At 66.0% G+C, this 51559-nt stretch carries 52 protein-coding genes and 2 tRNA genes (1 of these 54 running past the window's edge); 25 read left to right on the top strand and 29 right to left on the bottom strand.

Going from position 1 to position 51559, the window contains the following annotated elements:
• On the top strand, window positions 1–86 hold the end of the coding sequence (locus ACUJ46_RS10815) for a DUF4870 family protein (RefSeq protein ID WP_445390500.1). The gene continues 283 nt to the left of window position 1, outside the view; the window shows 86 of its 369 coding nt (coding positions 284–369); the start codon falls outside the window, past its left edge; its stop codon occupies window positions 84–86.
• 103 nt (window positions 87–189) lie between these two features.
• Here ACUJ46_RS10815 and aroC read toward each other — a convergent pair whose 3' ends face one another.
• Genes aroC through ACUJ46_RS10835 form a run of 4 tightly spaced genes read right to left on the bottom strand, consistent with a single transcriptional unit; the run spans window position 190 to window position 3921 of the window.
• A complete protein-coding gene (gene aroC, locus ACUJ46_RS10820) occupies window positions 190–1266 on the bottom strand; it encodes a chorismate synthase (protein WP_445390501.1) in 1077 nt (358 codons plus the stop codon).
• A 35-nt stretch (window positions 1267–1301) separates the two neighbouring features.
• Window positions 1302–2105, bottom strand: a complete 804-nt coding sequence (gene fabI / locus ACUJ46_RS10825) for an enoyl-ACP reductase FabI (RefSeq protein WP_445390502.1) — start codon at window positions 2103–2105, stop codon at window positions 1302–1304.
• Window positions 2106–2150: 45 nt separating this feature from the next.
• Entirely contained in the window at window positions 2151–2978 is an 828-nt protein-coding gene (locus ACUJ46_RS10830) for a YihY/virulence factor BrkB family protein (RefSeq protein ID WP_445390503.1), read from the bottom strand.
• 52 nt (window positions 2979–3030) lie between these two features.
• Entirely contained in the window at window positions 3031–3921 is an 891-nt protein-coding gene (locus ACUJ46_RS10835; RefSeq protein WP_445390504.1) for a DnaJ C-terminal domain-containing protein, read from the bottom strand.
• A 143-nt stretch (window positions 3922–4064) separates the two neighbouring features.
• Here ACUJ46_RS10835 and pdxH point away from each other — a divergent pair, with 143 nt between their 5' ends.
• On the top strand, window positions 4065–4649 hold the full coding sequence (pdxH, locus tag ACUJ46_RS10840) for a pyridoxamine 5'-phosphate oxidase (RefSeq protein WP_445390505.1): 585 nt from the start codon (window positions 4065–4067) through the stop codon (window positions 4647–4649).
• Window positions 4650–4680: 31 nt separating this feature from the next.
• Here pdxH and glpD read toward each other — a convergent pair whose 3' ends face one another.
• The gene (glpD, locus tag ACUJ46_RS10845; protein WP_445390506.1) at window positions 4681–6141 is read right to left on the bottom strand and encodes a glycerol-3-phosphate dehydrogenase; all 1461 of its coding nucleotides are present in this window, start codon (window positions 6139–6141) and stop codon (window positions 4681–4683) included.
• Window positions 6142–6393: 252 nt separating this feature from the next.
• Between glpD and ACUJ46_RS10850 the strand changes: the two genes are divergently transcribed.
• The 3 genes from ACUJ46_RS10850 (at window position 6394) to ACUJ46_RS10860 (ending at window position 8278) form a co-directional block, all read left to right on the top strand.
• Window positions 6394–6660, top strand: a complete 267-nt coding sequence (locus tag ACUJ46_RS10850; RefSeq protein WP_445390507.1) for a lipoyl domain-containing protein — start codon at window positions 6394–6396, stop codon at window positions 6658–6660.
• A 179-nt stretch (window positions 6661–6839) separates the two neighbouring features.
• Window positions 6840–7580, top strand: coding sequence for a superoxide dismutase (locus ACUJ46_RS10855; RefSeq protein WP_445390508.1), 741 nt, complete (start codon window positions 6840–6842; stop codon window positions 7578–7580).
• A gap of 116 nt (window positions 7581–7696) precedes the next feature.
• Window positions 7697–8278 (top strand): YqaA family protein, encoded by a 582-nt coding sequence (locus ACUJ46_RS10860; RefSeq protein ID WP_445390509.1) that lies wholly within the window; start codon window positions 7697–7699, stop codon window positions 8276–8278.
• Window positions 8279–8293: 15 nt separating this feature from the next.
• Here ACUJ46_RS10860 and ACUJ46_RS10865 read toward each other — a convergent pair whose 3' ends face one another.
• The gene (locus ACUJ46_RS10865) at window positions 8294–8884 is read right to left on the bottom strand and encodes a TlpA family protein disulfide reductase (protein WP_445390510.1); all 591 of its coding nucleotides are present in this window, start codon (window positions 8882–8884) and stop codon (window positions 8294–8296) included.
• On the opposite strand from ACUJ46_RS10865, the gene argH reads away from it, so the two are divergent.
• From argH to ACUJ46_RS10890, 5 genes are read left to right on the top strand one after another with little or no spacing between them, the layout of a single operon-like run.
• On the top strand, window positions 8883–10304 hold the full coding sequence (gene argH, locus ACUJ46_RS10870) for an argininosuccinate lyase (protein ID WP_445390511.1): 1422 nt from the start codon (window positions 8883–8885) through the stop codon (window positions 10302–10304). The two genes, ACUJ46_RS10865 and argH, sit on opposite strands and share 2 nt — an antisense overlap.
• Complete coding sequence (locus ACUJ46_RS10875) at window positions 10298–10648, top strand: hypothetical protein (RefSeq protein WP_445390512.1); 351 nt, start codon at window positions 10298–10300, stop codon at window positions 10646–10648. Before argH ends, ACUJ46_RS10875 begins: the two co-directional genes overlap by 7 nt.
• Entirely contained in the window at window positions 10648–11919 is a 1272-nt protein-coding gene (gene lysA, locus ACUJ46_RS10880) for a diaminopimelate decarboxylase (protein ID WP_445390513.1), read from the top strand. Before ACUJ46_RS10875 ends, lysA begins: the two co-directional genes overlap by 1 nt.
• Window positions 11916–12782: a UTP--glucose-1-phosphate uridylyltransferase gene (locus ACUJ46_RS10885; protein WP_445390514.1), complete on the top strand. Its 867-nt coding sequence runs from the start codon at window positions 11916–11918 to the stop codon at window positions 12780–12782. The genes lysA and ACUJ46_RS10885 overlap by 4 nt, the downstream gene beginning before the upstream one ends.
• Window positions 12782–13552 carry a precorrin-2 dehydrogenase/sirohydrochlorin ferrochelatase family protein gene (locus ACUJ46_RS10890; RefSeq protein ID WP_445390515.1) on the top strand — a complete coding sequence of 257 codons (771 nt, stop codon included), beginning with the start codon at window positions 12782–12784 and terminating at the stop codon, window positions 13550–13552. Before ACUJ46_RS10885 ends, ACUJ46_RS10890 begins: the two co-directional genes overlap by 1 nt.
• A 33-nt stretch (window positions 13553–13585) precedes the next feature.
• Here the strand turns inward: ACUJ46_RS10890 and ACUJ46_RS10895 are convergent, their stop codons facing one another.
• Together ACUJ46_RS10895 and ACUJ46_RS10900 are read right to left on the bottom strand one after the other, a co-directional pair.
• Entirely contained in the window at window positions 13586–14044 is a 459-nt protein-coding gene (locus tag ACUJ46_RS10895; protein ID WP_445390516.1) for an NfeD family protein, read from the bottom strand.
• Window positions 14044–14973: an SPFH domain-containing protein gene (locus ACUJ46_RS10900; RefSeq protein WP_445390556.1), complete on the bottom strand. Its 930-nt coding sequence runs from the start codon at window positions 14971–14973 to the stop codon at window positions 14044–14046. Before ACUJ46_RS10900 ends, ACUJ46_RS10895 begins: the two co-directional genes overlap by 1 nt.
• A 144-nt stretch (window positions 14974–15117) precedes the next feature.
• Between ACUJ46_RS10900 and ACUJ46_RS10905 the strand changes: the two genes are divergently transcribed.
• Window positions 15118–15960 carry an HpcH/HpaI aldolase/citrate lyase family protein gene (locus ACUJ46_RS10905; RefSeq protein ID WP_445390517.1) on the top strand — a complete coding sequence of 281 codons (843 nt, stop codon included), beginning with the start codon at window positions 15118–15120 and terminating at the stop codon, window positions 15958–15960.
• A 3-nt stretch (window positions 15961–15963) separates the two neighbouring features.
• On the opposite strand, the gene ygfZ is transcribed toward ACUJ46_RS10905, so the two are convergent.
• On the bottom strand, window positions 15964–16821 hold the full coding sequence (gene ygfZ, locus ACUJ46_RS10910; protein WP_445390518.1) for a CAF17-like 4Fe-4S cluster assembly/insertion protein YgfZ: 858 nt from the start codon (window positions 16819–16821) through the stop codon (window positions 15964–15966).
• Between ygfZ and ACUJ46_RS10915 the strand changes: the two genes are divergently transcribed.
• Genes ACUJ46_RS10915 through ACUJ46_RS10930 form a run of 4 tightly spaced genes read left to right on the top strand, consistent with a single transcriptional unit; the run spans window position 16822 to window position 20723 of the window.
• On the top strand, window positions 16822–18162 hold the full coding sequence (locus tag ACUJ46_RS10915; protein ID WP_445390519.1) for a dihydroorotase: 1341 nt from the start codon (window positions 16822–16824) through the stop codon (window positions 18160–18162).
• A 59-nt stretch (window positions 18163–18221) separates the two neighbouring features.
• A complete protein-coding gene (locus ACUJ46_RS10920; protein ID WP_445390520.1) occupies window positions 18222–19730 on the top strand; it encodes a leucyl aminopeptidase in 1509 nt (502 codons plus the stop codon).
• Window positions 19731–19734: 4 nt separating this feature from the next.
• On the top strand, window positions 19735–20184 hold the full coding sequence (locus ACUJ46_RS10925) for a DNA polymerase III subunit chi (protein ID WP_445390557.1): 450 nt from the start codon (window positions 19735–19737) through the stop codon (window positions 20182–20184).
• Entirely contained in the window at window positions 20166–20723 is a 558-nt protein-coding gene (locus ACUJ46_RS10930; protein ID WP_445390521.1) for a YbjN domain-containing protein, read from the top strand. The genes ACUJ46_RS10925 and ACUJ46_RS10930 overlap by 19 nt, the downstream gene beginning before the upstream one ends.
• 67 nt (window positions 20724–20790) lie before the next feature.
• Here the strand turns inward: ACUJ46_RS10930 and ACUJ46_RS10935 are convergent, their stop codons facing one another.
• The 3 genes from ACUJ46_RS10935 to ftsH all read right to left on the bottom strand — a co-directional run bounded on the left by ACUJ46_RS10935 (window position 20791) and on the right by ftsH (window position 25380).
• Entirely contained in the window at window positions 20791–22308 is a 1518-nt protein-coding gene (locus tag ACUJ46_RS10935; protein WP_445390522.1) for an acetyl-CoA acetyltransferase, read from the bottom strand.
• Between the two features lie 26 nt (window positions 22309–22334).
• The gene (locus tag ACUJ46_RS10940; RefSeq protein ID WP_445390523.1) at window positions 22335–23264 is read right to left on the bottom strand and encodes an alpha/beta hydrolase; all 930 of its coding nucleotides are present in this window, start codon (window positions 23262–23264) and stop codon (window positions 22335–22337) included.
• A 163-nt stretch (window positions 23265–23427) separates the two neighbouring features.
• Entirely contained in the window at window positions 23428–25380 is a 1953-nt protein-coding gene (gene ftsH, locus ACUJ46_RS10945) for an ATP-dependent zinc metalloprotease FtsH (protein WP_445390524.1), read from the bottom strand.
• A gap of 164 nt (window positions 25381–25544) precedes the next feature.
• Between ftsH and ACUJ46_RS10950 the strand changes: the two genes are divergently transcribed.
• Window positions 25545–26513, top strand: a complete 969-nt coding sequence (locus tag ACUJ46_RS10950) for a mechanosensitive ion channel family protein (protein ID WP_445390525.1) — start codon at window positions 25545–25547, stop codon at window positions 26511–26513.
• Window positions 26514–26525: 12 nt separating this feature from the next.
• On the opposite strand, the gene ACUJ46_RS10955 is transcribed toward ACUJ46_RS10950, so the two are convergent.
• On the bottom strand, window positions 26526–27212 hold the full coding sequence (locus ACUJ46_RS10955; protein ID WP_445390526.1) for a DJ-1/PfpI family protein: 687 nt from the start codon (window positions 27210–27212) through the stop codon (window positions 26526–26528).
• Between ACUJ46_RS10955 and ACUJ46_RS10960 the strand changes: the two genes are divergently transcribed.
• On the top strand, window positions 27200–27673 hold the full coding sequence (locus tag ACUJ46_RS10960) for an MmcB family DNA repair protein (RefSeq protein ID WP_445390527.1): 474 nt from the start codon (window positions 27200–27202) through the stop codon (window positions 27671–27673). The two genes, ACUJ46_RS10955 and ACUJ46_RS10960, sit on opposite strands and share 13 nt — an antisense overlap.
• Before the next feature lie 19 nt (window positions 27674–27692).
• On the opposite strand, the gene ACUJ46_RS10965 is transcribed toward ACUJ46_RS10960, so the two are convergent.
• Complete coding sequence (locus ACUJ46_RS10965) at window positions 27693–28010, bottom strand: 2Fe-2S iron-sulfur cluster-binding protein (protein WP_445390528.1); 318 nt, start codon at window positions 28008–28010, stop codon at window positions 27693–27695.
• Between the two features lie 77 nt (window positions 28011–28087).
• Here ACUJ46_RS10965 and ACUJ46_RS10970 point away from each other — a divergent pair, with 77 nt between their 5' ends.
• The 5 genes from ACUJ46_RS10970 (at window position 28088) to ACUJ46_RS10990 (ending at window position 33724) form a co-directional block, all read left to right on the top strand.
• On the top strand, window positions 28088–28786 hold the full coding sequence (locus ACUJ46_RS10970; RefSeq protein ID WP_445390529.1) for a DNA-3-methyladenine glycosylase family protein: 699 nt from the start codon (window positions 28088–28090) through the stop codon (window positions 28784–28786).
• Between the two features lie 8 nt (window positions 28787–28794).
• On the top strand, window positions 28795–29658 hold the full coding sequence (locus ACUJ46_RS10975) for a TrmH family RNA methyltransferase (protein ID WP_445390530.1): 864 nt from the start codon (window positions 28795–28797) through the stop codon (window positions 29656–29658).
• A gap of 82 nt (window positions 29659–29740) precedes the next feature.
• The gene (locus ACUJ46_RS10980) at window positions 29741–31069 is read left to right on the top strand and encodes a flavin-containing monooxygenase (RefSeq protein WP_445390531.1); all 1329 of its coding nucleotides are present in this window, start codon (window positions 29741–29743) and stop codon (window positions 31067–31069) included.
• Between the two features lie 182 nt (window positions 31070–31251).
• A complete protein-coding gene (locus tag ACUJ46_RS10985; protein WP_445390532.1) occupies window positions 31252–33348 on the top strand; it encodes a M3 family metallopeptidase in 2097 nt (698 codons plus the stop codon).
• A gap of 118 nt (window positions 33349–33466) precedes the next feature.
• Entirely contained in the window at window positions 33467–33724 is a 258-nt protein-coding gene (locus tag ACUJ46_RS10990; protein WP_445390533.1) for a hypothetical protein, read from the top strand.
• Between the two features lie 87 nt (window positions 33725–33811).
• Here ACUJ46_RS10990 and ACUJ46_RS10995 read toward each other — a convergent pair whose 3' ends face one another.
• Together ACUJ46_RS10995 and ACUJ46_RS11000 are read right to left on the bottom strand one after the other, a co-directional pair.
• Entirely contained in the window at window positions 33812–35002 is a 1191-nt protein-coding gene (locus tag ACUJ46_RS10995) for a pyridoxal phosphate-dependent aminotransferase (RefSeq protein WP_445390534.1), read from the bottom strand.
• Window positions 34995–35396 (bottom strand): RidA family protein, encoded by a 402-nt coding sequence (locus ACUJ46_RS11000; RefSeq protein WP_445390535.1) that lies wholly within the window; start codon window positions 35394–35396, stop codon window positions 34995–34997. Before ACUJ46_RS11000 ends, ACUJ46_RS10995 begins: the two co-directional genes overlap by 8 nt.
• A gap of 51 nt (window positions 35397–35447) precedes the next feature.
• On the opposite strand from ACUJ46_RS11000, the gene ACUJ46_RS11005 reads away from it, so the two are divergent.
• A complete protein-coding gene (locus ACUJ46_RS11005) occupies window positions 35448–35888 on the top strand; it encodes an abscisic acid-deficient protein Aba4 family protein (RefSeq protein WP_445390536.1) in 441 nt (146 codons plus the stop codon).
• Window positions 35889–35907: 19 nt separating this feature from the next.
• On the opposite strand, the gene ACUJ46_RS11010 is transcribed toward ACUJ46_RS11005, so the two are convergent.
• The 12 genes from ACUJ46_RS11010 to ACUJ46_RS11065 form a co-directional block, all read right to left on the bottom strand.
• Entirely contained in the window at window positions 35908–36774 is an 867-nt protein-coding gene (locus ACUJ46_RS11010; protein WP_445390537.1) for an enoyl-CoA hydratase, read from the bottom strand.
• A gap of 80 nt (window positions 36775–36854) precedes the next feature.
• Window positions 36855–36928, bottom strand: a tRNA-Gly gene (locus ACUJ46_RS11015).
• Window positions 36929–37045: 117 nt separating this feature from the next.
• A tRNA-Val gene (locus ACUJ46_RS11020) sits at window positions 37046–37120 on the bottom strand.
• Between the two features lie 77 nt (window positions 37121–37197).
• Window positions 37198–38001, bottom strand: coding sequence for a DUF502 domain-containing protein (locus ACUJ46_RS11025; protein WP_445390538.1), 804 nt, complete (start codon window positions 37999–38001; stop codon window positions 37198–37200).
• Window positions 37998–39053 (bottom strand): 3-isopropylmalate dehydrogenase, encoded by a 1056-nt coding sequence (gene leuB / locus ACUJ46_RS11030; protein WP_445390539.1) that lies wholly within the window; start codon window positions 39051–39053, stop codon window positions 37998–38000. The genes ACUJ46_RS11025 and leuB overlap by 4 nt, the downstream gene beginning before the upstream one ends.
• Window positions 39053–39664: a 3-isopropylmalate dehydratase small subunit gene (gene leuD, locus ACUJ46_RS11035; protein ID WP_445390540.1), complete on the bottom strand. Its 612-nt coding sequence runs from the start codon at window positions 39662–39664 to the stop codon at window positions 39053–39055. The genes leuB and leuD overlap by 1 nt, the downstream gene beginning before the upstream one ends.
• 55 nt (window positions 39665–39719) lie before the next feature.
• On the bottom strand, window positions 39720–41462 hold the full coding sequence (locus ACUJ46_RS11040) for a DUF885 domain-containing protein (RefSeq protein ID WP_445390541.1): 1743 nt from the start codon (window positions 41460–41462) through the stop codon (window positions 39720–39722).
• A 117-nt stretch (window positions 41463–41579) separates the two neighbouring features.
• A complete protein-coding gene (locus tag ACUJ46_RS11045) occupies window positions 41580–42077 on the bottom strand; it encodes an Hsp20/alpha crystallin family protein (RefSeq protein ID WP_445390542.1) in 498 nt (165 codons plus the stop codon).
• Between the two features lie 223 nt (window positions 42078–42300).
• Window positions 42301–42840 carry an inorganic diphosphatase gene (gene ppa, locus ACUJ46_RS11050; RefSeq protein WP_445390543.1) on the bottom strand — a complete coding sequence of 180 codons (540 nt, stop codon included), beginning with the start codon at window positions 42838–42840 and terminating at the stop codon, window positions 42301–42303.
• A 191-nt stretch (window positions 42841–43031) separates the two neighbouring features.
• Window positions 43032–45674: a TonB-dependent receptor gene (locus ACUJ46_RS11055; RefSeq protein ID WP_445390544.1), complete on the bottom strand. Its 2643-nt coding sequence runs from the start codon at window positions 45672–45674 to the stop codon at window positions 43032–43034.
• Window positions 45675–45888: 214 nt separating this feature from the next.
• Window positions 45889–47367 (bottom strand): phospholipase D-like domain-containing protein, encoded by a 1479-nt coding sequence (locus ACUJ46_RS11060; protein WP_445390545.1) that lies wholly within the window; start codon window positions 47365–47367, stop codon window positions 45889–45891.
• A gap of 96 nt (window positions 47368–47463) precedes the next feature.
• Window positions 47464–48633, bottom strand: a complete 1170-nt coding sequence (locus tag ACUJ46_RS11065) for an acyltransferase family protein (protein ID WP_445390546.1) — start codon at window positions 48631–48633, stop codon at window positions 47464–47466.
• Between the two features lie 68 nt (window positions 48634–48701).
• On the opposite strand from ACUJ46_RS11065, the gene ACUJ46_RS11070 reads away from it, so the two are divergent.
• Both ACUJ46_RS11070 and ACUJ46_RS11075 read left to right on the top strand, forming a co-directional pair.
• On the top strand, window positions 48702–49586 hold the full coding sequence (locus ACUJ46_RS11070; protein ID WP_445390547.1) for a LytTR family DNA-binding domain-containing protein: 885 nt from the start codon (window positions 48702–48704) through the stop codon (window positions 49584–49586).
• Window positions 49587–49637: 51 nt separating this feature from the next.
• Window positions 49638–49901, top strand: a complete 264-nt coding sequence (locus tag ACUJ46_RS11075; RefSeq protein WP_445390548.1) for a DUF2190 family protein — start codon at window positions 49638–49640, stop codon at window positions 49899–49901.
• 60 nt (window positions 49902–49961) lie between these two features.
• Here the strand turns inward: ACUJ46_RS11075 and ACUJ46_RS11080 are convergent.
• The coding region (locus tag ACUJ46_RS11080; protein ID WP_445390549.1) for a hypothetical protein at window positions 49962–51559 on the bottom strand (1598 nt) is incomplete at its 5' end.

Raw genomic sequence — 51559 nt, forward strand, 5'->3', positions numbered from 1 at the left:
TATGGTTCGCGGTGCGCGCGGTGAAGAGCCTGCTGGCCGCCCAGCGGGAAGAGCCGCTGCAGAATGTGGAGAGCTGGCTCTTCTGAGCCAGCCCCGCCCTACAGATTCCCAGCGCCCCGTCTGGCCGGTCTTCGTCTGGCGGCCTGTCTGTCCGGGCTTCGTCTGGCGGCCCGTCTGGCCGGTCTTCGTCTAGCGGCCTGTCTGGCCGCGGTGCATCAGCATCGCATCCGCCAGCACCAGCGCCATCATCGCCTCGGCCACGGGAGCGGCGCGGATTCCGACGCAGGGGTCATGCCGGCCCTTCGTCACCACTTCGGCGGCCTCTCCGGTGCGCGTCACCGTCTCCACCGGGGTCAGGATGCTGCTCGTCGGCTTCAGGGCCATGCGCACCACCAGCGGCTGGCCGGTGCTGATGCCGCCCGCCGTGCCGCCGGCATGGTTGGCCAGAAACACAGGCCGGCCATCGGGGCCGGGGCGCATCGGATCGGCGTTATCCTCGCCACGCAGGCGTGCAGCGGCGAAACCGTCGCCGATTTCCACGCCCTTCACGGCGTTGATGCTCATCATCGCGGCGCCGAGCTGGCTGTCGAGCTTCATGTAGACCGGCGCGCCCCAGCCCGGCGGCACGCCTTCGGCCACCACTTCCACCACCGCCCCCAGCGAGGAGCCCGCCTTGCGGGCGGCATCCAGCATGGTGGCCCAGCGGGCGGCGGCCCCGGCATCCGGGCAGAAGAAGGGGTTGCGGTCGATTTCGGCCGCATCGAAGGCGGCCCGGTCGATCGCGTCGCCGCCCAGCTCCACCAGATAGCCCCGGATGGTCACGGCCTCGCCCAGCACCTTGCGCGCAACCGCGCCGGCCGCCACCCGTGCCGCCGTCTCGCGGGCGGATGATCGCCCGCCGCCCCGCGGATCGCGGAAGCCATATTTGGCGTCATAGGCATAGTCGGCATGGCCGGGGCGGTATTTCACCGCCACCTCGGAATAATCCTTGGACCGCTGATCGACGTTGCGGATCATCAGGCTGACCGGCGTGCCCGTCGTGCGCCCCTCGAACACGCCGGACAGGATCTCGACCTGGTCGGGCTCCTGCCGCTGGGTGGTGAAGCGGCTGGTGCCGGGCCGGCGCCTGTCGAGGAAAGGCTGGATATCCGCTTCCGACAGGGACAGGCCCGGCGGGCAGCCATCGACAACGGCGCCAAGCGCCGGCCCATGGGATTCCCCCCAGGTGGTGAAACGGAACAGGTGACCGAAGCTGTTGTGCGACATGGCTGCGGAATGGCGCATGGTGCGCCATATGGCAATCAGGCCAGCGCGATGTCCGGCGCATCCTCGGCCTTCATGCCCACCACATGATAGCCGCTGTCCACGTGCAGCACTTCGCCGGTGGTGCCCGAGGACAGATCCGACAGGAGATAGAGGCCCGCGCCGCCGACGTCATCGAGCGTTGTGTTGCGGCGCAGCGGGGCGTTCAGTTCGTTCCACTTCAGGATGTAGCGGAAATCGCCGATTCCGCTGGCCGCCAGCGTCTTGACCGGGCCGGCGGACATGGCGTTCACGCGGATGTTGTCGCGGCCATAATCCGCAGCGAGATAGCGGACGCTGGCTTCCAGCGCCGCCTTCGCCACGCCCATCACATTGTAATGGGGCACCACCTTTTCGGCGCCATAATAGGTCAGAGTCAGCATCGCGCCGCCATCGGGCATCATCGCGGCCGCCCGGCGGGCGACGGCGGTGAAGCTGTAGACGGAAATGTCCATCGACATGGCGAAGTTCGCGCGGCTGGTTTCGGCATAGCGGCCGCGCAGTTCGTTCTTGTCGGAAAAGCCGATGGCGTGAACGACGAAGTCGATTGTCGGCCAGATCTTCGCCAGCCCCTCGAACAGGGCATCGATACTTTCATCCGAGGCAACGTCGCAGTCGAACAGGTGCGGAACGCCCAGCGATTCGGCGAGCGGGCGAACCCGCTTCTCCAGTGATTCGCCCTGATAGCTGAAGGCAATCTCGGCGCCTTCGGCCGCAAGCTTCGTGGCAATGCCCCAGGCCAGCGAACGGTCATTGGCCACGCCCATGATAAGCCCGCGCTTGCCTGCCATCAGTCCGGCCATTCGAAGTTCCTTTATCCTGTGCGCTTCCCGCGAATTGCCGCCCTTCTATGCGCGCGCCCCGCGCTTTGCCAGCGCCGCGTTGAGCTCTGCCCCCAGGACCAGCGCGAAACCGACCGCGTAGAAGAAGAGCATCGCCACCATCACGCCCGAAAGTGCGCCATAGGTAAGGCTGATGCCATCGAAACGGGCAAGGACAGGCCCGATGAGAAAGGTGCCGCCCGCCCACACCAGGGTCGTGACGAGCGCGCCCGGCCATGCAGCCACCCGGCGAAAGGCGGCAGGCGCCAGCAGCTTCATCAGCGCCCACAGGGAAAGAAAGACGAGCGCCGGCGGCAGGGTGCGCGAGAGATCGAACCAGGGGGGAAGTTCGAGGCTGAGCGCCTGCAGCAATTTCATGCTGCGCACGGCGACGACCAGCGCCACCTGCGAGAGAAAGGCCGCCATAACCAGCAGCATCGCCACCATCAGGCCAAGGATGGAATGCAGGCGATAGGTGAGCGCGTGCCGCGCGGGCGGCGTGCGGAAGGCGCGGTGGATGATGTCGCGCATGGTCTCGATGATGCCGGTGACTGTCCATAAAGCCACCAGACCGCCCAGCCACAGCAGCCGGCCGGTGCGCCCCGAGACCACATCGTCGATCACGGGGGCGAAGACGTCGGCGATTCGTGGCGGCAGCGCATACAGCAGCCCTGCAATCGCAGCCTGCCCCGCCTCCGTCTGGCCGAAGGCGGCGGCAGCAGCCGTGAGCAGGATGGTGAGCGGCAACAGCGTGACGAGCGACAGATAGGCAAAATTGCCCGCATGGATCAGGCCATCGGACAGCGCGCGGGACAGGACGGCTCGCGGCAGCGCCATGGCGCGCGCTGCGCGCACCCTCCACCCCGGGGGCCGCCGCCCGCCCCCGTCTTCAGGCCCCTGCCCGGTCTCAGCCGGCCTGACGGCCACGCAGATACTCCGCCAGCCCCGGATCGTCCGGCACCTCCACCATGACCCGGGCCAGAAGATCGCCCCGGCTGCCGTCCTTCCTCGTCCAGCCCTTGCCCTTCAGCCGCATCACCTTGCCCGAACTGGTGCCGGGCGCGATGGTCAGCATCACATCGGCCTCGGGTGTCGGCACGCGCTGCTTGCCGCCGAGCACTGCAATGGCGAGCGGCACGAGGATATCGGCGCGGATGTCGAACCCTTCGCGCGTGAAACGGGAATCAGGCTGGACCAGAATCGTGACGATGGCATCGCCCGCGCCGGCAGGGCCTGCCTCCCCCTGGCCGGACAGGCGCAACTGCTGCCCGTCCTCCACCCCCTTGGGAATGGCAAGGTCGATCGTCTTGCCGTTGGCGAGCATCAGCCGGCGCGGCCGGGCAAGCGCTGCCTCCACGAAGGGAACGGACAGGCGGTAGGCGACATCCGCCCCCCGGCGTGGTGGCGCGCGGAAACCGCCGCGCCCGGTACGGCCGAAAAGCTCGGAGAAGAGATCGGAAGGATCGCCGCCGAAATCGAACTCGACATCGGGCCGCCCGGCACCGCCAAAGCCGCCACCGAAACCGCCACCGGGCCTTCCGCCAGCCTGACCGCCAAAGCCGCCATACATGCGGGGGTTGCCCTGATCGTCGATCTCGCCGCGGTCATACTGGCCGCGCTTCTCCTTGTCGGAGAGGATTTCATAGGCGGCCGTCACCTGCTTGAAACGCTCGGCGGCCTTGGGGTTGTCCTTGTTCTGGTCGGGGTGAAGTTCCTTGGCGAGCTTGCGATAGGCGCGCTTGATGGCTGCGGCATCGGCCGCCTTCGGAACACCCAGTACGGAATAGAGATCTGCCATGGGCTGAACGGTCACACCACCTGTTGCACAAAAGTCACATTCATATAGAACGGCGATCACATCCCGGCAAGGCGCATCCCTGCCGGCGGCATGTGACGAAGGCAGGCATTGCAAGCCCTCGCAACCCGGCCTAGCCATTGGCCATGACCGATCCGTTCCAGCAGTTTGCCGACTGGTTCGCCCTGGCACAAGCCAGCGAGGTGAATGACCCCAACGCCTGTGCGCTTGCCACCGTGGACATGGAGGGGCCAGACCCACGCCCGGATGTGCGGATCGTGCTGATGAAGGGCTTCGATGCGCGCGGCTTCACCTTCTACACCAACCGCGCCAGCGCCAAGGGCCACCAGCTCGAGCACAGGCCGCACGCCGCCCTTGATTTCCACTGGAAATCGCTCAGGCGGCAGGTGCGGATCTCGGGGCCGGTCGCCCATGTGACGGAGCTGGAAAGCGACGAATATTTCGCCAGCCGCCCGCGCGAGAGCCAGCTTTCGGCATGGGCCTCGCTGCAATCGCGGCCGCTCGATGCCCGCACCACCTTCGAGGCGCGGATCGGCGACATGGCGCGCGAATATCCGGGCACGGTTCCAAGGCCCCCGCACTGGGGCGGCTACCGGCTGAGCCCGGACTGGATCGAATTCTGGGAAGACAGGCCCGGTCGCCAGCATCACCGCGAACGTTTCACGCGGTCTGCGGAAGGCGGCTGGACAATGACGCTCCTTTACCCCTGAGCCTTTGCAGCGGCGCCGGGAGCGCGCCACTTCAGCCGCCGAAAAAGGCTTCCACGCCGGCCCGCTCCTCTTGCGAGAGCCGCAGGCCCATCTTGCTGCGCCGCCACAGCGCGTCCTCGGCGGTGCGCGCCCATTCCCGGTCGCGCATATGGGCCAGCTCCGCTTCGAACATTCCGCCGAAATTGCGCCCCAGCCCGCCTGCCAGAAGCGGCTCGGCAAGCGTTCCGTAAAGCCGCGCCATGCGCGCCACGATCGCCGGGTCGTAAAGGCCATGGCGCGCCGCCAGATCGGCGCGCCAGGCTTCGAACGCCTGCTGCGCCGTCTGCCCGCTGCTTCGCGGAATGTCGCCGCCGGGCAGCGGGGCATCCTTCGTCCAGCGCCGGGTTCCGGGAAACAGCGGGTCGAGCACGGCTTCGGCCAGCCGGCGATAGGTGGTGATCTTGCCGCCCACCACCGTCGTCGCCGCGCCCGCGCCATGACGGACGAGCCGCCAGTCCCGCGTCGTCTCACGCGCGCCCTTGCCTTCCTCCAGCACCAGCGGGCGCACGCCGGCAAAGCGGTGGACGATGTCCTCCGGCTTCAGCGGTCGGGCGATGCTGCGGTTCACGGCCTCCAGCAGATAGGCTTCCTCGTCACCGGTCAGGCTGTGGGCGGCCGGGTCGTCGACCGGGGTTTCCGTCGTGCCGATCAGGGACCATTCCCCCTCATAGGGGATGACGAAGATGATCCGCCCGTCGGGTTGCTGCAGCATCCAGGCATCCGCCGTGCGGTTCACCTTGCGGGTGACAATGTGCCCGCCCTGCACCAGCCTGAGGCGCGGCGCGTCATCGAGGCCGAGCGTCTCGCGGGCGACCCGTTCGGCCCATGGCCCGGCCGCGTTCACGATGTGCCGGCAGGCCAGCGACCGCCCCGATGCGGTTTCGACCGCCCAGCCGAAATCCGTGCGCCGCGCCGATGCAACCGCCTCGCGCGTGTGGATGGCCGCGCCGTGATCGGCGGCGTCACGCGCATTCAGCACCACCAGCCGCGAATCATCCACCCAGCCATCCCAGTATCGGAACGCCGTTTGAAGATGGCGGGCAAAGGCCGGGCCGGCCGGGTCCATGCGCAGATTCACCCGGCCCGAGCCGGGCACCTCGCGGCGGCGGGCAAGATGATCGTAAAGGAAAAGCCCGGCCCGCAGCATCCAGGCCGGGCGCACATGCGGCTCGTGCGGCAGCAGAAAGGCCATGGGCCAGCTGATGTGCGGCGCCATGGAGAGAATCACCTCGCGCTCCATCAGCGCCTTGCGCACCAGCCCGAATTCCATGAACTCCAGATAGCGAAGCCCGCCATGGACAAGCTTGGTCGATGCCGAGGATGTCGCCCCGGCAAGATCGCCTGCTTCCAGAAGCGCCACCGTCAGGCCGCGTCCTGCCGCATCCCGCGCGATGCCCGCGCCGTTGACACCACCGCCGATGACCAGAAGGTCGAGGATTGCATCCGCTGTCATGCCCGAGGGGGTAGAGCATTTTCGCGCCGTCCGGGAGGTGCCTTTCGCCACCGGCCCGGCCCTTGGGCGCAGACTGCACTTCCCGAGGCGCCGTTCCAGCCAATGTTGCAGGCGAGGTTCGCCTGCTCGCGGGCCATCCTGTGGCGGGCACTCTCTTAGAAGCAACAGGCAGGCCCGGTGCCGCGCAGCGTCTAGGGTTCATGGCCCGGCATCGGGGCGCGGCTTAAGGGCAGGAAAAAGGATCGGGTCGGCATGGTCAAGGCAGTCAGCGGCAAGGCAGTCAGCGGCAAGGCAGTCAGCATTCCACAGGACCTCTGGGACGAAGACGACCGGACCGGGGCCAGCCTGATCTGGCTGAAGCCCGATGGCGCCCGTGTCGAGCAGGGCGAGCTTATTGCCGAGCTTCAGGTGGAAAAGGTGACGCTGGAACTGGAAGCCCCCGCTTCAGGCACGCTGAGGATCGAAGTGGATGGGGATGCGGTGGTGAACAAGGGCGACCGCGTCGGCGCGATCGAATAGGCTGCCGCAGCCGGCCAGCCGCGGAAAAATCGCATTGAAGGGCATCGTGCGGCCCCGTGACGTGCGCGGCCTGCCGCAGCCGGCGGTGTCACCGGTTGCCGCGCAAGCCTGTCAAACCTAGATCCTGCCTACGAGATCAGGCGCCCATAAGCCGCGCCGCCGCCCGAGGGAGACCATGGATGCTGAAATCGCTTGCCGCCGCCCTGCTTCTTGCCGCCATCGCCCAGCCGGCGCTGGCGGTCCCCGAAACCGGAAAAGACGCAACCGGAAAACCGGCAGCCGAAAAGGCCGCAGCCTTTGCACTCGATCCGCTGCCCTATGCGCATGACGCCCTTGCCCCGGTGATCGACCGGGAGACGATGGAACTGCACCATGGCCGCCACCACAAGGCCTATGTGGACAATCTGAACAAGGCGGTTGCCGCCGATCCGGCGCTTGCCGGCCTGTCGCTCGAGGATCTGCTCGCCCGTGTTTCAACCCTCCCCAAGGCCGTGCGGGACAATGGCGGCGGCCACTGGAACCATCGCCTTTTCTGGACACTGATGGCCCCGGAGGGCCAGGGCGGCACGCCGTCGCCGGCCCTTCTGGCCGCGATCGAGGGGCAGTGGGGCAGCCTCGACGCCTTCCGCCAGGCCTTCCAGCAGGCGGGCCTTGCACAGTTCGGCTCGGGCTGGGCATGGCTCATCCTCAAGGATGACGGCAAGCTCGCCATCACCGCCACCCCCAACCAGGACAATCCGCTGATGGATCTCGCCCCCGTGAAGGGCCGGCCGATCCTCGCGAACGATGTCTGGGAACATGCCTATTACCTCGGCTACCGCAACCGCCGGGGGGACTATCTTTCCAACTGGTGGAAGGTGGTGAACTGGAACCGGGCCAACGACCTGTTCGAGGAAGCCCGCGCCGCCGGGTCGCGCTGATGGAGTTGATGACGGGCGCGCCATGCGCGCGCCCGTTCCGCAGCACGGCAGGAAAGCGGCGCCGTTAACGCCTTTCGGCCATGGCGCCCGGCCGCATGACCTGATAGGCGCATGCCATGCTCAAACGCCTCTATCACTGGACGCTTTCCCGGTGCCGCCACCCCCATGCCGAGCGCTGGCTGGCGGGAATCAGCTTCGTCGAGGCGAGCTTCTTTCCCATTCCGCCCGATGTGCTGCTGGCGCCCATGTGCCTTGCCCGGCCCGAACGCGCCTTCCGCTATGCCCTCATCTGCACGCTGGCATCCGTCGTCGGCGCGCTACTGGGCTATGCCATCGGCCTCTTCCTGTTCGAGACGGCAGGCCGCGCCATTCTCGAATTCTATGGCGCGGGCGCCAAGTTCGAAAGCTTCGCCGCCGATTTCAACGAAAATGGCTGGGTCATCGTCTTCCTGGCGGGCTTCACGCCGCTGCCCTTCAAGGTGATCACCATTGCCGCAGGTGCGACAGCCATGCCGCTTCCGGTCCTGATCGCGGCAGCCCTCGTCTCCCGCGCGGCGCGCTTCTTCCTGGTGGCGGCGCTGCTGTGGAAATGGGGCGAGCCGATGCAGCGCCTCATCGACCGCCACTTCAACCTGCTCAGCCTTTTGTTCGGCGCGGCGCTTGTCGGCGGTTTCCTGGTGCTCGGGCTGATGAACTGAGCGGGGCGGCGGGCCCTAGGCAGGCAGCCCCATGTTCGCGCGCGCATCCGGGCTGTTCCAGTCCCGGTCGCCGGCATAGCGCCAGATCTCGCGCCCATCCGGGCCATAGAGGATGGTGAGCGGCAGGCCCTTCGCCTTGAGCTGGAAGCCGAACTGCATTCCGCTTTCCACCCGCGTGGACAGATTGGGGTAAAGCGCCGGCGTGAAGGCGGCGGACACCTTGCGCCAGCCCTCCATGTCCTGGCTCACGGGCACGACAAGCAGCACACCCTTCGTATCCGCCGCCAGTGCATCGAGCGTCGGCAGTTCCTTCAGGCAGGGGGCGCACCATGTCGCCCACAGGTTCACCAGAAGCTTCTGGCCGGGGTTCGCCTTCAGTATGTCGGCGATGGTCTCCGTCCGGCCGTCCGGCCCGGTTTCGAGCGCGAGGGCCGGCGCCGGCGTGCCGGCGTGCGCGGTGTCGAAACCGGCGGTGCTGGCAGAGGTTGCGGCGGCTTCCGCAGGGGTGGCCTCGCCTTGCAGCGCGGACGGTTCGGCCTTAGGGGCTTCCTGTTGCTGGCACGCCGCCAGCAGGACAACAAGGCCAGGGAGGATAAGGCGCGTCATGGCAGGCTCCGGCGAAAAGGATGACGCACAGGCAGGCGCCAATGCGCTTTGGGGCGGCCGGTTCGAAGGTGGCCCGGCGGCCGTCATGGCAGAGATAAATGCCTCCATCCCCTTCGACAAGCGGCTGTGGCGCCAGGACATCCGCGGCAGCCTGGCGCATGTGCAGATGCTGGGCGCGCGCGGCATCATCGACCAGACAGCCGCCGGCCGCATCGCCGAAGGCCTGCGCCAGATCGAGGGTGATTATGACGCCAATGGCGTTCCCGTCGATATCGCGCTGGAAGACATCCACATGACCGTGGAAACCGCGCTGGCCGGGCGGCTGGGGCCGGATGCCGGGCGGCTGCACACCGCGCGCAGCCGCAACGATCAGGTGGCCACCGATGTCCGCCTCTGGGTGCGCGACGCGATCGACGGCCACCTCGCCGCCATCCGCGCGCTTGCCGGCGTGCTTGCCCGCCGCGCCGAAGAGCATCATGCAACCGTCATGCCGGGCTTCACCCACCTGCAGGTGGCCCAGCCCGTAACGCTCGGCCACCATCTGATGGCCTATGTGGAGATGCTGAAGCGCGACTTCGGCCGCTTCCGCGATGCCCGCGCCAGGCTGAACCAGTGCCCGCTTGGCTCGGCAGCGCTTGCCGGCACCGGCTTTCCGGTGGACCGGGCCGCAACCGCGCAGGCGCTCGGCTTCGACGGCCCGACGGACAATTCGCTCGACAGCGTCTCGGACCGGGATTTCGCCATCGAATATCTGACATCGGCCACCCAGTGCGCCCTGCACCTGTCGCGGCTGGCCGAGGAAGTGATCCTGTGGGCAAGCCAGCCCTTCGGCTGGGTGAAGCTGCCCGACCAGTGGTCGACCGGCTCGTCGATCATGCCGCAGAAGCGCAACCCCGATGCCGCCGAACTGGTGCGCGGCCATTCGGGCCGGATCCTCGGCCTGATGACCGGGCTGATGGTGACGATGAAGGGCCTGCCGCTGGCCTATTCCAAGGATATGCAGGACGACAAGGAACCCGTCTTCGAGGCGCATGACCTGCTGGAACTCAGCCTCGCCGCGATGGCCGGCATGATGGAAACCCTGGGCTTCGTGCCCGGCCGCATGCGGGCAAGCGCCGCGAGCGGCTATTCCACCGCCACCGATCTCGCTGACTGGCTGGTGCGCGAGGCGAGCGTGCCCTTCCGCGAAGCCCACCACATCACCGGCCGGGCGGTGAAGGCCGCCGAGGATGCCGGCACCGGGCTCGATGCCCTGCCGCTTGAAACCTTGCAGGCGATCGACCCGCGCATCGACGCGCGTGTCCATTCCGTGCTGAGCGTCGAGGCGAGCGTCTCGAGCCGGACGAGCCACGGCGGCACGGCGCCCGCCAATGTGCTGGCCGCCGCCCGCAAGGCGCTGGCGGAAATTCCGCAATGGTGAAGTGGGCGGCCCTTGCCGGCATGGTGCTGCTGGCCGCCTGCGGGTATCGCGCGCCCGTCACCCGGCTCGAAACGCCGGACCCGGCGCTGTCGAAAGAGGCGCTGAAGGACGCCCGCGCCGATGAGCGCAAGCGGGTGGCGAAGGGTCTGGAGCTTCCGGCGCAGGCACAGCCCCTCAGGGTGGACGAACTGACGGTGAAGCTCGACGTGCGCCCCGATGATCCGTTCAGCCTGCCGCCCGAAGGCACGCGGGGCCGCACCCTCGCCCCCTTCCCCGGCGATCCGGCGGCCGACACGCCCGCGCGCCCTGCCTTTCCCGCGCCTGCCACGACCCCGGAGGACTGATGGACCATTTCCAGCTGAAGGATGGCGTGCTCCACGCCGAAGACCTGCCCCTTCCGGCCATCGCCGAAGCCGTCGGCACCCCCTTTTACTGCTATTCGGCTGCAACGCTTCGCCGCCATGCGCGGGTGATGAAGGAAGCGCTTTCGGCGCTCGACCGGCCGCTGATCGCCTTTGCGGTGAAGGCGAACCCCAATGTCGCGGTGCTCAGCCTGCTGGCGAAGGAGGGCCTTGGCGCAGACGTGGTTTCCGAAGGCGAGATGCTGCGCGCCCTGAAAGCGGGCATCGCGCCCGGCAGGATCGTCTTTTCCGGGGTGGGCAAGACCGATCATGAACTGCGCGCCGCGCTCGACGCCGGCATCCTCCAGCTCAATGTCGAAAGCGAAAGCGAACTGCGGCGCCTGTCCGCCATTGCCTCCGGCATGGGCCGCACCGCCGAAATCGCGCTGCGCGTGAACCCCGATGTCGATGCCGGCACCCACGCCAAGATCTCCACCGGCAAGGCCGAGAACAAGTTCGGCATCCCGATCGACCGTGTCGAGGCCCTTTATGCCGAAGCCTCCACGCTTCCCGGGATCCGCCCGGCCGGAATCGCTGCCCACATCGGCAGCCAGCTGTTCGATCTGGCGCCCATGGAGGCCGCCTTCACCAAGCTCGGCCATCTCGTGGGCAGGCTGCGCGGCGCGGGCCTGTCCGTCACGCGGGTCGATCTCGGCGGCGGCCTCGGCATCCCCTATGACCCATCGCTGCCGCTGCCGCCGTCGCCGGCCGATTATGGCGCAATGGTCGCGCGCGTGACGACTGGCTGGAACGTGCAGCTGATGTTCGAGCCGGGCCGCCTGATCGCGGGCAATGCCGGCATCCTGGTGGCGCGCGTCATCACGCTGAAAAGCGGCGCTGCCCGGCATTTCGTGGTGCTGGATGCGGCGATGAACGACCTGATCCGGCCCACGCTCTATGGTGTCTATCACGACATACGCGCCGTTGTTCCACGGCCCGGCACCATGGCCGCCACGGTCGTCGGCCCGGTGTGCGAGACAGGCGACATGTTCGCAGAAGACAGGCGCATCACCCCGGTCGAGGAAGGCGATCTCGTCGCGCTGATGACGGCCGGCGCCTATGGCGCCACCATGGCCTCCACTTACAACAGCCGGCCGCTGGTGCCGGAGGTGCTTGTGGATGGCGACCGCATGGCTGTCATAAGGCCGCGGCAGACACTGGAGGAACTTGTGGGGCTGGACCGGGTTCCCCACTGGCTGAAGGAGGGGGCATGATCGATATCGCAGTCTTTCCCGTGGGGGGCATGGGCACGCGCTTCCTGCCGGCGACCAAGGCGGTGCCCAAGGAAATGCTGCCGGTGGTTGACCGGCCGCTGCTGCAATATGCCGTGGACGAGGCGCTGGAAGCCGGAATCCGCCAGATGGTGTTCGTGACCGCGCGCGGGAAAGCCGGCCTCGAGGATTATTTCGATGTCGCCGGCGAACTGGAGGCGATGCTGAAGGCGCGTGGCAAGGATGCCGAACTGGCAGTGCTTGCCGAAACGCGGCTGCCGGCGGGCGATATCGCCTATGTGCGCCAGCAGGAACCGGCGGGCCTCGGCCATGCCGTGTGGTGCGCGCGCCACATCGTCGGCAACCGGCCCTTCGCCGTGATCCTGCCCGATGATCTGGTGCAGGGCAAACCCGGCGCGCTGCGCCAGATGGTGGATGCCTGGGCCGAGGTAGGCGGCAACATCATCGCCGCCGAGCGGGTGCCCCATGAGCGCACGGGCAGCTATGGCATCATCACGCCCGGCGAAACCCGTGGCAAGCTGACCGAGGTTGCCGGGCTGGTGGAAAAGCCGAAGCCCGAAGTCGCGCCGTCGAACCTTGCCGTCATTGGCCGCTACATCCTCCAGCCGGAAGTGATGGAGATCCTTTCGGAAGGCAAGCGCGGCGCCGGCAATGAAATCCAGCTGACGGACGCCATGGCGCAGCTGATCGGCAAACAGCCCTTCCACGGCCTTGCCTTCGATGGTGTGCGGCATGATTGCGGCGACAAGGCCGGCCATGTGATCGCGAACATCGCCTATGCGCTGGAGCGCGACGATGTCGGCCCGGCAGTGCGCGCCTGGCTCGAAGCCCGGCTGAAGGGCTGATGGACCAGCTTCCGCTCTTCCACCGGATTGCCGGCCAGCCGGTGCTGGTGCTGGGCGAAGGGGATGCCGCCGATGCCAAGGCGCGTCTGGTGGAGGAAGCCGGCGGAACCGTCGTGACGGAATTGGGGCCGGGGGTCCGCCTTGCGTTCGTGGCGCTGGCCGAAGGCGCGGAGGAAGCCGCTTCGCGTCTGCGCGAAGCCGGGCTGCTGGTGAATGTGGTCGACCGCCCCGACCTCTGCGACTTCACCGTGCCGGCGATCATCGATCGCTCGCCCGTGGTGGTGGCAGTGGGCACGGGCGGCGCATCCGCCAGCCTTTCCAAAGCCCTGAAGGAACGACTGGACCTGCTGCTGCCCTCCGCGCTCGGCGCGATGGCCCGCGCCATTCGCGATGCGCGCGCGCCAGTCGCCGCCACCCACGCCGACGTGCCGGCCCGGCGCGCCTTCTGGTCCGCCCTGCTTGCCCCCGGCGCGGCGCTGGACCCGTTCGGCCCCGCGCCCGATCCGGCTGCGGCCATTATCGATGCGCTGGCCGGCGACGGCGAACCGCGCGACAGCGTCGATGAAATCCGTGTCGGCCCGGAAGGGGCGGATGCGCTCACCCTGCGGGAACTGCGCCTGCTCGCCAGCGCCGACCTCGTGGTGCATGCGCCGGGCATGCCGCTTCCCGTCCTGGCCCTCATCCGCCGCGATGCCGCCCGCCACACGGGCGAGACGATGCCCGAAGGCGCCACGGGCCGGATCGTGATCCTGAAACTGGACGAAGGCTGACCGGCAGGGACTGACTGGAAGGGGGCTGCCGCCTCAGCCCGCCAGTGGCTCCACCAGCAGAGTGGCGCCATCCATGCCGATGATCCGCGCATGGCTTCCAGCCGGCATGTCAGGGCCGCGCGCGCTCCATTCCGTGTCACCCAGCTTCACCCGGCCATGCCCGGCTTCGATGGCCTGTGTCACCAGCACCACCTCGCCCGAAAGCCGCAGGGCGCGTCGGTTGAGCGCCGGATCGGCGGTGGCGATGGGCCGCCGGCGCTTCAGCCTGAGCGAGAGAAAGACGGCAACGGCGGCAAAGACGGCGAACAGCACCAGATGCGCGCCCCATCCCAGGGGGAGAAGCAGGACAACAAGGGCGGTCGCCAGCGCTGCGGCCGCAAGCCAGATCATGAAGGCGCCGGGCAGCAGGATCTCCAGCCCTGCCATGATCGCGGCGAGCGACAGCCAGCCCCAGGGCGAAAAGAAGAAGTCGTGCACGCCGTCGCCGGGCATCAGGCCGGCTCTTTCCAGGGGTTGGGCCGCGGCGGCGCGGCCGGCCCTCGTGCGGGAACGCCCCCGGATCCGCCCCCGGAACCGGCCGGCGCATCCTGCAACCCGCGCACCAGTTCGGTGATTCCGCCAACGGAGCCGATCAGGCTGGTCGCCTCAAGCGGCAGGAACACGGTCTTGGCGTTGGGGGAGGCCGCAAAGGCTGCAAGGGCCTCGGTATATTTCAGCGCAACGAAGTAATTGACCGCCTGCAGGTCTCCCTCGGCAATGGCCTTGGAGACCATGGCGGTGGCGGCCGCTTCCGCTTCGGCTTCGCGTTCGCGCGCCTCGGCATCGCGAAAGGCCGCCTCGCGCCGGCCCTCGGCTTCGAGGATCTGCGCCTGCTTCGCCCCTTCGGCACGCAGGATCTCGGCGGCGCGCAGGCCCTCGGCTTCCAGCGTCACCGCGCGTTTCTCGCGCTCGGCCTTCATCTGGCGCGCCATGGCGTTCACGATGTCGGATGGCGGCTGGATGTCGCGCACTTCCACGCGGGTCACCTTCAGGCCCCATGGCCCGGTCGCGTCGTCGATCACGCTCAGCAGCCGGGCGTTGATCTCGTCGCGCTTCGACAGGCTTTCGTCGAGGTCCAGCGCGCCCATCACGGTGCGAAGGTTGGTCTGGGTGAGGGCCGTGACCGCAGCCGTCAGGTTGGAGACTTCATAGGCGGCCCTGGCGGAATCGAGCACCTGGTAGAAGACGACGCCATCCACCGAAACGACCGCATTGTCGCGCGTGATGATTTCCTGGGTCGGGATGTCGAGCACCTGCTCCATCATGTTCATCCTGTGGCCGATGCGATCGACGAACGGGATGATGAGGGAGAAACCCGGCCTGAGGGATGTGGTGTAGCGGCCAAGCCGCTCCAGCGTATATTCATAGCCCTGCCGCACCATGACGACCGAACGCGCGACGGCCAGCACCGCCAGCGCCGCCAGAATGATCGCGAAAATGCCTCCGCCCAAGGTCCTGCCCTTTCCCTTGCTGAACAGGGACTATAGAGCCATGCCGACCAGAGGGAAACGACAACAGGATCAGCGATGACCGATTTCCGCCCGCGCCGCACCGTGCTCTATCTGCCGGCCGCCAATGCCCGCGCCATCGAGAAGGCGCGCACCCTCCCGGCTGACACGCTCATCCTCGACCTGGAAGACGCCGTCGCGCCCGACAAGAAGGTGGAGGCCCGCGCCGCCGCCATTGCCGCCGCCGGCTCCGGAGAATGGGGCCATCGTGAAGTGGCGATCCGCGTGAACGGTCTCGGCACGCCCTGGTCGGCTGCCGATTTCGAAGCCGTCGCCGCCTCGGCGGCGGCCGCCATCGTCGTACCCAAGATCGACACGCCGGCCGATGCCGCCGAAGCCGTTCGGCTGGCGCGCGGCAAACAGGTTTGGGCGATGGTGGAAACACCGCGCGCCATCCTGAAGGCAGACGAAATCGCCGCCGTCGACGGTATCACGGGGCTTCTGGCCGGGTTCGCCGACCTCACGAAGGACTTGCGCGCCAAGCCCGGCCCCGACCGCGCGCCCCTTCTCTATGCCGCCAGCCGCATCGTGCTCGCCGCCCGCGCCGAGGGCATCCTCTGCTTCGACGGCATCTACACCGACATCCGCGACCCGCAAGGGCTGGAAGCGGAAACGCGCCAGTCGGTCGCCTTCGGCTTCGACGGCAAGACCTGCATCCACCCGGACCAGCTCGACATCGTGAACCGGCTCTTTTCCCCTTCGGACGAAGAGCTGGAAGCCGCGCGCGGCCTGATTGCGGCGCATGAGGCCGCCATGGCCGAAGGCAAGGGCGTCGCCACTTACCGGGGCAAGCTGGTGGAACTGCTGCACGTGGCCGAAGCGCGCCGGACACTGGAAGTGGCGCGCATCATCGCCGGCTAGGGTTCAGCTGCCGGCGGGGGGCTGGCCCTCACCCTCGGCCTCGCCATCCTCCGCCGGCAGCCAGAGCGGCCGGAGAAGACGGGCCGGCAGGCCATCGACCGTGAGGGCGGCCCCTGCATGCTCCATGCGCATCAGCGCCATCTGCAGGTCGCCGTGCCGGCGGCCGCGCAGCGCGCCCGCCACCTTGTCGCCTGCCATCACCGTCGCATCTTCGGCCGCGCCCCCGGCCACCTGAAGGGGCAGCAGCCTTTTGCGCAGCCTGTCGCGGTGGTGCATGCGGGCGGTATTCTCCTGCCCCGTGTAGCAGCCCTTGGTGAAGCTTACGCCGTTCAGCTCCCGGGCGTTCGTTTCCAGCCAGAGCAGTTCGTCCGTCCCGATCTCGTCCGCATCCGGCAGGCCGAGAGCCAAGCGATGGGCGTGCCAGTCGGCGAGGGTCGCGTCGGGCGTCAGGCCGGCGGCCGGGAAGCGCCGCCCGGCTTCGTCCATGCGCGGGTCGGCGGGCCGCTTGTCCTGCGTGCCGGCAGGCTCGCCCCACTGCTGCCACATGGAAAGGCCGGGTTCGGGGGCAATCTCCACCTGCCGCCGCAGCCGGAACATCGCCAGCCGCTTCATCAGCGCCTCGGCCTGGCCGGCATTCACATCGACGAGAATATCCTCGCCATCGGCATGCAGGAACAGCTGGAACAGCGCCTTGCCCTGTGGCGAAAGAAGGCCGGCATATAGCGGCCTGCCGGGGGCAAGCAGCGTCACATCCTGCGTGATGAGGCCCTGCAGGAAGGCCCGCGCATCGGGGCCTGACATTCGCACGATGGCGCGGTCGGAAAGCTGGCAGAGCGGCATGGCGATTGCTAGATAGGCCATATGGACAAGACCGCAACCTTCGACAGCATCTGGCGCAACGGCACCGTGTGGCTGCCCGCCGGCCCGACCCCGTGCGACATCGGCGTGAAAAACGGCCGGGTCGAAGCCATCCTCCGGCGGGGCGAAGGCTCCGCCGCAGAGGAAACGGACTGCACCGGCCTCGACATCCTGCCAGGCCTTATCGACACGCAGGTCCATTTCCGCGAGCCGGGCCTCGAGCACAAGGAGGATCTGGAATCCGGCTCCCGCGCGGCGGTGCTGGGCGGCGTGACCGGCCTTTTCGAAATGCCGAACACCAAGCCGCTGACGGATACGGCCGAAGCCCTTGCCGACAAGCTCGCACGCGCGAAGGGCCGCATGTGGACGGACCATGCCTTCTATGTCGGCGCGACGGCTGGCAATGCCGACCGGCTGGGCGAGCTTGAAATGACGCCCGGCTGCTGCGGCGTGAAGATCTTCATGGGCGCTTCCACCGGCGACCTGCTGGTGGCCGATGACGCGAACCTGCTGCGGGTGCTGCAGAACGGCCGCCGCCGCGTCGCGATCCACGCCGAGGACGAGGACCGCATGCAGGCGCGCATGGGCGAGCGCGTGACGGGCGATCCGTCCAGCCACCCCGTGTGGCGCGATGACGAAAGCGCCCTCATGGCGACGAAACGCGCCATCAAGGCCGCGCGCGCCGCCGGCCGCCGCGTCCACATCCTGCATGTCACAACCCCGCAGGAACTGGAATTCCTGAAGGACCACAAGGACATCGCCTCTGTCGAGGTGACGCCCCAGCATCTGACGATGGCGGCCGAGGAAGCCTATCCGGCGCTTGGCGCGCTTGCCCAGATGAACCCGCCCATCCGCTCGGCCCGGCACCGCGAGGGGCTGTGGCACTGGATGGGCCAGGGCGTGCCCGATGTCCTCGGCTCCGACCACGCACCCCACACGCTGGAGGAAAAGGCGGGCACCTATCCCGCCACACCATCCGGCATGCCCGGCGTGCAGACCATCGTGCCGCTGATGCTGAACCATATCGCCAGCGGGCGACTGACCATGGAGCGCCTGATCGACCTGATGGCGAGCGGCCCGGCGCGGCTGTTCGGCCTGATCGGCAAGGGGCGGATCGCCGCAGGCCATGACGCGGATTTCACCATCGTCGACCGCAAGGCCCGCTGGACCATCAGCGATGACTGGCTCGCCAGCCGCTGCGGCTGGTCCCCCTTCACCGGCATGGAGATCACGGGGCGCCCAGTGGGAACGGTGCTGCGCGGCAGCACGGTGATGTGGGAAGCGCAGCTGCCCGGCCAGCCGATCGGCCAGCCCTTGCGCTTCGAAGAGCTTCTGCGCGCCTGAGCGGCGCGGAATTTCATTCAGGAACCTTGGCGGCCCGCGTGCCGCAAACGGGAGAGATCATGACCAGAATCGAATTCGCAGCCTCGCGCGAGGCCGTCGGGCCGGACGCCCTTGTCGTCTTCGTGGGCGAAGGCGGGCAGCTTTCCGCCGGCGCCCGCGCCGTGGAAGAGGCGGGCCAGGGCCAGCTCGGCCGCGCCATGAAGACGGCGCGCTTTACCGGCAAGAAGGGCAAGCTGGTCGAGATCCTGGCCCCGGCCGGGCTTTCCGCAAGCCGCGTGATCGTCGCCGGCGTCGGGGATCCGGCCAAGGCCGACGCCCGCTGCTTCGAGGATCTGGGCGGCCAGCTGGCCGGCAAGCTCGAAAAGCTGGAAAGCCGCTTCCTTGCCGATTTCACCGACATCGGCGACCTCGGCGTGGGGCTGGATGTGGCCGCGGCCCATTTCGCCCATGGCGCCGACCTCAGGAACTGGCGCAACGACACCTATCGCACCCGCCTGAAGGACGAACAGAAGGCGAAGCTCGAAACCGTGGCGCTCGCCGGCGCGCCCGCAGCCGCGAAGCCGCTCGTCGCGCGGCTGGAAAAGGTCGCCGCCGGGGTCGCCTTCGCCAAGACCCTCATCTCCGAGCCAGGCAATATCGTCTATCCGGAAAGCTTCGTGGAGCGTTGCCGCGCCGCCCTCGAGCCGCTGGGCGTTTCCGTCACCGTGCTCGATGAAGGCGAGCTGAAGGCGCTGGGCGCGGGCGCCCTTCTGGGCGTGGCGCAGGGCTCCGCACGGCCTCCGAGGCTGCTGGCGCTGGAATGGAACGGCACCGGCAACCCCGGCGCCACCCCGTTCGTGGTGGTTGGCAAGGGCGTCACCTTCGACAGCGGCGGCATTTCGCTGAAGCCGGGCGCCGGCATGGAAGACATGAAGTGGGACATGGGCGGCGCGGGCGCCGCTGCGGGCGCGATGATGGCACTGGCCGGGCGGCAGGCAAAGGCCCGCGTGGTGGTCGTGTGCGGCCTGGTCGAGAACATGCCCGACGGCAAGGCGCAGCGGCCGGGCGATGTCGTCACCTCGATGTCGGGCCAGACGATCGAAGTCATCAACACCGATGCCGAGGGGCGGCTGGTCCTGTGTGACTGCTTCACCTGGGCGCAGCGCACCTACAAGCCGAAGGTGATGCTGGACTTCGCGACGCTGACGGGGGCGATCATCGTCAGCCTCGCCCATCATTATGCCGGCGTCTTCTCCAATTCCGACAGCCTGTGGGAAAAGCTCGACGCCGCCGGCAAGGCAGTGGACGACAAGGTCTGGCGGCAGCCGCTGTCCGAGCCGGGCGGCCATTATGACCAGATGATCGAATCGGCGATTGCAGACATGAAGAATGTCGGCTCGCGCGAGGGCGGCTCGATCACGGCGGCCCAGTTTCTGCAGCGCTTCGTGGAGCCGGGCGTGGAATGGGCGCATATCGACATTGCCGGCGCGGTCTGGCGGCCGAAGGGCGGCGCCCTCCACGACAAGGGGGCAACGGGCTTCGGCGTGCGGCTGATCGACCAGCTGGTCGCGGCGCATTTCGAGGACTGACGCGCTGCCCGTCGACGTCGGCTTCTATCATTGCACGCGCGCGCCGGCCCGGCGCGTGGCGTTGCGGCTTGTGGAAAAGGCGCTGGCGGGCGGCAGCCGGCTGTTGCTTGTCGCGCCGCCGCCGCTGCTCGACGAACTGGACCGCGCGCTGTGGACGGACAAGCCCGACAGCTTCCTGCCGCATGGGCGCGCGGGCACCGAATGGGATGCCGAACAGCCCTGCCTGCTGGCGGCGGAGCCAGTGCCCGCCAATGGTGCGCGCCTGCTGATGCTGGTGGACCATGGCGTGCCGGCGGCGCTGGAGCATTTCGACCGGGTGCTGAACCTGTTCGATCATGGAAGCGAGGCCCATGCCCGCGCCCGCGCCGACTGGAAGGCGCTGGGCGCACGCGCAGGCGTGGACCGGACCTATTGGCAACAGACGGAGGCGGGACGATGGGAAAGCCGGGCCTGACGACGATGGCAGCCGCGATGCTCATGCTGGCATGCGCGGCGGCGCCCGCCAGCGCGCAGCAGGCAGCCGGGGCCGCAACGGGAGCCGGGGCCAGTGCGGAAGCCGTCTTTCCCGATACCGCCTATCTGAAGGCATCGGAGCCGGAAGGGATAGCGCGTTACCTGCGCTATCTGGGCTATCGCGCCATTCTCGAAAAGGACCCCAATGGCGACCCGGTGATCGAGACGGGCATGGGCGGCTTCAAGGTGATGCTGTGGTTCTATGACTGCACCGACGGCCGCGACTGCCAGCGGCTGCAGCTGCAGCTTGGCGTCGCCATGGAAAAGAAGCTCGACCTCGAGACGGTGAACGCCTGGAACCGCCGCAAGCGCTTCCAGACCCTTCACCTTGACGAGGAGAATGATCCGATCCTCAGCCACGACATGTCCACCGTGGCGCCCGGCATGCCGGCCGCCCAGTTCCGCGACGTGGTGGAACTGTTCGAGGGGCAGGTCGCGGAGCTGCGACGGATCATCGTGGCGCATGATTCCGACGGCTGAGCCGCCTGAAATGTCGGAACCGCCGCGCTGGAAAGCGGATCGCCGCCCCCCCCGGTGATGCCGGGCTTCAGTCGAGAAGCGTGGCGATGTTGGGGCCGTCGCCTGCCTTCACCCGCACCCGGCGCCCGATCACCGGGACATCGATCAGCGCGCCCGGATTTTCATGGATCTGCGACAGGAAGCGGCTGCCGTCGGCGGCAAGGCGCCCGATCACGATGGCGAACGCCGGCTTGCCGCGATCATGGATCACGGTGAAGGTCTCGACCGCGCCCTCCCCGTCGGGCCGCTCGGTCAGCGGCGGGCTTTCCATGCTGTCGATCCGCGCCTGATAACCGGCGGGATCGGCGCGGTGGAAGGCGCGCGGCGTGGTGCTCCACACGCCGAAGCTGTGCTTGGTGAGATAGCCGCCATTGGCGAAGACGAAGCCGGGCTTGCCCGGATGGGCGCGGCACTTCATCGCCACTTCGGCGATGCCGTGCATCGAATAATTGTTCCCCGGCCCGCCGAAATAGGGCAGCCCGCCGGTCAGGGTCAGGCCGCGCGGATCGTCATGGCGGATTCCGATTTCGTCGGCGGCGATTTCGACCGCGCTGGAAAAGCAGCTGTAGAGGTCCATGTGGGCGATGGCCTCCATGCCGATCCCGGCGGCCTTCAGCGCTTCGGCGGCGCCTATCCGGATGGCGGGCGAACTGTGGTAGTTCACCCGGTCGGACACGAAGATCTTCTCGTTGGTGTCGGCGCAGCCATGCAGATAGACGCGCCGGTCCTGCGGCACGCCAAGCCTGTCCGCTGCTTCCGAGGACATCATGAGCAGCGCTGCTGCCTGATCCACGAACATGTTGGCGTTCAGATATTTGGTATAGGGATAGCCGATGTAGCGATTGTCGCCTTCGGGCGTGATGATTTCATCGGCCGTGCGGGCAATCGGGAGCTGGGCATAGGGGTTTTCGGCGGCAACGGCCGAAAAGCGCGCCATCAGCCGGCCGATCGCCTCGCGGTGGGCGATGGGGTCATGGCCATAATGGGCCGCCAGCGCATTCTCGAACATCGGATAGACGTTCACCGGCATGGCGATGCCATGTGCCACCTCATGCGGGGTGACGAGATGCTTTTCCTTGTAGAGCGTCTCGGCAGGCTCCGGGCTTTCTTCCGACCAGTCGAGCTTCAGCCCGGCCTTCAGGGCACGTGTCTGGGTGCGGATCGGTTCGCAGCCGGCCAGCAGCACGACATCATGGCTTCCCTTCGCAATCTCCTCGGCGAAGATGTTGGCCAGCATCTGCGGGGAATTGCCGCCAACCGGGCCGTAAAGCGTGCGGCGCGGGGTGGCGCCGATGCGCTTTGCAACCGCATGGGGCAGGTTGTTCTGATGGCCAAAGGGCGTACCGAAGCCCGAGTCCTGGAACAGGCGCACAACGGCCACGGCATCGATCGCCCCGGCCACGCCCGTGCCGCCGCTGTCGGCGATGGCGGCCCGGGCGACAGTCGCCATCATGTCCTGCGGGGAAAGCCCCTCGCCCGGGGCGCTGTCCCGGTCCACCCACTGGGCAACGCCGACGAGGACGGGGGTGCGGGGGTCAATGCTCATCTGGAAAGCCTCTTGCTTGGAAATGCTCAGTTCACGGGGGGAAGCGACGCGGCCCAGCGGGCAGCGCGGCGCACGGCATCGGTGGCGACAGGCGCGAAGCCCGGCATCGAGAAGAAGCCATGGATTACGCCCTCGACATGATCATGGGCGGCAAGCGCGCCGGCGGCCTTGAGGCGGCCGGCATAGTCGGCGCCTTCGTCGCGAAGCACGTCATGGCTTGCCGTCACCACATAGGCCGGTGGCAGGCCCGAGAGATCGGCAGCGCGCAGGGGCGCCGAGGCGGCATCGGGGGCGACGCCCTCGCCAAGCCAGTGCGTCCAGAACCACTCCATGGCGTTCCGGCTGAGGCCGAAGCTGTCATTCTCGGCATAGCTGGCGCGGTTGTCATCCGGATAATCGGTTACGGGATAGACAAGAAGCTGGCCGGCGAGCTTCGGCCCTTCCGCACGCGCTTCCAGCGCCGCAAGGGCGGCGAGATTGCCGCCGGCGCTGTCCCCGCCGACGATGAGTCGCGCCGGGTCTCCGCCAAGCGCTGCGGCATGGGTGGCGACCCAGCGCAGGCCGGCCATTGCATCCTGCTGCTGGGCAGGTGCCTTCGCCTCGGGCGCCAATCGGTAATCGATGCTGACAACGAGAAGCGGGCCCTCCTGCGCCAGATAGCGGCAGAGATTGTCATGGGTCTCGATCGAGCCGAGCACCCAGCCGCCGCCATGCAGCCAGACAAGCACGGGCAGCGGCCCCTGCACCCCGGCGGGGCGGTAGACGCGGGCAGGAAGCGGCCCGGCATCGGTTTCGATGGCACGATCCTCGGTCTCGATGCCGGCGGGCGCAAAAGCGCGCAGCATTTCCACCCGCATCAGCATGCCGGCCCGCGCCTCGACCACCGTCAGGCTTTCGAGCGGCGGCTGCCCCTTCGACATCTCCAGTATCTGCGCGATCAGCGGATCAAGTGCCATCGGCCATATCTCCCTCAAGACAGGGCTTAGCCCAAGGCCCGCCGGCTTTCACCCTCTCCCTTTGCCGGGCGCAGCACAAGAAGCCGTGCACAAAGGCAAAGGGCCGGCGCATTCCAATGCGCCGGCCCTCGCCATTTCAGTCTTCCTGCCCCCAGGCATGGCCTCAGGCCTGCGGCGCAGCGTCTCCCAGGCCCGGCGATCCGCGCCGGCGACCGGCCTTGGGCAAGCCGGAAACGCCGCCCGCTCCCAGTGGCGGCAGCTTGTCTGCCGTGTCGGGGCGGTCGATCGACTCGCCGGCGATCACCTTTCGGATTTCCTCGCCAGACAGCGTCTCATATTCGAGCAGCGCCTGGGCCACGGCTTCAAGCTCGTCGCCATGGTCGGTCAGGATCTGGCGGGCCTTGTCATAGCCCTGCATCACGATCCGCTTCACTTCGGAGTCAATGAGTTCGGCGGTCCTTTCGCTGACATTCTGCTGCTTGGTCACCGAATGGCCGAGGAAAACCTCTTCCTGGTTCTCGGTATACTGAAGCGGGCCGAGCTTGTCGGACATGCCCCATTGCGTGACCATAGCCTTGGCGAGGTTCGTCGCCATCTGGATGTCGCCGGAGGCGCCCGATGTCACCTTGTCATGGCCGAAGATCAGTTCTTCCGCGACGCGCCCTCCCATGGCGACCGAGAGGTTCGCGTACATCTTGTCGCGGTGGAAGCTGTAGCTGTCACGCTCCGGCAGGCGCATCACCATGCCCAGCGCGCGGCCGCGCGGGATGATGGTGGCCTTGTGGATCGGGTCTGATGCCGGCTCATGCAGGCTGACGACGGCGTGCCCGGCCTCATGATAGGCGGTGAGCTTCTTCTCGTCCTCGGTCATCACCATGGACTTGCGCTCGACCCCCATCATCACCTTGTCCTTGGCGTCCTCGAACTCGGACATGGAGACAAGCCGCTTGGAACGCCGGGCGGCCAGAAGGGCGGCCTCGTTCACGAGGTTTGCGAGGTCCGCACCCGAAAAGCCCGGGGTTCCGCGCGCAATGACGCGGGCATCGACATCGGGCGCCAGCGGCACCTTGCGCATATGGACCTGAAGGATCCGGATTCGGCCCTCGATGTCGGGACGGCCGACGACGATCTGGCGGTCGAAGCGGCCGGGCCGCAGCAGCGCCGGGTCGAGCACGTCGGGCCGGTTGGTGGCGGCCACGATGATGATGCCCTCATTGGCGTCGAAACCGTCCATCTCGACCAGCAGCTGGTTCAGCGTCTGTTCGCGCTCGTCATTGCCGCCGCCAAGGCCGGCGCCCCGGTGCCGACCGACGGCGTCGATCTCGTCGATGAAGATGATGCAGGGTGCATTCTTCTTCGCCTGCTCGAACATGTCGCGCACGCGGCTGGCGCCGACACCGACGAACATCTCGACGAAATCCGAACCGGAAATGGAGAAGAAGGGGACATTCGCCTCGCCTGCGATGGCGCGGGCCAGAAGCGTCTTGCCGGTGCCTGGCGGGCCGACAAGCAGCGCGCCCTTCGGGATCTTGCCGCCAAGGCGATGGAACTTCGAGGGATCCTTCAGGAAGTCGACGATTTCCTGCAGTTCCTCGCGCGCCTCGTCGATGCCGGCCACGTCATCGAAGGTCACGCGGCCATGCTTTTCCGTCAGCAGCTTCGCGCGGGACTTGCCGAAGCCCATGGCGCCACGGCCCTGTCCATTCTGCATCTGGCGCATGAAGAAGATCCAGATGCCGATCATGATGAGGAACGGCAGCGCCCCGACGATCACCTGCTGCAGCAGGCTCGGCCGCTCTTCCGGCACGGCGTCGAACTTGACATTCTTCGTCCGCAGCCGCTCGATCAGTTGGACATCGCCGGGGTTGTAGGTGCGGAAGGCCTGGTCGTTCGACAGCCGGCCACTGATCTGGCGGCCGGAAATAGCGACTTCCTTGACCTGGCCCTCGTCAACCTTGCGCAGGAAATCGGAATAGGCGACCTCCTCGCCGGTCGCGCGATTGGCGGACGGCCCCTGAAAAAGCTGTACCATCAGCACAAGCGCCAGCAGGATGCCGGCCCACATCAATATGTTGCGGACAAGCGGTGACGGCGGCTTGCGGTTACCATCGGACATGCATGAAACCTTTCTTGGCTCCAATGTAGGGAGCCATGGCTTCATCCGCAATTCGGATGAATCGCTAAGTCACATTGACGCGCCCCATGACCGCAAGTCCGTGGAGCCGGACAAGTGCTGAAAGGGGTTGCCGGCTCCCCCGTGCCGGGCGAGAAACAGAAATCATGCTGGACGACACCCTCTTCACGATCGCGGGTCGGAAGATCACGATCCTGATGCTTGCGGAGCCGCTGGTGATCCTTGCCATCACGATCGGCGTGGCGATCGGAGTCGGCCTTATCTTCACGCGCCTGCGCCGCCGGGCCCAGCCGGACAGGGCGCCGCTTCTCTATGTCGTCGGGCAGGTGCTGCGCTATATCGTCATCTTCGGCGGCCTGTTCGCCACCATTTCGGCTCTGGGTCTCAACCTTTCCTCGCTCTCGATCTTTGCCGGGGCGCTCGGTGTTGGCATCGGACTCGGCCTGCAGGATGTCGTGCGAAACTTCGTCTCGGGTCTGATCCTGCTGTTCGACCGCTCGATCGAGGTGGGAGATTTCATCGAACTGGACAATGGCTCCTCCGGGCTGATCGTCCATGTCGGGCCGCGCGCCACCACCATCACCACCAACGACAATGTGGACATTCTTGTCCCCAATTCGCATCTTCTGTCTTCGGAACTGATCAACTGGACGCGCAACCATGCAACCCGCCGTGTACATATCCCATTCAGCGTCGCCTATGGCACCGACAAGGAAAAGGTCCGCGAGGCAGCACTGGAGGCAGCGCGCTCGGTTCCATTCACGCATGAGGATGATCGCCACCGCACGCAGGTGTGGCTGACCGGCTTCGGTGATTCCGCGCTCGAGTTCGAGCTGGTGGTCTGGCCCACCCTCGATGCGGTCAAGCGGCCCGGCAGCATGTACGCCGCCTACCGCTGGGCGCTGGACGATGCCCTGCGCCGCCACTGCATCGAGATCCCGTTCCCGCAACACGACATCCGCATCCGCAGTCTATTCGGGGAAGAGGGCGAGAAAGCTGTCAGGATCCTGCACCCGAACAAGCCGGACACCGGCCGGCCGCCGGAAGCGCCGGAAAAACCTGCGGTGGCTGAAAGCCCGAACGACGCCGCTGCTGATATTCTGCGCGGCAGCTGAAGATAGCCTGCCTCAGCCTCCCGCCAGCCGCGCGGCGTCGTCGATCGCCCTTACCCTTTCGCCCATCCGCCCGGCCAGCGTCTGCTCGACCTGCGCAAGAATGTCCGGCCGGGCGCTGGCCGGGGTTCCGCCGCCGCCCGTTTCCGGATCATATTCGAGGGTCAGCCTTATGGTGTCCGCCACGTCGCGGCCATGCAGCGCCTCGATCACGCGGAAGGCGAAATCGATGCCCGAGGTGACGCCGCCGGCAGTGATGAAGGGGCCGTCGAATACAACCCGTTCGGGCAGGAATGTGGCGCCGAACTTCGCCAGATGCGCGCCCCACGCCCAGTGGCAGCCCGCCTTCCTGCCGCGCAGCAGCCCGGCAGCCGCCAGGATGAGGGAACCGGTGCAGACGCTGGTGACAAGCCGGGCGCCGGGCGCCTGCGCCACGAGCCAGTCGAGCACCTGCCCGTCTGTCATCAGGGCGGTGCAGCCATAGCCACCGGGCACGCAGATCATGTCATACTGGGGCGAATCGGCGAGCGTGGCCGTGGGCAGCATGGCCAGCCGGCAGTCGCTCATGACAGGCTCGATCCGCTTCCAGACGAAATCGAGGCTGGCGCCGGGCATGCGGCTCAGCACCTGGGCGGGGCCGGTCATGTCGAGCTGGGTGAGATCGGGATAGAGAAGAAAAGCGATTCGAAATGGAGCCGACACGAGACATTCCCCTGACCGCAGCCGATGTGCTGCGCGGTAGCTGCCGCACGCTCTGGTATCAAGGCTGGTCGCCGCTGCCGGAAGTGACACTGGCCAACGGCCGCAGGGCCGACATCATGGCCGTATCCCGGCGCGGAGAAATACTGATCGTGGAAATCAAGGTTTCCGCAGCCGACCTGACGGGAGACCGCAAATGGCGCGATTACCGCGACTGGGCCGACCGTTTCGCCTGGGCCGTGCCGGGCATCCTTGCGCCCCTGATGGAAGAGGATCGTTTCGAGCCGGATGCCTGCGGCCTGCTGCTGGCCGACCGGCACGAGGCGCTGTGGATGCGCGAAGCCCCGGCCCGCCCGCTGGCCCCGGCGCGGCGCAAGGCCGCCACCATCGCCTTTGCGCGGGCGGGGGCCGAAAGGGCCATGCGCGCGGCCGACCCCGGCTTCGAAGGCTTCACCGCCCGCTGAAGGCGGTGATGACCCTGCCTCAATCCTCGGGAGCGATCGCCACCTTCAGGCCATCCAGCGCATCGGAGAACTGGATCTGGCAGGACAGGCGGGAAGTTTCCGTGCGGAAATCCGAGCTGTCGAGCAGGTCGGATTCGTCTTCGCTCGGTCCGCCGACCTTGTCCATCCATTCGGGCGCCACATGGATGTGGCAGGTCGCGCAGGAGCAGGAGCCGCCGCACAGGGCCAGAAGTTCGTCGAAACCGTTGTCGCGAATGACTTCCATGACCGAAAGTCCGGTGTCGCCGCTGACGGCCTTTTCGTTTCCACTGCGGTCGACAACAATAAGAGTTGGCATGGCTGCTCCCGATTATCCCTCCGTGACCTTCACGGCCTGAATGCCTATTAGCGGCCGACAGGCCATGCGCAAGCCTCATGGCCACGGACGCATGGCCGGATGGGAGCGGCCAGGGTAAGGACAATAGCCATGGCCGGAATGGCGACGGACAGGACAGGATGGGGCTGAGCGCCGAACGGATTGCCGAAGGCATGGACTGGCTGTGCACAGTCGACCAGCGCTTCCGGGCCGCCCGAGACCGCCTCGGCCCGCCGGTGCCGCGACTCAGGCAGCGGGGCTATGAAACGCTGCTGCGGGCGATCGTTTCGCAACAGGTCTCGACGGCGGCGGCAGCCAGCATCTGGCGCCGGATGGAGGATAGCCTCGGCCCGCTCGACGATCCGCGCCATCTGCTCGGCTTCGGGCCGGATGTTCTGCGGGCGGCGGGTCTTTCGCGCCAGAAGGCGGACTATTGCCTGACCCTCGCCGCCCATGTGGCCGATGGAAGCCTGCCCCTCGATGCGCTTGCCGAAGATGATGAAGCGGCCATCCGCTGCATCACCGCCGTGCGCGGGCTGGGGCGCTGGACCGCCGAAATCTACCTGCTGTTCGCCGAGGGCCGGCCCGATGTCTTTCCCGCGGGCGACCTTGCCGTACAGGTAGAGGCGGGGCGCCTGTTCCAGGATGGCGCGCGCCCGACCGAGCGGCAATTGCGGGCGCTGGCCGAAGCCTGGAGGCCGCATCGCGGAACGGCAGCGCTTTTTCTGTGGCACAGCTACAATGCGCCTCCGCTATGAGCAGCAGCATGACCACCGCCCCGAATCCTGCCGTCACGCACGTCACGGCCTCGTCCAACACGACGCTGAAGCGCCTGCGGTCGCTGAAGGAAAAGAAATACCGCCGCGCCGAAGGCCTGTTCCTGGCCGAGGGCCTGCGCATCTGCACCGAGGCGCTGGAAGCTGGCTGGGTGCCGCGAATCCTGCTGTTTGCCGAGGGGCGCGCCGCGCACCCGCTGGTGACACGCCTCTCCGAAGCCACGGCCCGCGCCGGCGGGACAGTCATGTCCACCACGCCGGAGTTGCTGTCCGGCGTGACCGGCAAGGACAATCCGCAGGCCGTGGCCGCCGCCTATGCCCCGCGCCTGACGCGGCTGGAGGATCTGGTTCCCGGCCCGCGCACGCTGGTGGCCGAACGCCTGCGCGACCCCGGCAACCTCGGCACGCTGCTGCGCGCCTGCGATGCGGCGGGGGCGGGCGCCTTCATCCTGGTGGACGACTGCGCCGACCCGACATCGCCCGAGGCCGTGCGGGCCTCGATGGGCGCCATCTTCACCATTCCCGTCGTGCTGACGACAGCCGACGGGCTGCTGGCCTGGAAGGCGCGGCACGGGGCGCATCTGGTCGGCGCGGCGCTCGACCCGCGCGCTGCGGATTACCGCGAACTGCCCTATCCGGCGCCGTGCCTGCTGCTGCTGGGCAATGAACAGGCCGGGCTGCCCGAGGGGCTGAAGGCGGCCTGCGACCGGCTCGCCATCATTCCGATGCTGGGAAAGGCCGACAGCCTCAATGTCGCCATGGCCGGCACGCTGATGCTCTACGAGGCGCTGTACGCCCAGGGCGTGCCACGAGGAAAGCTGCACGCCCAGGGCGTGCCAGAAGGAAACCGGTGATCGGGAAAATTCGCAGCAGAAGCGCAAATACTCCAAAAGTCGCAAGGTTGACGCCCGGCGGGCTTGGGGCAGACTGCCCGCCATGACCAAGGTTCTCATCATCGGCGCCGGCTGTTCCGGCTTCACCACCGCCAAGCGTCTGAAAGACGAGGCCATCCCCTTCGACTGCTTCGAGATGTCCGACCGCATCGGCGGCGTCTGGGCCTACAACAATCCGAACGGGCTGTCGGCGGCCTATGCTTCGCTCCACATCGACACATCGAAGTGGCGCCTGCAGTTCGAGGATTTCCCCTGCCCGACGGACTGGCCGGATTTTCCGCACCACAGCCTGCTGAACCAGTATTTCAACGACTATGTCGATCATTTCGGCCTGCGCCCGCTCATCCGCTTCAACAGCGCGGTGGAGCGTATCTGGCAGGAAGGCGCAGACTGGTTCGCCGATGTGAAGGCCAATGGCGAAACCAGCCGCCACGGCCCCTACACCCATGTGGCGGTCTGCAACGGCCACCACTGGTCACCGAACATCCCCGAGATTCCCGGCAGCTTCAACGGCCATGAAATGCACGCGCGGGATTATCGCACCCCGTTCGAGCCGGTGGACCTGCGCGGCAAGACGGTGGTTGTCGTCGGCCTTGGCAACACCGCCGTCGACATCGCCTCGGAACTGGGCCAGCGCGCACTTGGCACGCGCCTGATCGTCTCGGCGCGGCGCGGGGTGTGGGTGCTGCCGAAATATCTGAACGGCAAGCCGATGGACAAGACGCCGCTACCGGCCTGGGTGCCCCTGTGGCTGAAGCGCCGGCTGGGCGCATCGGCCGTTCGCCGGGCGGTTGGCAACATGGAGGATTACGGCCTTCCCACGCCCGATCATCAGCCGCTGGAAGCCCACCCGACCGTCAGTTCGGAATTCCTCCTGCGCTGCGGCAATGGCGACATCGAGGTGAAGCCGATCGTCACGCAGAAGGATGGCGATCATCTCGTCTTCGCCGACGGCAGCCGCGAAAAGGTGGACGCGCTGATCTACGCAACCGGCTACAAGCTGAACTTCCCCTTCATTTCCGAACAGGACGCGCCCGTCCGCGACAATCACCTGCCGCTCTTCAAGCGCATGGTGCAGGCGGACCCGCGCCTGCACGGCCTGTGGTTCATGGGCCTCGCCCAGCCGCTGCCAACGCTGGTCAACTTCGCCGAGCAGCAAAGCAAGCTGTTCGCGGCCTGTCTGTCCGGGCGCTATGCCCTGCCCGCCCCGGCCGAGATGCAGAAGATCATCCTGGCCGACGAGGCGATGCACAAGGGCCATTATTACGCCTCGGCGCGGCACACCATCCAGGTGGATTTCGACGCCTATTGCCACGACCTGAAGGAAGAAATCGCGCGCGGCGCAAAGCGCGCCCTGCCCCGCGCAGCCTGATCCGCTGTGATGCAAGACGCCCGGATGGCCGCAGCCTGGCGGCCATCCGGCGCAAGCATCTGGACTTCCGCCCCGCTTATGGATCAACTGTTACCAGTGACCATTTGCGGAGACAGACATTGCGACCATTTGAAACGGCAAGCGCGCTTGCGCTTGGCGCCGCCTTGTTCATGGCTGGACCGATGACCCTGATGACCCCTGCCCTTGCTGCCGAAGCAGCCGCTGCCAAGGCGCCGGCTGCGGCCGAACCGCTTTCGGCCAACCCGCTGATCGGCGAGTGGATGACGCCCGACGGCGTGCCGCCCTATGACCGCATCCGCCCCGAACATTACATGCCCGCCTTCGAGGAAGCGATGCGGCTGGCCCGGCACGACATGAACATGATCGGCGCGCAGCGCTCCGCCCCAACCTTCGCCAACACGCTTGAGCGGATGGAAAAGGCGGGCGAACTGCTCAACCGCACCAGCGCCGTCTTCTTCAACGTCGCCTCCAGCCATGCGACAGACGAAATCCAGAAGATCGAGGGCGAAATCACGCCGAAGCTCGCCCGCTTCCAGAGCGAGACCTACCTCGACAAGGCGCTCTTCAACCGGATCGACACGCTCTACCGCAAGCGCGAGACACTGAAACTCGAGCCGGAGCAGCTGCGCCTGCTGGAAGTGACGCACCGCAATTTCGTGCGCGCGGGTGCCGCCCTTCCCGAGGAAGGCCGCAAGCGCCTGGCCGCCATCGACGAGGAAATGGCAAGCCTGAACGTCACCTTCGGGCAGAAGGTGCTGGCCGATCAGAAAGCCGGCGACGTACTGCTGACGGCTGCGGAAATGGCCGGAATGCCCGAAGGCTTCCGTGCCGCCGCCGCAACCAGGGCCGAGGCCGCCGGGAAGAAGGGCGGCTATCTTGTCGCTGCCACGCGCTCCGAGTTCGAGCCCTTCATGACGCTCGCCACCGATCGCGCCGCGCGCGAGAAGGTCTTCCGCGCCTTCGATAACCGGGGCGACAATGGCAATGCCAACGACACCAATGCCACCATCCGCAAAATGGTGGAACTGCGGCTCGAGCGGGCGAAGCTGCTGGGCTACAAGAGCCACGCCGACTTCCAGCTGGTGACATCGATGGCGGAAACGCCGGAAGCAGCCAGCACCCTTCTGAAGCAGGTTTACGAAGCCGGCCTCAGGCGCGCCGCGCAAGAGGAAGCCGATCTCCTGAAGCTTGCCGCAGCCGACGGGATCACGAAGCTCGAACCCTGGGACTGGCGCTATTATTCCGAGAAGCTGAGGATCGAGCGCTACAATCTCGATGAAACGAAGCTGAAGCCCTATCTGCCGCTCGAAGGCATGCTGAACGCGCTGAAGGAAACCAACGAGCGCCTGTTCGGCCTGAAGATGGTGGAGCGCAAGGACATCCCGACCTGGCACCCGGAGGTGCGCACCTTCGACGTGTTCGAGGCTGACGGAAAGCGCATCGGCCTCTTCTATGCCGACTGGTTCGCCCGCCCCACCAAGCAGCCCGGCGCCTGGATGAACGAGATCCGCGGACAGGATGGGCTGCGCGGCCTCAGCCCGCAGGTCGTGAACAACTGCAACTACACCCCGCCGGCAGCCGGTGAACCGGCGCTTCTGTCCTTCGACGATGCGGAAACGCTGTTCCACGAATTCGGCCACGCGCTTCACGGCCTGCTGTCGAACACCCGCTACCCGTCAATGGCGGGCACGAACGTCTATCGTGACTTCGTGGAGTTTCCGAGCCAGGTCTATGAACATTGGGTGGCCGAACGCGACATCCTGTCGGCCCATGCGCGCAACGCGGCCGGCGAACCCATGCCGGGCGATCTGCTCGATGCCCTGATGAAGGCGCGCAACTTCAATCAGGGCTATCTGACCGTGCAGCAGCTCGCCTCCGCCCTGGTGGACATGGACCTGCACCGGCTGGAAAGCATTCCGGACGATTTCGACGCAAAGGCCTTCGAAAAGGCGACGCTCGAGAAATATGGCGTGCCCTCGGCCATCGGCATGCGCCACCGGCTGGCGCATTTCGGCCATCTGTTCTCGGGCGGCTATTCAGCCGGCTATTACGCCTATACCTGGGCCGAGGTGCTCGAGGCCGATGCCTTCGACAAGTGGAAGGAAGCCGGCGATGTGTGGAGCCGGGAGGTGGCAAAAAGCTACCGCGACAACATCCTCGCCGTGGGCAACAGCCGCCCGCCGCAGGAAAGCTATGTCGCCTTCCGTGGCCGCATGCCCACCCCCGAGGCCCTGCTTCGCAATCGCGGCCTGAACTGATAGGCTTTCCCGGCGTCCGGATTATCAATGCGAATTTTTCCGGACGCCGGGAACATCGAGTCCCGAAAGGCGTTTGCCAGCCGTGTGGCTGTGCCACGCCGCAACAGGAGGAATAACCATGAAGTTTGCAGCCCCGATTCTCGTTGCCGGTGCGGCCCTGCTGGCAGCCTGCAACCAGAGCCCGGCCGATAAACAGGCGGAAGCCGTTGAGGAACAGGCCGAGGTCAAGGCCGAAGTCATTGAAGAAAATGCAGAAATGAAGGCCGATGCCCTCGAGGAGCAGGCTGACGCCGTGCGTGACGCCGCCAAGGCCATGTCGGAATCGGTGGAAGAGCGGGGCGAGGATGTCGCCGACGCGATCACCGAGAAGAACTGACGCCGACCTGATTCAACGCGGGCGCAGGCCCGTTGACGCAGCCACGGAAGACCTTCCAAGGTCTTCCGTGGCTGTATTCATATTCGATCAGCCAGCATGCCTGCCCAGCGGCGCCGTCAGGCCGGCGGATGCGGCCGCCATCAACGCAATGCGATCGAAGGCGCGATCCAGCATTGCGGCATCGCCCGTAAGGCTTACGCGCACATGGCCCTGCCCGCTTGGCCCGAAGCCGCTGCCTGGCACCACCGCAACCCCGGCCTCGTCCAGCATGCGGCGCGCGACAATCCTGTCATCCGGGTGAATGCCCCGGATGTCCAGCATCACGAACATGCCGCCGACGGGCATGCGGGCGGAAAGGCCCGGGATCGCATTCGCCCGCTCCACCACCTGGGCTGCACGCCGGGCAAATCCGGAGCGGTAGGTGGCAAACGCGCTTTCCGGCAGGCTGAGCGCCGCGACGGCGGCATCCTGCACGAACTGGCTGACCCCGAAGAGCGCGGCGGCCTGCCAGTCGGCCAGCGCCCGCACCAGGGCGGGGGGCGCCAGCACCCAGCCGATGCGATAGCCTGTCATGGCGTGGCTTTTGGACAGGCTGTTCAGCACCACCGTGCGCCCGGCCGGGCCATTGGCCCACGCACCGACATGGGCGCCATCGAAGCGGAAGCGGGCATAGACTTCATCCACCACCAGCCACAGATCATGTGCCGTGCAGAGCCCGGACAGCCGGGCGAAATCTGCCTGTGTGAGCGCTGCACCGCTGGGATTGCAGGGGCTGTTGAGGAATATAGCGCGCGTGGCCGGGGTTATCGCTGCCGCAATCGCCTCGACATCGATGGACAGGTCCGGGCGGGACGGAACCACATGCGGCCGCGCGCCGCTGGATGCGACAACGCCCGGATAGGTCGCATAATAGGGGGCGGACAGGATCACCTCGTCGCCTTCGCCGGCGATCATCGCCATCACCGAAAGCGCCGCATGCTGCGCGCCCGGCACGATCACCACATCATCGGGCGCACAGCCTTCCGCACGCGCGACAGCAGCCCGCAGGGCCGGTTCGCCCAGAAGCGGGGTGTAGTGTGTCCGCCCGCCGTGAAGCGCCTTGCAGGTCGCTTCCACGATGGCCGGGTGCGGCGGGCAGACAGGGTCGCCCAGCGTCATCAACAGTATGTCCTCGCCAGCGGCAACCCGGCGCAGCGCCTCGTCGGCGATGGCCCATGCGCTTGCCTGGCCGGCTGCCGCAAGGCGCGCGGCCGCGGGCGAAAGCGCCGGCTCAGCCATGCCCGCCCACAATGGCCTCCGCTTCCAGCTCCACGCGCCATTCCGGCCGCAGCAGCACGGCGCCTGCAATCATGGTGGAGGCGGGCCGGATGTCCCCGAAGATGCGGCCATGCGCCCGGCCCGCGCCGTCGGCGTCGGCAGGGTCCACAAGGAAAACGCGGGTCCGCACCACGTCGGCGGCAGTGCCGCCCAGCTGCCCGATCGCCGCCAGAATGACCTCGAGGCAGCGCGCGGTCTGCGCCTCGGCATCGCCGGGCGTCGAGCTGCCGTCCGGCTCGACAGGCGCGGTGCCGGAAACGAGGATTCGGTCGCCCACGCGGACAGCGCGGGAAAAGCCGATGCTTGCCTCGAACGGGGAACCGGAGGAGGCGCGGGTGCGGGTGGTGCTGTTCATGCTGTCGCTGTAGCGTGGCGCGCAGCAGCGGAAAAGCGGGAAGGCTGGCGCATGGAACGGGCGGATCTGGTTTTTGCAATCGCCAACTGGCTGGCGCTTGGCGGCTGGCTGGCACTTGCCCTTGCCCCGCTGAAACGCAACGCACTGGTGCTGGCCGCGCGCATTGCGGCAGCCTCGGTCGCGGCCATCTATGTGCTGCTATTGGCGCGCGGCCTCGCCATGGGCGGCGGGCTTCCGGAAGGCGCGGGTTTCGATACGCTGGACGGCGTGATCGCCCTTCTTTCCCGCAGGGAAGCCATGCTGGGCGCGTGGATACACTTCCTGGCCTTCGACCTTTTCGTTGGAAGCTGGATGGCAGCCGATGCGCCGAAGGCCGGCGTGCCGCACTGGCTGCTGCTGCCTCTCCTTGGCCTGACCCTGATGGCCGGGCCGGCGGGGCTTGTGCTCTATCTGCTTCTTGCCGCCGCCTTCAGGCGGCGCGGCAGGGATTGATAGCGAAGCGGAGGGCATCTCAACCGGATTTGGCCTTTCCGGCCATCAGCCGCGCGCCATCCGAATTGGGGTCGATCGACATGCCGTATTTCTGCATGTTGTGGGAATGGCACAGATGGTGCAGCGCGAACTGGGCGTTCATCACGGTGGTGCGCCCCGCTGCATCCTGTGCGTTGTTCACCGCTTCCTTCGCGGCCTTCAGGGCGAACAGCGGCTTGCGGGCGATGCGCCGCGCCAGATCGAGGGTGAAGCCTTCCAGATCCTCGCGCTTCACCACATGGTTCACCATGCCGAGGCGATGGGCTTCGCGCGCGTCCCACATGTCTGCCGTGAACAGGAACTCCTTGGCCTTGCGTGGCCCCAGCTCCCATGGGTGGGCGAAGAATTCGACTCCGGGGATGCCCATGTCCACGGCATTGTCCATGAAGCGCGCGTCTTCCGAACAGACGATGATGTCGCACGGCCAGACCAGCATCAGGCCGCCCGCGACACACAGGCCATGGACTTCGGCGATGGTCGGCTTGGAGAAATTGCGCCAACGCTCCGAGAAGCCCTGGTAGATTTCCTTCTCGCGCTGGAAGGGGCCTTCCTGCCCGTCGCTGCCAAAGCCGCACCAGGTGCCCACCGGCTCGAAGCGGGAGGGATCAGCCTCTTCCGGGCTTTCGCGCAGGTCATGCCCGGCCGAAAAATGCCGACCCGCGCCAGCGAGAATCACAACCTTCACAGCATTGTCACGCGCGGCGCGATCGAAGGCGCTGTTCAGTTCATGCAAAAGCAGCGTGTTCTGCGCATTGGCCTTTTCGGGCCTGTTGAGGCAGATGCGGACGACATGATCGGCCGGCTTGCCGTAGAGAATGGTTTCGAACCCCTCTGCCATGTCACCCATACCGCCTTCTCCCCGCTGCTGGACGGGGCAAGCAGGGGCATGGGAAAGCTGGGGATGTCAACTCGCCGGAACCGGCGGGCTGGAGCGGGTAGCGGGAATCGAACCCGCGCGATCAGCTTGGGAAGCTGACAGGCTACCATTACATCATACCCGCCTGAGCGTTGGGCTGTTACCACCGCCAGCCGAAACCGATCAAGCAGTTTCAGGCGCTTTCCAGGCCATGCCGGGGCCGGTCAGGGCCGGCGCTTGTGCCTTATGGAAGGGGAAAAGATGGTGGGCGCGGCAAGGATTGAACTTGCGACCCCTGCGATGTCAACACAGTGCTCTACCACTGAGCTACGCGCCCACTCTGGAGGGCCGGCCTTAGCCAGCATGCGCGCAAAGGGCAAGGGGAAAGTGCAGGAAAAAAGCGATGCCGTGCAATCAGCGCCCGGCCTCGCCATCTTCGGCAGCAGGCGGCGCCATGCCCGCTGATGGCGTGATTGTGGCCGGCGGGGTCGTTGCGGGGCCTGCCGGTGCCTCGGGCGCGGCGGCAAGGCCGCCCGGCATCCGCATCTGGGGTGGCGGGGTCATGCCCATGGTCAGGTAGAGCCGCGCGAGATCCTCGAACTTCATGCTCGGGATCACCTGCACCTTTTCCACCGGCACGAGGATGAGGGCGCCGCCCACTGGCACCGGCGCGGTGGGAATCAGCACCAGCTTCGCCGGGCCACCACCGATGTCGAAGATTTCATTGGAAGCCAGAAAGGCGATCGTCTCGATTCCGCCGCCGAAGGTCACGCGGCAGACGCCCATGCTGGCCATCTGCTCCGACCGGCTGCCGCTCATGCTGCGCACCAGTTGCGCCACGGGCCGGTAGATGCCGCCCAGAATCGGGATACGCCCGATTCCGCTGTCGATGGCGTCTTCCAGAACCTGTTTTGCCTTGTCCCGCACCAGAAGGCCGAGAGCGGTGATGCCGGCCAGTAACAGCAGTACGCCGATGCTGAAGGACAGGAGCGGGCTCTCCGGTGCGCCGGTAAAGAGACGGCCGCCAGCCGTGATGATCTGGCCGATCACCGAATCGGGGCCGACAAAGGAAATCAGCTGGCTGAACACCCAGCCCAGCACGATGGCTGTCAGCAGCAGCGGCGCCAGGAAGGCGAGGCCGGTGAGGAAGGCGGATACGAGCCGTTTCGGCCTCAGCGCGCGGCGGGCGCGGCGCAGATGCCGGTTCTCGTCGATCACAGCAGCGCCAGAATGGCGTCACCCATGGCCGCCGTGCCGAGCGTTCCGCCCAGATCGCGCGTGCGGGCGCCCGCGTCGAGCGCAGCCTCGACCGCGCGCTCGACCCTGTCGGCGGCATCCGCCGCGCCAAGCGAGTGGCGCAACGCCATGGCAAGGCTGAGGATGGACGCGCAAGGGTTGGCCGCGCCCTGCCCGGCGATGTCGGGGGCGGACCCATGGATTGGCTCGTAAAGGCCGGGCCTGCCGGCATCGCCCAGGGCGGCGGACGGCAGCATGCCAAGCGAGCCGGTGGACATGGCGGCGAGATCGGACAGCAGATCCCCGAAGAGATTGTCGGTGAGGATCACATCGAACTGAAGCGGGGCCTTCACCAGCTGCATGGCGCAATTGTCGGCATACATGTGGCTCAGGGCGATGTCGGGATAGGCTTCGTCGCGCAGCTTCTGCACTTCCTCGCGCCAGAGAACGCCCGATTCCATGACATTGGCCTTCTCGACCGAGCAGACCTTGCCCGTGCGCCCGCGCGCCAGCTCGAAGGCCACCCGCGCGACACGCCGGATTTCCGATGTGGTGTAGCTCTGGGTGTTGAAACCGCGGCGCTGGCCATCGGGCAGCGTCTCGATTCCGCGCGGCTCGCCGAAATAGACCCCGCCAACCAGTTCGCGCACGAACAGGATGTCGAGGCCCTCGACCAGCTCGCGCTTCAGGCTGGAGGCGTCCGCCAGCGCCGCGAAGCAGCGCGCGGGGCGCAGATTGGCATAGACGTCCATCCGGGCGCGCAGCTTCAGAAGCCCGGCTTCCGGCCTGCGGTCATAGGCGACATCGGCCCATTTCGGCCCGCCAACGGCGCCCATCAGCACGGCATCGCTTGCAAGGGCCTCTTCGAGCACCGAATCGGTCAGGGGCACGCCATGGGCATCGATCGAGGCGCCGCCGAAGGCCGCCTCGGCGATTTCGAGGCCCGGCAGGGCGAGCGCATCGAGAATGCGGCGGCTTTCGGCCGTGACTTCCGGGCCGATTCCATCGCCGGGCAGGAGAAGCAGACGGGGCATCAGGCGGCCTCCTGCCGGCGGGCAGCGCCCGCAACCCAGGGCCGCTCGGCTGCCAGCCGGGCTTCATGGGTCGTGATCTGGTCCGCCATGGCCAGCGTCAGGCCGATTTCGTCCAGGCCGTTCATCAGGCAATGTTTGCGGAAGGGGTCGATCGGGAATTCGAACCTGTCCTGATAGGGGGTGGTCACCACCTGGGATTCAAGATCGATGGTGATCGGCTGGCCTTCTGCGGCCACCTCCATCAGCCGGTCCACCTGCGCCTGCGGCAGCGCCACGAGCAGCAGCCCGTTCTTGAAGCTGTTGCCCGAGAAGATGTCGGCAAAGCTCGGCGCGATCACGGCGCGGAAGCCCATGTCCATCAGCGCCCAGGGGGCATGCTCGCGGCTGGAACCGCAGCCGAAATTATCGCCGGCGATCAGGATCGGCGCGCCCTTGTTCTCGGGCTTGTCGAAGACATTCTCCGGGTCTTCCCGCAGGTTCGCGAAGGCGCCCTTGCCCAGCCCCACGCGGGTCACGGCCTTCAGGAAGCGCGCCGGGATGATGACATCGGTGTCGACATTGGCGGCGCCGAAGGGAACGGCACGGCCGGCGATGGTGTTGACAGGTTCCATGGCCAAGACCCGTAGTGAAGTTTTGGCGACTGGAAAAGGGCCGGCATGCCCCGCCTCAGCTCGGCGCCTGATGCGCGATCCAGTCGCGCGCCCGTTGTTCCAGCAGGTCGAGCGGAAGCGGGCCGGCTTCGAGCACCATGTCGTGGAAGGCGCGCAGGTCGAAGGCTCTGCCGAGCCTGCGCTCCGCGTCCGCCCGCAGCTCCCGGATCTTCAGCTCGCCGATCTTGTAGCCAAGGGCCTGCCCCGGCCAGGCGATATAGCGGTTCACTTCCGCCTCGACATTGGCCCGGCTGAGCGCCGTATTGTCGAGCATATAGGCAATCGCCCTGTCGCGGCTCCAGCCCTTCCAGTGCATGCCGGTATCGACGACCAGCCGCGTCGCGCGCCACATTTCGTAGGACAGGCGCCCCATGTCGCGCGCGGGGGTGTCGTACATGCCCATTTCGATCCCCAGCCGCTCGGAATAGAGGCCCCAGCCCTCGACGAAGGCGGTGAAGAAGGCGGCGTGGCGACGGAAGGGCGGCAAGTCGAGTTCCTGGGCCAGCGCGATCTGGTGGTGATGGCCCGGCACGGCTTCGTGGATGGTGAGCGCCGGAAGCTCGAACAGCGGCCGCTCGTTCAGCTTGGAGGTGTTCACATAATAGGTGCCGGCCGTGCCCGTGGCTGCCGAACCGGGCATGTAATAGGCCGTCGTCGTGCCGGGCGCGATGTCGGCCGGAATGTCCCGCAGCGTATAGGGCAGGCGCGGCAGCCGGCCGAACAGGCGCGGCATCCAGCCATCGGCGATCTTGGCCTGCCGGCTGGCGGCGGCCATCAGTTCCTCAGGCGTTTTTGCATAATATGCAGGGTCCGTCCGCAGATGGGCGACATAGGCCTCGCGGCTGTCGAAGCCCGCCTGTTTCGCAACCGTCTCCATCTCGGCCCGGATGCGCGCGACTTCGTCCAGGCCGATGGCATGGACCTGATCGGGCGTCAGGCTGGTCGTCGTTTCCTGCGCCACGCGCCAGACATAATAATCCCGCCCCTCGGGCCGGGCCGAAACGCCCACCGCCTTGGCGCAGACAGGCAGATAGTCCTTCGCGAGGAAATCGGCGAAGCGGATATAGGCCGGGTTCACCTTCGTCTCGACTAGGGCGCCGGCGCGCGCCTTCAGCGCCACCCAGTCGGCTTCTGTCATGCTGGCCGGGCGGCTGGCATAGGGCGCCATGAAACGCGACGTGGCGACCGGCTCGGCCAGCTGGCGCACGCCCGGTTCCAGCCCGTCCAGCACGGCGCAGGGCAGCACCTGTCCGGCGCTGATGGCAAAGCGGGTGGTGGCGATGGCCTGCTCCATCTGGGCCGGAAAGGCTTCGAGCCGGGCAAGATAGCTTTCATGATCGGCGCGGGTGAAGAAGGGAAGCTGGCGCGGCAGGCTGGAGAACCAGCTGTGGAAGCCCTCGCGGTTGGTGAAGAGCATGGCGCGCGCGGCAAAGCGGTTGCCATCCACCTGCCGGGCGAGAACCCGGTCGAGGATGTCGGCCGAAACCCGGTCTTCAGCCGAGAGCGCGCCTTTCGGAATCGCGGCGAGGCGCTTGCGAAAATCCGCCGCGCGGGCGGTGGCCCGGTCCATCGCCGCCAGCGACAGGTCATCGAGCCTGTCGTCGTGCCCCCGCTCCCCCACGAGGGTTGCGTTTACCGGGTTTTCGGAAAGCCACCAGGCCCAGTGGTCATCTAGAAGCGCGCGGAAGTCGTCAGCCGGGGCGGCCTGGGCAGCCCCGGCGGCCAGTAGCAGAAATCCTGCGGCGGCTGCCCTGAACATTCTCTTTCCCTTTCCCTGCATGGGAAAGGGAATAGGCCGGGCGGGCGGGCCTGTGAAGCGCGGCCTTTCAGGAAGGCCGGATCAGCGGACCGCCCCACCCTTCTGTCAGGCCTGCCGTCAGGCCTTCTTCACCTCGATCTTGCGGCCGCCATTGCCCTGTGCCGCCGCACGCGGAATGGTCACCTTCAGCACACCATTGTCGAACCGGGCTTCCACCTTGTCCTCTTCTGCCTTGAAGGGAAACTGGAAGCGGCGCAGATAGCTGCCGCGGCTGCGCTCGACGAGATGATATTTCCGCTTTTCGTCATCTTCCGTGCGCTCGGCGGAATGCTCGGCCCTGAGCGTCAGCACGCCATCCTCGATTTCGACATGGATGTCCTTCTCGGCGATTCCGGGAAGTTCGGCGGTCAGTTCAAGCCCGCTTTCGGTCTCGGCAATATCCACGCACGGGCTGAGAAAGCCGTTTCCTGCCGACAAGGCCGGCGGAAGCTGCCAACTGCAGCCATAATCCTCGAACATCCTGTCCATCTCGCGCCGGAGCATCGAGAAGGGATCGGAGCCGGTCGTCTGCTCGACATGGCCGGTGCGGAACGGAATGAGGGAACGAAAATCCATCATCTTGTCTCCTGTCACATCGGCGCGACCGAGGAGGCAAGGCCGAGCAGGCGCGCCACCAGCCCGGCAGCCATGACAGCCAGAGCCATGGCCTGCCGCACATCAAGAAATGGGATATTGGCAGATGCCGTCAAGAGGATTGCGCGGGAAATGGGAAACGCCCCGCCCCCGATGGGGAGCAGGGTTTACCGTTCCAAGGGCAGGCCCCGAAGGGCGCTGCCGGTCAGGCCGTCTTGGCGGCCTTTGCGCGCTCGATCGCCGCCGCAACCATTTCTTCCGCACCCGTCACATCGACAAGACGCGAAATCTTGGCCCACTTGCCCTTTTCCAGATCCTTGTAGTGCTGGAAGAAGTGGCCGATCTGCTCGATCAGGACAGTGGGAAGATCGGTGTAGTTGCGCACATTGGTGTAGAAGGGGTGGAGCTTGTCCACCGGCACGGCGATGATCTTCTCGTCCCCGCCGCTTTCATCTTCCATCATCAGCGCGCCGATGGGCCGGCAGCGGATGACGGAGCCGGGCACGACGGCATGCGGACCCACCACGATCACATCGCAAGGGTCACCGTCATCGGACAGGGTGTGCGGGATGAAACCATAGTTTCCGGGATAGAACATGGCCGTGTGCAGGAAGCGGTCGACGAACATCGCGCCCGATTCCTTGTCCAGTTCATATTTCACGGGAACGCCGCCCATCGGAATCTCGATGATGGCGTAAACGTCCTTGGGCGGGTTTTCCCCGATCGGGATCTTGTTGATATCCATGGCGCGGCCCCTCTCGCTGCAAGGGCGCTCCGGGTCAAGCCCCGCGAGCCCTGTTTGAAGTGCTGAGATTGCAGCGAATGGCAAACAGCCCCGCCAGTGCGGCAGGCGCCTTGCAACCAGAAGAAAGGGCCGGGAGGATCCCCCCCCGGCCCCTTGAAGCTGGCAGGGCCGAAGCCCCGCGACAGCCCGGTTCAGAAGCGGACGCGGCCGGTGATTCCGAACATGCGCGGTTCCCCCGGGAAGGTGACGAAAAGCGCGTTCGTATTGTTCTGAAGGCCGCTTGCAACGCCCCGGAAGGTGCCCGAGCCCTGCAGCGGCATGTCCGCGCCGATCTGGAAATACTGCTTGTTGAACAGGTTCTGGCCCCACAGTTCGACCGACCAGCGGCGATCCGGCCCGGCGATGCCGATGCGGCCGTTCACGATCACATAGGCATCCTGGATCTTCTCGATATCGAGGTCGGAGCCGGTGTTGGTATCCGACTGGAAGCGATAATCGACGTAGACAAGGCCCTTGAGACCGCTATCCCCGAGATCCGGTGTCCAGGAGGCGGAACCGGACATCACGAACTCCGGCGCGTTCGACATGCGGCGACCCGGAAGCTGGAACAGGGTCGGCGCCAGCGGACGGCCCTGTGTGCCCACCAGATTCGAAGCGAAGCGTGTATCCGTGTAGGTCAGGCCCTGGGTGAAGGACAGATTGCGGATGGGCGAAGCCGACAGTTCGAGCTCCACCCCCTTCGAAGACACGCCGGGCTTCAGCCGGTCCGGGGCGCAGGCGCCGGTCAGCGCCGAGCCATCCGAATCCGCACCACCAAGATCATCGCGGCAGGCCTGGATGTTCGTCACCTCGAAGTTGACGCCATTGTAGGTGTTCAGCTGGAAGTCGTTGAAATCCTGCTTGAAGAGGGCAAGGTTCGCCGAGAAACCCGGCTTCGAGAACTTCACGCCGAATTCATAGGCATCGACCGTCTCGGCAGAGAATTGCAGGTCGGTCGCCTCCGGGCGGGCATTGCCGCTCGTGTAGGCCGGGCGCGCCAGTTGCGCAGCGCAGGCGGCCTGCTGGGCTGCCGTGCCCGCATTGGGGTTGCAGACCGGATCGAGCGCGGAGCCGTCAAGGTTGAAACCGCCCGCCTTGTAGCCGCGTGCCCAGCTGCCATAGACCATGACATCCTCGTTCGGCTTCCAGGCGAGGGAGGCGGTGCCAGTCCACTTGCCCTCGCTGATGCGGGTGCCGACATCGCCCTTGCTGAAGCCCGGTCCACCAGTCGAGTTGATGGCACAGGGCAGCGCCGCCGCCGTGGACGCGATGGCGCGGAGCGCGGTGCACAGCTGGTTGCTGCTGTCAAACACCGATTCAATGGTCTTGCGTTCGTTGGTGTAGCGCGCGCCGAGCGTCAGGGTCAGCGTGTCGGGGATGATGTCGATCACATTGTGGGTGAAGAAGGCATAGTTGCGGCTGTTGTGCCGGAACCAGCCATCCCCCGTAGACCCGGTGCCGGGCAGGCGCGGCGCGCCCAGCGCTGCCGCAAGATTCGCATAGCCCGGCCACACGCTTGCCGGCAGGTTGGTGCAGCGCGGAACCGCCGGATTGAGCGTGCCGGGGAACGCCGCGTTCAACGCGTTTGCAACAAGGCAGTCCCCGAAGCGTTCGCTGTCGGCGCCGAACTGGATATTATCGGAAAGGAAGAGTTTTTCATCCGAATAATAGCCGCCGACAAGCCAGTCGAGCCGGTCCTCGAACAGGGTGCCCTGCATCCGCAATTCCTGGCTGAAGGTGCGGAAGCGGCGCTGGAAATCGGTTCGCGCCCAGATGTCGAGGTTGCTGAAATCGCCATCCTGCCCCTGGACATATTCATAATCCCGGTAGGCGGTGATGGAGGTGAGGGTGCCGATCCCCGTGGACCAGTTGATTTCGCCGGAAAGACCCCAGTCCGTCGAATCGCCACTGTAGCTTGAGGAGGGGCTGACGGCGACCTTGAACAATTCACCCGGCTGTATCTGGGAACCAAGCGCGCGCAGGATCGGCAGAAGCGTGTTGGGTGATGTGATCACATTGCCATCGGCATCGCGCGAAAGCGAACCGGCATCGAGCACGGACGCGGCGCAGCACTGCTCGTCACGGCCGGCATAATCACCGATGATGCGGATGGTGACATCAGGGCTCGGCTCCAGCAGCAACTGGCCGCGCAGCATCCAGCGGTTGCGGTCGTTGAAGTCGCGGCCGGTGACCACGTCCTTCATGTAGCCGTCGCGCTTGTGGAACAGCCCCTCCAGCTTGGCGGCGGCGAAGCCTTCGGCGATCACGCCGTTCACCATGCCTTCCACGCGGATATTGTCGTAATTGCCATAGGTCACCGCAGCCGAGGCGGCCGTCTCGAACGCGGGTTTCTTGGTGGTGACGTTGATGATGCCGGCCGAGGCGTTGCGACCGAACAGCGTGCCCTGCGGGCCGCGCAGCACCTCCACGCGCTCGATCTCGCCAAGGTCGGAAAGGCCGGTGCCCGTACGCGAGCGATAGACGCCATCGATGAAGAGGGCGACGGAGCTTTCGAGGCCCGGGTTTTCACCGACGGTGCCGACACCACGAATTCGCGCGGTGAAGCTCGCCTCGGAGGTGGCGCCGGACACAAGCAGGGAGGGCGCCAGCTGGTTGAGCGAACGGATGTCGGTGGTGCCAGCGTTGGTCAGCTGGTCAGCCGAAAGAGCCGAAACCGCGATCGGAACATCCGACAGGGCCTGTGCACGGCGCGTCGCCGTCACGATGATGTCGCCTGCCACGGCAGGCGCCTCGCTCACGCGTGGCGCATCCTGCGCCTGCGCGGCAAAGCTCATGGTCAGGGAACATATGGCAATGACGCCAGACGCAGATGTCAGGCTGTAGGCTCGCTTCATGGTGACTCTCCCCAAGGAATATGTTTTCCCTTGTCACGAAGCTGCGCCTATCACTTTTATTGTGCAATATGCCTTCACAAGGCGCAGGAAATTTCAGGCCCCTGTGGCAGAAAGTGCACAGTGACCCTCCCCCGCTTACCCGAAAGCAGCACGCCTAGTGGCGACGATGCCGCCGGAATCGCGCCCGCAAACGGCCCCATCCCTTGAAGAGCCCGCGGCGGTCTGGATGCTCGAACAGGTCTTCAGGCCCGTTGGGATCCAGGATTTCATTGTCAGCAAGCCATTCCGAAAGGGCTGAAAGCTCTGGCAGCCTGTAGGGATGCAGGGAACGCCCTTCGCCGCGCAGGGCGTCTATGGTGGCGATGAGGGAGCCTGTGGCCTTCACCTTGCTGCTGACAGTGCCTGCAGGCACATCCAGATGCTCGGCCAGCAGATCATCGCGCAGGGCTTCGATCGCAGGTGCCAGATGCTCCAGGCCGGGCAGCCCGGCTGACAGGATGACATCGCATTCCGTATCCAGCCTGAGCGAGCGGTTGTTCAGATTGGACGAGCCGACCCTGAGCAGCCTGTCATCCACCACCATCACCTTGGCATGGACATGGATGGGCGCCCCGCGCGCGGTGCGCGGATGATAGATTCGAAAACGGTCCTGCGTGTCGAGTTTTTTCAGGGCTTCGAACAGCCTGGCGCGCGCCGTATCCATGGCAAGCGGCTCCAGCCAGCCTTCCGATTCCACCGGGTTCACGATGACGATTTCCGGACCGTCCGGCTCGACAAGGCGTTCGGCGATGGCGCGTGCGATACGCCGGGACGCGAAATACTGGCTTTCGACATAAATGTGCCGGCGCGCCATCGCGATCATGGCCACATAGGCGGCCTCGATCTCATGCACAGCCTCCTGCCCGTCCATGGCCGGTATCGTGCGTGCGATACCGAGCTGTGCGTTCGCGAGGCCCGGCTCAAGCCCCTCAGGCCAGCAGTCATGCTGCTCCTTGCAAGGCGGAAGAATCTCGCCGGTGGCGGCCTGCCAGCGCGTGCGCGCCAGATCACCTATGGCGCGGGCGGCCGGACCATCAAACAGGCTGGTTGCATCATGCCATGGGCCATAGGGGCTTCCATCCGGCTCGATGCGCTCGGGGTTGTCATCGAGGTGTGCGCGCGTGTCCCAGCGATCGACCGTCATGTCGATCCCGCCGCAAAAGGCGAGACTGTCATCGATCACGATGATCTTCTGATGGTGCGCGCTGGCAACCGGGTGGGCGGCGTCCAGCCTCAGGGTAATACGCGGGTGCATCTTCCACCGAAGGATGGACAGGATCGAATTGCCCCGGAACATGGCCTTCAGGGCACCCGTATCCCAGCGCAACAAGCGGATCTCCAGCCCGGGCGTTCGATCCGCGAGCCAGAGAATGAAATCCCCCAGACATTCGGGCCCGCCATCCTCCGCATCGCCGATGCGGATGCGCGGATCGAAATCCCAGCCGATCAGCAATATGCTCCGCCGCGCCGACAGCATGGCCTTGCGGGCGGCAACGAAATAATCGGCCGCATCCACGATGAAGCGGAACCGACGGGCTGGTTCGATGCGCCAGCAGGTTTCACCAACCGTCAGAATGGCCCGCTCTCCCGTCATGCCCTGCCGTCAATCGAGAACATGGATATCGTCTCATGGTTCCATGCACTGCAGGATGAAGCAAGCAGACAGGCACCCGCATGCATTGCGCGAGACTCAGGCGGGCCGCCTTGTCCTGATCGCCACGGATTTCAGCCCCAGGAAAGGCCGTAACCAGGATGTCCGCCTTGCCAGTTCATAAGCAAGGCCGCAGCCAAGAAGCGTCGACAGCAGGATCCCTGCGAACTCCATGGATGGCCCAACACCCGCCTGCTTCAGATGAAAGCCGACTGCTATGATGATAGTCTGATGCACGATGTAATATGGGAAAATTGCCTCGGTCAGATAGCGACGGACGGGGCCGTCATGATGGAATCGGCTTTGCGCCAGCCCCAGCAGCCCCAGCAGCCCCAGAATCATGGACCAGGCGAGAATGGCCCACGATACCGGCAATGCCACGGCTTCAGCCGCAAGCCAGAGGCCTGACATCTGAATCCAGATCATGGCTGTAAAGGCCAGGACCGATGCGGCCAGACACTGTTTCCAGTGGTCATGAATGACACGCCACGCAGTTTGCGAGCGCGCAAGACCGATGCCGAAGAAGAAGGCAAACCCGTAAACGGCGTGCGCATAGGGATCATCGACCAGCGCGTGTGTCTCTCCGAACGCAGGGAGGAGAAAGATGCGCGCGAGCGACAGCCAGATGAGCGGCAGAATGAAGAGACGCCAGCCCGAAAACAGCGTGTCGAACAGCGTCTGAAGCCCTGAACGCGCACGATCCGGCAACGCAGCCAGAAGACTGAATATCATGGAATAGGCCCACAGATAGGCAAGGAACCAGAGATGGTTCCATGTCGGCAGGGGTGTGCCGCGGCTGGCGCCGAATTCCAGATAATCGACCAGCCAGAAGCGAAGAAACCCTTCCTGATAAGCACCCCTATCGCGCAGTTCGAACCATGGCTGCGGCGCAACGAAGATCAGCATTCCGGCCAGAAGCGGTATGAGCAGCCGCGATGAACGACTGGCGGCAAAGTTTCCCGGCGTGGCCAGCTTGATGATGAGTGACCGCGAGACGACGCCCGAAATCAGAAAGAGCAGCGAAAGGCGCCAAGGGTTTACGGCCATCATTGGCCAACGCAACCATTCCACCGGCTCCGCTGTCTTTACGTGCCAGCCCCATGGAACGAAGAACATGCCGATATGGTAGAGGATCAAAAATCCGAATGCGCCGATCCTGAGCCAGTCAAGGCCATATTGCCGGCCATCATGCATGGCACGCTGTTGCATATCGATCTTCCCTCGCATCTAATGGCAGCGAAGCATTATGGCGGGCTTGGTCCGGGTGCTGCCGGGAAGTGACAATCGGCGGTCCCGATGTGCTGGTTGCAGGGGGCAAATTGACGAGCGGCGGCGACAACATGCCCAGCGGTGGATCAAGCCAGCGGTGGCGTGACCATCGCGCGCTGACCGCTCTTGCCTATCTGGCGTTCGGGTCTGTTTACATGATCGTCAACGCCACCACTCTCATCGATCAGAGAGTGGCGCTGGGAATACCGATTGAGGCCTGGAAGGCCTGGTTGCTGGAGTTCACAAGCCTTGTGGCCTGGCTGATCCTGCTTCCACTCATATTGTGGCTTGGAGAACGGTTCCTCGCCTGCCGTCGCCTTGTGCATCAGATAGTTTGCCATGCGGCAGCATGCTTTTCACTCTCGCTCGCGCATACGGCGATCATGGTCATCCTGCGCGCCGCCACGTTCGCATTGGCGGGCGAGGAATACAGCCTGAGTCAGTCGCCCGTCGACAGTCTCGTCTTCGAACTCCGGAAGGACGTGATCACCTATCTATCAATCGTCCTTGTCTTCACGGTCGCAAGACGTCTTGTCGCAACCCAGGCCCCTTCAACCAGGGAGCATCAGGCATCACAGGCCCTTATAGAAGTGCGGGATGGAACCCGAACCTTCCTGCTCAAGCCAGATGAAATCGATTGGGTCGAAGCCGCAGGAAACTATGTCGAGTTGCACGGCCTGTTCGGAACAAAAATGGCGCGGCGAACGATAGCAGACACGGAAGAGAAACTTTCGACTTACGGATTTGTGCGTGTGCACCGCTCTAGAATTGTTCGAAAATCGGCCATCATCTCAATCGAAACGCGCCAGTCCGGCGACTTCGACATTCTACTCCGATCGGGCGCAAGGATAGGCGGCAGTCGTCGTTACCGAGGCCGCCTGCAGGGAGAATGAAGCGACCGGACGAGACATGACCAATGCAGGTTACCGACAGGAACGGCCTGATTGTACTGTGAGCAATATGGCACGTGGCCTTGCCAGCATATTATCCGCCGCGTCGAACTCTCCACCACCGGCGTATTCCAGCTGCCGAAGGCCAGCGCCGCCGTGCTGACCGTCGGCGCGCGCGTGGCGTGGGACAACACGGCGAAGGAAGTGACCTCACCGGCCGTGGGGCGCTTTCCCATCGGCGTCGCCGTCGAGGCGGCCGGGAATGGCGCTATCAGCGTCGCGGTGCGGCTGGATGGAATCGCGACGGCGGCGGCGTGAGGGCCGCTCAATCACCAAGCTTCGTGAGGCCAAGTGTGCGCTCGATTTGCTTCCGGAGGTTCATTGGCCCCTGTTCTCGCTTGGGGTCTTCGGGAGCGTGATGGAGTCAAGGCCGTCAAAACCCTTGTTCGCTTCAAGTCGGATATGCTTGTTGTCTGACTTCTCCGTATAGCCATGTCGGGCGAGGAGCGAAGTCAGTTCACTGGCAACCCGCTTAGGGTCTTTGGTCGCTCGCGCAAGATCCTGTGAGAGTTCGGCGAGCGCGGGCGACGCGGGTAGGCGTTCGACAACACGCTGAAAAATAGCTTTGGACCTTGCGTCCAGCCCGATCTGGTCTGCGACAGACAACGTCGTTTTTGCCGCAAATCGAAGCCTGTCAGATATCTCGCCGGAATAAACCTCCGGACCGACCCTCTGAACTAGATTGTCGATGGAGAAATCGGCCTCATCCGTGCCGAGGCTCGCAGCAGGACTTGCGCTGACCTGCTGCTCAAGCTCACGGATTCTGTCATGTAGGTTGTCGATCCGCTCCTGGTGCAGCTGGTTCCATTCTGCCTCGGTCAGGCTATCCTTCTCACGTTCACGCTGAACGCGGAGAGCCTGCTCCTGCAGCTCCGTCCAGTCCCATCCGAAGGCTGGCATCTGACTCCGCAAAGACGACGCCGCTGCCACAATCGCGGTAACCAGATCTCTACCGTCTTGGATCTGCCACCCGAGATAGTATCGCCTAACGATACCCTGTCCGGGAGCTGACAAACCAATCGTCCCCCCATAGGCGTTGCGGCCCTCGGTCTCGTCGCGAAGCTGAAACGAGAACGCTCGATCTGGTTCGACAACGACATGCGCGATCCCGCCGAGGTCATAGGAAAGCTTCTCGATTTCCCGCTGGCTGAGCAGCCAGGAAGATACCCCAGTCGCAGAGACGTAGACGGTTGGAAGCCATTTCGCCGCATCGCCCAGAGTCACTGATTTCGCTAAAGCAAGGCCTGCATCATTGTTCTCAAGCCAAACAGGCTGGTCGGTGACACTGAACTGCTGGTCTTTTCCTCCCCAACCGTTTTTCAAGAGCGCCTTGATCAGATACGGCTTTCGCGGGGTGTCGAGTCGTGCGCCCGGTGTTGTAGCGATGCACTGGGTCCGAAGGCGGACCAGGTCCTGCCCACCCTCTGCGGAAGCACGTTTCAGGACGCACTCCGTTCGCCAAACACGCCCGAGATCATCGGGAAGGTCGTGCCGAATACCGATGGCAGTCCAGCCATCTCCGGTCCGCAACTCCCGCATGCGGAGTTCTTCGCCGCTATTCGAGCGGACGTGAACATTAGCTCTGTCAAGCTCAGCCTCAGACTTACTCGAAAGCACGGTCTGATGCTGCATACCGCGGATCCAAGCGACCACTTCCGCCACGAAGGCAGCCCGGTTGTCGCTGGGGATTACAGGGAACTCGGTCGAGAATGGAAGCATATGGGAATGATCGTGAATCCGCGGCCGGCGGTCAATCCAGAAAGGCGGCAATCGGTCCAGATGGCACTCGCTGGCGACCGCGAACGCCTGCGGAACATCCACCCCATTCCGTATCGCATCCGTCTTGCACGGAGGAATCGGGGATGTTCGTAAGCGTTTGGGATCTTGAGGAGCGTTCGGGCCGGTCTTGCGACACG

This window comes from Sandaracinobacteroides sp. A072 (genome assembly GCF_052616365.1).

Bases quoted from the DNA above. Each gene is read 5' to 3' on its own strand.
- ACUJ46_RS10930 (WP_445390521.1), top strand. From the start codon at position 20,166: ATGGGAAAGCCGGGCCTGACGACGATGGCAGCCGCGATGCTCATGCTG.
- pdxH (WP_445390505.1), top strand. From the start codon at position 4,065: ATGACCGATCCGTTCCAGCAGTTTGCCGACTGGTTCGCCCTGGCACAA.
- ACUJ46_RS10855 (WP_445390508.1), top strand. From the start codon at position 6,840: ATGCTGAAATCGCTTGCCGCCGCCCTGCTTCTTGCCGCCATCGCCCAG.
- ACUJ46_RS10965 (WP_445390528.1), bottom strand. From the start codon at position 28,010: ATGCCAACTCTTATTGTTGTCGACCGCAGTGGAAACGAAAAGGCCGTC.
- argH (WP_445390511.1), top strand. From the start codon at position 8,883: ATGGCAGGCTCCGGCGAAAAGGATGACGCACAGGCAGGCGCCAATGCG.
- ACUJ46_RS10935 (WP_445390522.1), bottom strand. From the start codon at position 22,308: ATGAGCATTGACCCCCGCACCCCCGTCCTCGTCGGCGTTGCCCAGTGG.
- ACUJ46_RS11040 (WP_445390541.1), bottom strand. From the start codon at position 41,462: ATGTTCAGGGCAGCCGCCGCAGGATTTCTGCTACTGGCCGCCGGGGCT.
- ACUJ46_RS10950 (WP_445390525.1), top strand. From the start codon at position 25,545: ATGCTGGACGACACCCTCTTCACGATCGCGGGTCGGAAGATCACGATC.
- glpD (WP_445390506.1), bottom strand. From the start codon at position 6,141: ATGACAGCGGATGCAATCCTCGACCTTCTGGTCATCGGCGGTGGTGTC.
- ACUJ46_RS10960 (WP_445390527.1), top strand. From the start codon at position 27,200: ATGGAGCCGACACGAGACATTCCCCTGACCGCAGCCGATGTGCTGCGC.
- ACUJ46_RS10970 (WP_445390529.1), top strand. From the start codon at position 28,088: ATGGCCACGGACGCATGGCCGGATGGGAGCGGCCAGGGTAAGGACAAT.
- ACUJ46_RS10835 (WP_445390504.1), bottom strand. From the start codon at position 3,921: ATGGCAGATCTCTATTCCGTACTGGGTGTTCCGAAGGCGGCCGATGCC.
- ACUJ46_RS11000 (WP_445390535.1), bottom strand. From the start codon at position 35,396: ATGAACAGCACCACCCGCACCCGCGCCTCCTCCGGTTCCCCGTTCGAG.
- ACUJ46_RS10850 (WP_445390507.1), top strand. From the start codon at position 6,394: ATGGTCAAGGCAGTCAGCGGCAAGGCAGTCAGCGGCAAGGCAGTCAGC.
- ACUJ46_RS10985 (WP_445390532.1), top strand. From the start codon at position 31,252: ATGACCCTGATGACCCCTGCCCTTGCTGCCGAAGCAGCCGCTGCCAAG.
- ACUJ46_RS10860 (WP_445390509.1), top strand. From the start codon at position 7,697: ATGCTCAAACGCCTCTATCACTGGACGCTTTCCCGGTGCCGCCACCCC.
- ACUJ46_RS10875 (WP_445390512.1), top strand. From the start codon at position 10,298: ATGGTGAAGTGGGCGGCCCTTGCCGGCATGGTGCTGCTGGCCGCCTGC.
- ACUJ46_RS11045 (WP_445390542.1), bottom strand. From the start codon at position 42,077: ATGGATTTTCGTTCCCTCATTCCGTTCCGCACCGGCCATGTCGAGCAG.
- ACUJ46_RS10890 (WP_445390515.1), top strand. From the start codon at position 12,782: ATGGACCAGCTTCCGCTCTTCCACCGGATTGCCGGCCAGCCGGTGCTG.
- ACUJ46_RS10895 (WP_445390516.1), bottom strand. From the start codon at position 14,044: ATGCCCGGCGACGGCGTGCACGACTTCTTCTTTTCGCCCTGGGGCTGG.
- ACUJ46_RS10900 (WP_445390556.1), bottom strand. From the start codon at position 14,973: ATGGTGCGGCAGGGCTATGAATATACGCTGGAGCGGCTTGGCCGCTAC.
- ACUJ46_RS11065 (WP_445390546.1), bottom strand. From the start codon at position 48,633: ATGCAACAGCGTGCCATGCATGATGGCCGGCAATATGGCCTTGACTGG.
- ygfZ (WP_445390518.1), bottom strand. From the start codon at position 16,821: ATGGCCTATCTAGCAATCGCCATGCCGCTCTGCCAGCTTTCCGACCGC.
- ACUJ46_RS11055 (WP_445390544.1), bottom strand. From the start codon at position 45,674: ATGAGCTTTGCCGCGCAGGCGCAGGATGCGCCACGCGTGAGCGAGGCG.
- leuD (WP_445390540.1), bottom strand. From the start codon at position 39,664: ATGGAACCTGTCAACACCATCGCCGGCCGTGCCGTTCCCTTCGGCGCC.
- ACUJ46_RS10980 (WP_445390531.1), top strand. From the start codon at position 29,741: ATGACCAAGGTTCTCATCATCGGCGCCGGCTGTTCCGGCTTCACCACC.
- ftsH (WP_445390524.1), bottom strand. From the start codon at position 25,380: ATGTCCGATGGTAACCGCAAGCCGCCGTCACCGCTTGTCCGCAACATA.
- aroC (WP_445390501.1), bottom strand. From the start codon at position 1,266: ATGTCGCACAACAGCTTCGGTCACCTGTTCCGTTTCACCACCTGGGGG.
- ACUJ46_RS11005 (WP_445390536.1), top strand. From the start codon at position 35,448: ATGGAACGGGCGGATCTGGTTTTTGCAATCGCCAACTGGCTGGCGCTT.
- lysA (WP_445390513.1), top strand. From the start codon at position 10,648: ATGGACCATTTCCAGCTGAAGGATGGCGTGCTCCACGCCGAAGACCTG.
- ppa (WP_445390543.1), bottom strand. From the start codon at position 42,840: ATGGATATCAACAAGATCCCGATCGGGGAAAACCCGCCCAAGGACGTT.
- ACUJ46_RS10915 (WP_445390519.1), top strand. From the start codon at position 16,822: ATGGACAAGACCGCAACCTTCGACAGCATCTGGCGCAACGGCACCGTG.
- ACUJ46_RS10905 (WP_445390517.1), top strand. From the start codon at position 15,118: ATGACCGATTTCCGCCCGCGCCGCACCGTGCTCTATCTGCCGGCCGCC.
- ACUJ46_RS10990 (WP_445390533.1), top strand. From the start codon at position 33,467: ATGAAGTTTGCAGCCCCGATTCTCGTTGCCGGTGCGGCCCTGCTGGCA.
- leuB (WP_445390539.1), bottom strand. From the start codon at position 39,053: ATGCCCCGTCTGCTTCTCCTGCCCGGCGATGGAATCGGCCCGGAAGTC.
- ACUJ46_RS10885 (WP_445390514.1), top strand. From the start codon at position 11,916: ATGATCGATATCGCAGTCTTTCCCGTGGGGGGCATGGGCACGCGCTTC.
- ACUJ46_RS10920 (WP_445390520.1), top strand. From the start codon at position 18,222: ATGACCAGAATCGAATTCGCAGCCTCGCGCGAGGCCGTCGGGCCGGAC.
- ACUJ46_RS10940 (WP_445390523.1), bottom strand. From the start codon at position 23,264: ATGGCACTTGATCCGCTGATCGCGCAGATACTGGAGATGTCGAAGGGG.
- ACUJ46_RS10865 (WP_445390510.1), bottom strand. From the start codon at position 8,884: ATGACGCGCCTTATCCTCCCTGGCCTTGTTGTCCTGCTGGCGGCGTGC.
- fabI (WP_445390502.1), bottom strand. From the start codon at position 2,105: ATGGCCGGACTGATGGCAGGCAAGCGCGGGCTTATCATGGGCGTGGCC.
- ACUJ46_RS11010 (WP_445390537.1), bottom strand. From the start codon at position 36,774: ATGGGTGACATGGCAGAGGGGTTCGAAACCATTCTCTACGGCAAGCCG.
- ACUJ46_RS11060 (WP_445390545.1), bottom strand. From the start codon at position 47,367: ATGACGGGAGAGCGGGCCATTCTGACGGTTGGTGAAACCTGCTGGCGC.
- ACUJ46_RS10975 (WP_445390530.1), top strand. From the start codon at position 28,795: ATGACCACCGCCCCGAATCCTGCCGTCACGCACGTCACGGCCTCGTCC.
- ACUJ46_RS10995 (WP_445390534.1), bottom strand. From the start codon at position 35,002: ATGGCTGAGCCGGCGCTTTCGCCCGCGGCCGCGCGCCTTGCGGCAGCC.